This is a genomic window from Microbispora sp. CSR-4, from assembly GCF_008033685.1.
Taxonomy (GTDB): domain Bacteria; phylum Actinomycetota; class Actinomycetes; order Streptosporangiales; family Streptosporangiaceae; genus Microbispora.
The window spans coordinates 57,672-112,189 of the sequence record NZ_VJVX01000019.1 but is presented as its reverse complement, the minus strand read 5'-3'; the positions used below and the strand labels follow the sequence as shown (position 1 = coordinate 112,189).

Below are 54,518 nucleotides of genomic sequence, written 5' to 3'. Positions count from 1 at the left end.
GCACCTCGGCGCCCTGGAGGTGGTCGGCGGTGACGTCGACCCTGAGCCACCACCTGCCGTCCGGCTGCCGGAAGCACCGCCGGGTCAGCGCGACGTCCTTCAGCCCGCCCTGCTGACCACCCTGTTGACCACCGTGCTGCCCGCCCGGCTGCCGGTCGGGGTCGATCTGGGACGCCTTCTGGGCGCGCAGTTGCGGCACGCTCTCCAGCCACTGCCTGGCGACGTCGGGACGGATGCCGAGAGAGCCGATCATCTCCAGCGCCCGGGGGACGGTCGGGGGGCGCTCGGCCGAGGCGATCAGGCTGCGCGTCCGCTCCCGCAGGTCCTCGATGTCGCCGTCCACGAGCCAGTCGCCGGAGAGGCGATATCCGGGGAGCGTGGCGAGCACGAACCGCCAGGCGGGCACCTCCAGCGAGCGCAGTTCGCGTTCGTGCCACTCGGCCGCCGCGACGAAGCGGTCCTTCGGGACCGCGGTGCCGAAGGTCTCGGTGAGCCGGGTCAGATGCTCGTTGTACGGCTTCGCCTCCGGCAGCGCGAGCCAGCGGGACAGCCGGTCGCGCAGGGCCGCTTCGAGGTCGTGGATGACGGTGGGATGGACGGCGAGCAGCCTGGCCAGTTGGTCGGGGTCGGACGGCTCGTCGGCGAAGACCCGGTTCTGCGCCACCATCCAGGTCTGGTCGTCCAGGTCGCCGAACGCCGCGTCGATCAGTTCGGGGATCTCCGAGACCGGCTCTTCCGGTGGAACCTCCACCAGTTCCGGAACAGACTCGGGAACAGGTTCCGGAACAGACTCGGGGACAGGCGCGGCGGCCGGCTCGGGGACCGGCTCGGGGACCGGCTCGGGGACCGGCGCCTCTTCCGGGGACATCCGTAAGAACACGGCGGTGAACAGCGCGGTCAGCACGGGGCGGGCCTTGACGAACGGCTGGTCGGCCAGCTCCCTGCCGGACAGCGCGAGCAGGCCGTGCCACGACCCTGCCCGGTCGAGCGCGATCGCGACCTGGGGGTCGTCGGCCTCGTCGGGGTCGAGCACGTGCAGCGCGGGCAGCACGTCGCCGACGGCCGCCGCCGGCCAGTGGTCGAGCGCGAGCCCGGTGAGCAGGTCGCCCAGCGCCTCGGCGTCCAGGACGGCGAGCACCCGGTGCAGGGGAAGCGTGCGCCACCAGGCGTCCGGCAGGCCGGGCCGGTCGGCAAGGGCCGTGATGCGGGCAGCGTCACTCCAGCGCAGCGGTGGCACAAGGTCACTCAGGCAGAAGTTCATCCGTTCCCCATCACTCACGAAGACCAGTCCATAGTCTGGCAAACCGCTCCGTCGCGGAGGAGAGGTCAGTGGCGTTCTGCGGCGAAACGGAGGCGGACGTAGTCGGCCATCCAGCCGGTCTCCCGGCGGAGCGCGGGGGCGGCCAGCTCGTTGACCCGGTGCAGCAGCGGCTCCACGGCCGCCGGGGGGACCCGGTCGAGCAGCGAGCCGGCGAACATCCTGACCCAGTCGGCCGCGCCGTTCGGGCACTCGTCGAGCGGGGTGGGGCGGTCGAAATACTCCAGCAGCCGGACGGTGAACCCGCCCTTCTCCAGCCGGAGGGCATACTCGGCGGGGCTGGGGAAATACCACGGCAGCTCGGGCTCGGGCAGGCCGTACTCCCGCCAGGCGGTGAGCACGGCGGAGGTGAGGGTCGCGCAGTTGCCCGCGCCGCCCATCTCGGCGACGAACCGGCCGCCCGGCCGCAGCGCCTCCCGCACGCAGCCGATCACCGCATCGGGGTCGCGGCTCATCCAGTGGAGCGCGGCGTTCGAGAAGACCGCGTCGTACGGCTGGGCGACGGTGAAGTCGTATCCCTCGCCCACCGTGAAGTCGAGTCCGGGATGGTGCGCGATGGCCTGCTCGATCATCGAGTGGGAGCCGTCGATGCCCAGCACGTGGGCGCCGCGCCTGGCGATGTCGGCGGTGAGCACGCCGGTGCCGCACCCGAGGTCCAGCACGCGCTCACCGGGGCGCGGGTCGAGCAGTTCCACCAGTGGCGCGCCCTGAGCCGAGACGTAGCCGAAGGAGCTGTCGTAGGCGCGAGCGTTCCACCGGCTGAGACTGGGGGTTTCGTACCTCAAGATCGGCTCGCATTCTGACACGTGGTGCCCTGTGTCGGGATTGCCGCAATCTCATGCCGACTTGTGAGACTGCTGAGATAACGACACACTTTACGGCTTCCGTCGCGTCTGCGAGATCGGGAGGCGATCGGCGGGCTCAGCCGACCATCTTGGCCCAGTGCTCGGCCACGTACGACTTGGCCTTGTCCTGCTCGGGGATGCTCAGGATCACCGGCTCGCCGGACGCCTTCGGCAGCCTGGCGGCGGCGTCTCCGTCCAGCGCGTCGCGCATCTCCATGGCCTCCATTCGGGCGGGCCGCGCGTGCGCCTTGAGGAACAGGTTCTGGCCCTCGTCGGACAGCAGGAACTCCTCCCACAGCCGGGCGGCGGCGGGGTGCGGCGCGTCGGCGCTGATCGCCTGCATGTAGTAGGAGGCGAGCACCTCGTTCTTCGGGATCGTCACCCGCCAGGCCGACTCGCCGCGGCCGGAGGCGGTCCGCGCCGCGTTCATGAAGTCCCAGTCGACCACCGCCGACGCCTGGTCGGGCCGGCCGAGCATGCCGCCCTTCTTCAGCCGCGCGAACAGGTCCACGCCCCGTGCGGCGTCCGGCAGCCCGTGGCCGAGCGAGGCGGCCATCACGGCGCTGAACGCCGAGGCCATCGTGCGCGGGTCGCCCGGCAGCGCCACGATCGTCCCCGGCCTGACCAGCGCGCCGTACGACGCGGGGGCGGGGACCTTCTTCGAGTCGTAGCCGATCGACATGCATCCGCCGTAGGCGGCGAACCAGCGGCCCCGCTGCTCCTTGGCCTCGTCGGGGATGTCCGCCCAGCCGGTCACGCGGTAGGGGGCGAAGAGCTTGGCGTTGGCGACCGCGACCTCCAGGCTGAGGTCGAAGACGTCCGGCGCCTGCGTGGTGCCCTTCAGCCGGGCCGCGGTGTCGATCTCCTGCTTGCTGCTCGCCTCCGGCACGATCGAGGTCACCTTGATGCCGTACTTGTCGGAGAAGCGGGCGATGATCTCCTTGTAGCCGACCCAGCCGCCCGGCAGGCCCACGACCGTGAGCGCGCCCTCCTTCTTGGCCGCGTCGACGAGCCTGTCCATGGTGCCGAACCCGGACTCGAGGCTGTCGGCGCGGGGGTTCAGGGGAGGCAGCGGCTTGTCCGAGGAGGACGACGTCGGCTTCGAGCACGCGGAGACCGCGAACAGGAGGAGGGCGGCCGAGGAGATCGTCACGGCGCAGGCACGTATCGTCACGTCGCGTATGCTCCCCACGCGGCGGCGGCCGTTCGCCACGGCACGCTGGGGCATTACCGAGTCGGCCCCCGGATCAGGCCAGGGGATTACCGGGCGGGCGGCGGCACGACCTTGGCCGCGGCCAGGGTGTCCTCGGCGATCTCCACGAGGCTTCCGTCCCGTTTGCGTATGGTGAGCACCCCGTCGCGCCAGGATTCCAACACGCCGACGGCGTCCCGGTGCCCACCGGGCACCCTGCGCCGTGTCGTCACCCTTTTGCCCACGTCGGCGGGGCTGATGGCGACCACGAGACGGGCTCCGAGCCGAGGGGCCACGACGTTTGCCCCCCTCCTGTTCCGGCTAGTCGGCAGGCACCGCAATACTAGGGCTAGCAACCCGCGGTCGAGCCGTGCAACCCAGAAGGAGCCCGAGGTGACGTACGTCATCGCGCAGCCTTGCGTGGACGTCCTGGACAAGGCGTGCATCGAGGAGTGCCCCGTCGATTGCATCTACGAGGGCGAACGCATGCTCTACATCCACCCCGACGAGTGCGTGGACTGCGGTGCGTGCGAGCCGGTGTGCCCCGTAGAGGCGATCTTCTACGAGGACGACCTTCCCGAGCAGTGGAAGGACTTCTACAAGGCCAACGTCGATTTCTTCGAGGAGCTGGGCTCGCCCGGCGGCGCCTCGAAGGTCGGCAAGATCAACAAGGACCCCCCGCTCGTCGCGGCGCTCCCGCCGCAGGGCGAGGACCACTGAGCGACCACCGACCGGCACGGCGCCCGACCGGCGCCTGACCGGCACGGACCGTGACGACTGGGGGATTCTCTTTGCTTGCCTTGCCGGACTTCCCATGGGATCGGCTCGTGCCCTATCAGGACCTGGCGCGGGCGCATCCCGGCGGGATCGTCGACCTGTCGGTCGGCACGCCCGTCGACCCGGTTCCCCCGGTCGCCCGTGAGGCGCTCGCCGCCGCCGCCGACAGCCCCGGCTATCCCCTGACGTACGGCACGCCGCGGCTGCGTGAGGCGGCCGCGGGCTGGCTGCGGCGGCGGCACGGCGTCACGATCGATCCCGCCGACGTGCTGCCGACCATCGGCTCCAAGGAACTGGTGGCCTGGCTGCCGACGCTGCTCGGCGTGCGGCCCGGCGAGCGCGTGGTCTTCCCCGAGCTCGCCTATCCCACGTACGACGTGGGCGCGCGGCTGGCCGGGGCCGAGCCGTACGCGACCGACGGGCTCCTCTCGCTGGGCCCCGAGCGGGTGCCCCTCGTCTGGGTGAACTCGCCGTCCAACCCCACCGGGCGCGTCCTGCCCGCCGAGCACCTGCGCAAGGTCGTCGCGTGGGCGCGCGAGCGCGGCGCGATCGTCGCGTCCGACGAGTGCTACATCGAGCTGGGCTGGGAGGCGCACCCGGTCTCCGTCCTCCACCCGGACGTGTGCGAGGGCTCTCACGAGAACCTGCTCGCGGTCCACTCCCTGTCGAAGCGGTCGAACTTCGCCGGATACCGCGCGGGCTTCGTCGCCGGCGACCCCCGGCTCGTACGGCGGCTGCTGGAGGTGCGCAAGCACGCCGGCATGATGATGCCCGCCCCGGTCCAGGCCGCGACGGCGGCCGTGCTCGACGACGACGCGCACGCCGACGAGCAGCGGGAGCGGTACGCCCGGCGCAGGGCGGTGCTGCGGCCCGCGCTGGAGCGGGCAGGCTGGCGGATCGAGCACTCGACCGCCGGGCTCTACCTGTGGGCCACCAACGGCACCGGCTGCTGGGACCAGGTGCGCGCGCTGGCCGAGCTGGGCATCCTCGTCGCGCCGGGCGAGTTCTACGGCGAGGCCGGGCGTGAACACGTCCGCATCGCCATCACCGCCACCGACGAGCGCGTCGATGCGGCGGTGAGCCGCCTCCAGTAGGATCGCGCGCCATGACGACAGCGATCGTGATCGTGCTTGGCCTCGCCACGGTCGTCGTCGTGCTGGGCGCGGTCGTGGGCGCGGTCGCCGCGACCCGGCGCGCACGCACGCGCGAGCCGGTGCGCACGCCGGCCGCCGATCCGAGAGAGGCGCAGGCGCACGACCCCGCGGCCGAACCGGACTTCTTCGACCCTCGCACGATCCGGGTGGGCGACACCGTCTATGTGGAGGCCGCCCGTTATCGGGCCGCCGGGGCCCTGCACTGCACGATGCAGGGCGAGAAGTGGACGGAGTATCTGCTCGACGAGGGCGCCCGGCGCTACAACTGGCTGTCGGTCGAGGAACGGCCGGGCACGGAGGGCGAGTCCCTCCACCTGGAGGTCCTGTTATGGACCGACGTGCCGACCCAGGGGATGGTGCCGGCCAGGCACATGCTCATCGTGGACGGCCTGGAGTTCTATCCCGTCGAGCGCGGCACGGCCGCCTTCCGCTCCGAGGGCAACACGGGGCTGCCCGAGCGCGGCCTGCTCGACTTCGCCGACTATCGGACGGGCGACGGCCGCCTGCTGTCGTTCCAGCGTGTGCAGGGCGGCCAGTGGGAGGCGTCCTACGCCCGGCCGCTGACCCCGGGATCGATTCGCGTGGATCGGCTTCCCTGATCATCCGGGTAGGTTCTGCTTGTGGAACGGCGCCTTACCAAACCTGTCGTGACCGTCGTGGTCATCGTGGCCCTGCTGGGTGCGGCCATCTTCTATGGCGCCTATCACCTGCTGAAGCGGACAAAGCCGTTCGCTCTGGGCGAACACTGCATGGTCAAGACCCCTGACGGCACGCTCGACCTCGACATCGAGCAGGCCCAGGTGGCCGCGACCATCGCCGCCGTCGCGGTGCGGCGCAGGCTGCCCGAGCGCGCCCTCCAGATCGCCTACGTCACGGCGATCCAGGAGTCCAAGCTGGCCAATCTGCCGTACGGCGACCGCGACTCGGTGGGCGTCTTCCAGCAGCGGCCCTCGATGGGCTGGGGGACGCGCGAGCAGCTGCAGGACCCGGTCTACGCCGCGCGCAAGTTCTTCGCCGCCCTGGAGAAGGTGCGGCACTACACGACCCTGCCGCTGCACGAGGCGGCACAGGCCGTGCAGCGCTCCGCCGACGGCTCGGCCTACGCCGAGCACGAGTACAACGCCAGGATCCTCTCGGCGGCGTTCAGCGGGCGCGTGCCCCAGGCCGTGCACTGCTGGTATCCGCCGTCCGACAAGCCGGTCACGCCGCAGCCCGAGGCCGCGCGCAAGCAGCTCGTGCGCGCCCTCGGCACGGACTCCTCGACCAAGCGCGGCTGGCTGATCGCCGCCTGGTATGTCACCTACGCCCAGAAGTACGGCCTGCGCCAGGTGCGCTACGAGGGCGTCACCTGGACGGCCGAGAGCGGGCACGACGGCTGGCGCAAGGCCACCAAGCCCGTCGCCACGGTCCAGATCGCGTGAACCGGTGGATTAGGGTCGGGTGACATGCGGCTTGACCTTTCCCAGGATGTGGGCGCGCTGACGGCGCGACTGGTGGACATCGAATCGGTGAGCGGCGCGGAGAAGGCGCTGGCCGACGCCATCGAGGAGGCGCTCGCTCCGCTGCCCCACCTGACCGTGCTGCGTGACGGCGACGCGGTGGTGGCGCGGACCGATCTCGGCCGGGCCGAGCGCGTGGTGATCGCCGGGCACATCGACACGGTGCCGGTGGCCGGCAACCTGCCCAGCAGGGTCGAAGACGGCGTGCTGTACGGCTGCGGGACGTCCGACATGAAGAGCGGCGTGGCAGTCCAGCTCAAGCTCTGCCTGCTGGCCGAGCCGAACCGCGACCTGACCTTCGTCTTCTACGACTGCGAGGAGGTCGAGGCCGAGCGCAGCGGCCTGCTGCGGCTCACCCGCACCCATCCCGAGTGGATCACGGGTGACTTCGCGGTCGTGATGGAGCCGACCGACGGGCTGATCGAGGGCGGCTGCCAGGGCACGCTGCGGGCCGAGATCACGGTGAAGGGCGTGCGCGCGCACAGCGCCCGGTCGTGGGAGGGCGTCAACGCCATCCACGACGTCGCGCCGGTGCTGGACATCCTCCGCCGATACGAGGCGCGGCAGCCGGTGGTGGACGGCCTGCGGTTCCACGAGGGCCTCAACGCGGTGGGCATACGCGGTGGGGTGGCCGGCAACGTCATCCCGGACGAGTGCGTGGTGACCGTGAACTACCGCTTCGCCCCCGACCGCACGCTGGAGGAGGCGTTCGCCCACGTCCAGGAGGTCTTCGACGGCTTCGACGTGCGGCTCACCGACGGAGCGCCGGGCGCACGGCCGGGGCTGACCCACCCCGTCGCCGCGGCGTTCGCCGCCGCGATCGGCGGCACGCCCCGGGCCAAGCTCGGCTGGACCGACGTCGCGCGTTTTTCCGCCCTCGGGATGCCCGCCGTCAACTGCGGCCCCGGCAACCCCGATATCGCCCACACGGCGGGGGAGAACGTGAGCCTCGCCAAGATCGTCGAGAGCGAGCGCCGCATGACATCCTGGCTGACCGAATAGGTAAGCCGCAGGTAGAGCCCGCAGATAGAAGAAAGTGGCTTTCCTCGCCGGCCATTTGGCGGGGAAAGCCACTTTCGTCCCGAGCAGCACCCTCGTTTCTTAGACGGGGCCTCGGCGACGACCGGTTCCATCCTTCCGAGGATCTTTTTCAAGATTCTTCCGGTGCGATTTGGAACGCGGGGCGCCGGGGCAGCCCGTGCGTCCAGCACCATGTCCGACCCCGACCGTTAGCGTGACCGTCATGAAGCACACCCGTCCCGAACGCCGGCAGGGCCCGTCGCTGGTCCGCGGCGGACTCGTCCCCGATTCGACCCACGACCAGCGCCTGCTCGACCGACGCGGCCCGACCGGCTGGCTGCACGAGGACCCCTGGCGCGTGCTGCGCATCCAGTCCGAGTTCGTCGAGGGTTTCGGCGCCCTCGCCGACCTTCCCCCGGCGGTGACCGTCTTCGGATCGGCCCGCACCGGTCCCGACAGCCCCGAGTACGAACTCGGCGTGAAGGTCGGCTCGGCGCTCGCCAAGGCGGGCTACGCGGTGATCACCGGTGGCGGCCCCGGGGTGATGGAGGCGGCGAACAAGGGCGCGCTCGAAGCCGGCGGCATCTCGGTCGGACTCGGCATCGAGCTGCCGCACGAGCAGCGTCTCAACGACTACGTGGATCTCGGCATCGAGTTCCGCTACTTCTTCGTGCGCAAGACGATGTTCGTCAAGTACGCCAGCGGGTTCGTGGCCCTGCCCGGCGGGTTCGGCACGCTCGACGAGCTGTTCGAGGCGCTGACCCTGGTGCAGACGCGGAAGGTCACGTCGTTCCCGGTGATCATGATGGGCGTCTCGTTCTGGTCGCCGCTGATCGACTGGATCCGCGACTCGCTGCTGGCCACCGGCAAGATCTCGCCGCAGGACGTGGAGCTGGTCTCGGTCACCGACGACCCCGACGAGGCCGTGCGCATCATCGTGGAGTCGGACCGGCGCGCCGGCACTCAGTAGGGTTGCGACGTGTTCGTCTGCGTTTACTGCTCGTCCAGCCAGAAGATCGACCGCAAATACCTCGACCTCGCCCGGGAGGTGGGCACCGAACTGGCCCGCCGCGGCCACGGTCTCGTGAGCGGCGGCGCCATCGTCTCCTGCATGGGCGAGGTCGCCCGGGCCGTCCGCGACGGCGGCGGCCACACGGTCGGGGTGATCCCCCAGGCCCTCGTCGACATCGAGATCGCCGACACCGACTCGGGCGAGCTGATCGTCACCGCCGACATGCGCGAGCGCAAGGGGATCATGGACGCCAGGTCCGACGCGTTCCTCGTGCTCCCGGGCGGCATCGGCACCCTGGAGGAGCTCTTCGAGATCTGGACCTCCCGGGTGCTCGGCATGCACGAGCGGCCGCTGGTCGTCCTCGACCCATGGGGTCTGTACGGCCCGCTGCGCGACCTGATCGACCGCATGTACGAGCAGGGCTTCACCCGGCCGAACGTGTTCGACGCGATCTCGTGGGCGACCACGGTCGAGGAGGCGCTCGACCTGCTGGAGCGGCCCGCCCTCCACCTCAGCCCCACCGGCGAGGAGCTCGGCGAGAGCTAGAAGCGCTCCGTCAGGCCAGGCCGCGGCGGGTCAGGGCGGGGGGCCGGCGGCCCAGCAGGGCCTCGGTCATGTCGAGGGCCCGCCGCACGTCGTGGGACGTCCGGAAGACGGCCGCCCCCGCCCAGGCGTACGCGGCGGCGGCCGCGATGGCCTCGGTCTCGTCGCCGGGGAGCGTCACCACGACGGTGTGCCCCGCCCGGGCCAGCGCGGACACCTCCGGCAGCGAGGCGGCCTCGACCCAGACGGGCTCGATCTCGTCGTCGGGCCCGATCACGCGCGTCATGCTTCCATGCTCGCACGCAAAAGAGTTGTGGCACGATTCGTATGTGCTGGTCGTACTCGTCATCGCCGGACTCGCCGTGATCGCCTGCGTGGTCATGGTCTCGCTGGGACACGGCGGCGAGATGGCGGAGTTCCCCCCGGACGTGCCGCCTCTCGAACTGCCGGCGGCCGGCCAGGTGACTCCCGCCGATCTGATCGCGCTCCGGCTCCCGATCGGTCTCGTGGGCTACAGCACCCAGGCGGTGGACGAGACGCTGCACCGCGTCTCGGTCGCCCTCGGGGAGCGCGACACCCGCATCGCGGTGCTGGAGCAGCGCGTGGCCGAGTTATCGTACGCACGGCCGCAGACCCGCGAGGAGACGACGCGGCCCGAGACGACGCGGCCCGAGACGAGGCAGCCAGAGACACAGCGGTTCGAGGCGCAGGAGCCCGAGGCGGCCGACGTCCGGGCCGAGCGCGTCGACGCGGAAGAGGCATGGTGACGGCACACGACGACGGGCTGGTCCGCTGCGGGTGGGCGGGCACCACACCCGACTACGTCGCCTACCACGACGACGAGTGGGGCCGTCCCGTCCATGGAGACGACCGCGTCTTCGAGCGGATCACCCTGGAGGCGTTCCAGTCCGGCCTGTCGTGGCTGACGATCCTGCGCAAGCGCGACAACTTCCGCAAGGCGTTCGCCGGGTTCTCGATCCCGGCGGTGGCGGCCTTCGGCGAGGACGACATGGCGCGCCTGCTCGCCGACGCGGGCATCGTGCGCAACCGCGCCAAGATCGAGGCGGCCGTGGCCAACGCCCGCGCCGCACTTGAGGTGCCGGGCGGGCTGTCGGCGCTGGTGTGGAAGTACGCCGAGGAGCCCGGCAGGGTCCCCGCCACCCCCGCCGACGTCCCCGCCCGCACCCCCGGGTCCACGGCGCTGGCCAAGGACCTCAAGAAGCACGGCTTCCGCTTCGTCGGCCCCACCACGGCGTACGCCCTGATGCAGGCCATCGGCCTGGTCAACGACCACGTCGCCGACTGCCACGTCCGCGAGGCCGTCACCGCCCTGCGCCGTGTTTGATTGCTTCGAAGCGCCTACCGGCCTTCGCTGTGCCGATTGCTTCGAAGCGCCTACCGGCCTTCGCTGTGCCGATTGCTTCGAAGCGCCTACCGGCCTTCGAAGGTAGGTCGTTCCTTGTCGAGGAACGCCTTGGTCGCCGCCGCGTGGTCGGCGGTGGCGACGCACTCGTCCTGAAGCTCCGCCTCCCGCTCCAGCGCCTCGGCGAGGGAGGACGACGCCGCGTGGTCCAGCGCCGCCTTGGTCGCGGCGTACGCCCGGGTGGGCCCCTGCGCCAGCCGTACGGCGAGGTCGCGGGCGGCGGACGCCAGCCGGTCGGCAGGCACCACCTGCCCGACCAGGCCGAGCTCCAGCGCCCTGGCCGCGTCGACGACGTCGCCGAGCAGCAGCATCTCCCGGGCGCGGGCGGGGCCGACGAGCCGCTGCAGGGTCCAGGACGCGCCCGAGTCGGGGGCGAGCCCGATCCCGGTGAACGCCATCGAGAACTTCGCGTTCTCGGCCGCCACCCGGAAGTCGCACGCGAACGCCAGCGAGGCGCCCGCCCCCGCGGCCACCCCGTTGACGGCGGCCACGACGGGCTTGCCCATCGTCGCGATGGCCAGCACGACCGGGTTGTAGTGCTCGCGCACGGTGTTCGCCAGACCGAGGCCACGGTCGAGGTTGGCGGCGTGTTCCCGCAGGTCCTGTCCCGCGCAGAAGGCCCGGCCCGCGCCGGTCAGGAGCACGGCCCGCACCGACGCGTCGTCGGCGGCGCGCCGCACGGCCGCGAGCAGGTCGGTCTTCGTCGCGAGGGTCAGCGAGTTCATCGCGTCGGGGCGGTTGAGCGTGATCGTGGCGACGGCTTCGTCGACGTCGTAGGTCACGGTCATGTCAGGCTGCTCCATTCAGTGTGCGGTCCACGAACGCGGCGGCGGCCGGCAGCAGCCGAGTGGCCTCCTGCTCGAAGAAGGTGCGGGCCTTCTCGCCCGGCCAGCCCGGCGGCAGCAGGTCGGCGGGCAGCCCGGGGTCGCGGAACAGGAAGTTGCGCCAGCCGTGCACCAGCCTGCTGCGGACCGCGAAGACCCGGTCGTCCGAGGCGTCCTCCGGCAGCGAGCCCACCAGCTCCGCCGCGCTGGCCAGCCAATCCTCGTACGCGCTGCCGATGCCGTCCAGGTCCCACGCGCGGGCGAGCAGGTCACGCGGGTCGCCCTCGTACACGGCGTCGAACCGGTGGCCGGGAATCCGCAGCGCGTCGAGCTCGGGCGAGGGCCTCGGACCGATCCAGGTCGTCTCCGACAGCGGGGCGTACCCGAGGAAGGCGAGGTCGGCACGCAGCCGCTCGCGCCGGGCCCGGTCCCTGACCGGTTCGAGCACCAGGACGTGCCAGCGGCCGGCCCATGGCGCGTCGCCCCGCCGGTAGACGCGGGCCGCCGTCTCGTCGAGCCGGCGTTCGCACTTCGGCGTGACCGCGTATCCCGGCCCCTGCGGCAGCCGTACGGGGTCGAGCCAGCCCTGTCTGACCATGCGGGATATCGCGGTCCTGACGGCCGGGGCCGCGATGTCGAGCGGCGAGAGCAGCCTCACGAGCGCGGCCACGGAGGCACGGCCGCCACGCGCGAGAAGGTGGTCCCCATAGAGATCGAAAAGCGCGGCTCGGGCGTTCACCCCACCCAGTGTGGGGTCACGTCCGGTCCGTCCACAACGAGTGTCTCACCGCATTGATCCACTGACCGGATCCAGGCCGTTACCTTTTTGAGCTCGGAGGCGGGATAATAGAACATCACAGAAACGTGAATACGCCGGTTACCCTCCGGGGCGGCCGACAACGCGGGAAGGGATACACGCATGGCGGCGATGAAGCCGCGGACCGGTGACGGTCCGCTGGAGGTCACCAAGGAAGGACGGGGCATCGTCATGCGGGTCCCTCTCGAAGGTGGCGGCCGACTCGTCGTGGAGCTGTCCGCGGACGAGGCCAGCGCCCTCGGTGACGCGCTCAAGAAGGTGGTCGGCTGACCTCGTCGGCCGACCCGTTCGATCTACGGCCCTGGCGGCGGGTTGTTCCCGCCCCGGGGCCGACCTATTGGAGGTGGACGTGCCCATCCAGACCACGCCGGTCCTCACCGGTCCTGACGGCGCCGGGCCCGCGCCGGACGCCGACCTGGTGGCCGTGCCGTTCGGACCCGGACCGGACCTCGCCCCGGCGCCCTGGCTGGAGTCTCCCGTGCCGGTCGACGCGCTGCTCGCGCACTACGAGGCCAAGGGAGAGCCGGGCGAGGTCGTGGAGGTGCCCACCCTCAGGGAGGGCGGCGTGCGGCGCGTCCTGCTGTACGGCACCGGCGACGGCTCGGCCGCCGCGCTGCGCAAGGCCGGGGCGGCCCTCGCGAGGCGGGCGAAGGGCCGGGCGTCGCTGTCGGTCGTCGTCCCGCCCAAGGGAGAGACGGCGGCACTGGCGGAGGGCGCGCTGCTCGCGGCGTACACGTTCACCATCGGCAACGGCGGCAAGAAGCCGGTCGGGGAGATCGTCTTCGTCGGCGGGGACGAGCGGGACCTGAAGCGCGGCGAGGCGGTCGCGCGGGCCACCGCGCTCGCCCGCGACCTCGTCAACACCCCGTCGTCGGTCAAGACGCCCGCCTGGCTCGCCGAGCAGGCCAAGGCGATCGCCGCCGAGTCGGGGCTCGGCGTACGCGTGCGGGAGGGGGCCGAGCTCGGCGAGTTCGGCGGCATCCGGGCCGTCGGGCAGGGGTCGGTCAGCCCGCCGTGCCTGGTCGAGCTGTCCTACACGCCGGAGAACCCGCGCGCCCACGTGGTGCTCGCCGGCAAGGGCATCACGTTCGACACCGGCGGCCTGTCCCTGAAGCCCAACGAGGGCATGAAGACGATGAAGACCGACATGGGCGGCGGCGCCGCCGTCATCGCCGCGATGAGCGCGCTCGCCGCCTTCGACGTGCCGGTGCGGGTCACCGGCCTCGTGGCGTGCGCGGAGAACTCCATCTCCGGCTCGGCGCAGCGGCCGGGAGACGTCATCACCCAGTACGGCGGGCGCACGGTAGAGGTGCTGAACACCGACGCGGAGGGTCGTCTCGTGCTGGCCGACGCGCTGGCGTACGCGCACGCTGAGCTCGACCCGGACATCGTGATCGACGTCGCCACGCTGACCGGCGCGGCCAAGGTCGCGCTCGGGACGAGCCTGGGCGCGCTCTACGCCACGGACGAGTCGCTGGCCGCCGACCTGATCGCCGCGGGCGAGGCCGGCGGGGAGCGGCTGTGGCGGATGCCGCTCGTCGAGGACTACCGCACGATGCTCGACTCCGACGTGGCCGACCTGGCCAACGTCGACAGGACGAAGTCGGGCGCGGCGGGGTCGATCGCCGCCGCGCTGTTCCTGCGGGAGTTCACCGGCGGGCGGCCGTGGGCACACCTCGACATCGCGGGGCCCGCGCGGGCCGCCTCCGACGACGGCGAGACCACCAAGGGCGGCACCGGCTTCGGCGTCCGCCTGCTGCTCCGCTACCTCACCGCCACGTCCTGAACGGCCCCTGAACGGCCCCTGAACCCGATGTGAACGGGCTCAGACGAGCTTGACGGCGGCCAGCAGCCCGGAGCCGAGCGGCAGCATCAGGGGCCGCAGCCGCTCGTCGTTCCTGACGAGCTTGCCCAGCTCCCGGAGCGCGACCGTGTCGGGGTCGCGCTGGGTGGGGTCGGCCACCTGGTCGTCGCAGAAGGCGTCGCCGAAGACGACGACCCCGCCCCGGCGCAGCAGCCGCACCGACTCGGTGAGGTAGTCGATGTACTCCTGCTTGGCCGCGTCGCAGAAGACCATGTCGTAGCCGCCGTCGGCGAGGCGGGGAAGGACGTCGAGCGCGCGCCCGCCGATCAGGCGGATGCGGCTGCCGGAGAACCCCGCCTCCGCGAACGTCTGCCGGGCCATGCGCTGATGCTCCGGCTCCACGTCCACGCTCGTGAGCGTGCCGTCCGGGCGCATGCCGCGCAGCAGCCACAGGCCGGAGACCCCGCACCCGGTGCCGACCTCCACCACCGAGCGTGCGTTCACCACGGTGGCGAGGAAGCAGAGCGCCGCTCCGCACCCGGGCAGGATCGGGCGCGCCCCGACCTCGATGCCACGCCGGCGCGCGGTTCGCAGGATGTCGTCCTCCGGGACGAACTCCTCCGCGTACTCCAGGCTGGCCGGTGTCGCCATCGGCCTCTCCCTCCCCTGCTTCATCTTGGACGCAGCCTAGGGGAGTCGGACCGGAACGGGAACTCACGCCACAACGGGGACGTTGCACGCTTTGAACGGTCTTTGTAAGAGACCGCTCAGCCCGCGGTGCGCAGGAAGGGGCGAAACCAGGCACTATGGCTGTAGCGACGATCCTGCAGAGAGGAATGCCGGTGGACGAGCACGACCACCAGGCGGAGACTTCGGTGTCCGGCTGGACGCCTCCCACCTGGGAGGAGGTCGTCCGAACTCATTCCACTCGGGTCTACCGGCTGGCCTATCGGCTGACGGGCAACGTCCACGATGCCGAGGACCTCACTCAGGAAGTCTTCGTCCGGGTCTTCCGGTCCCTGTCGAGCTACACCCCGGGCACGTTCGAGGGGTGGCTGCACCGGATCACGACGAACCTCTTCCTCGACATGGCGCGGCGCAGGCAGCGCATCCGCTTCGAGGGGCTGGCGGACGACGCCGCCGAGCGGCTGCACGGCCGCGAGCCGTCGCCCGCGCAGGCGTACGACGACGCGCATCTGGAGCCCGACATCCAGGCCGCGCTCGACGCCCTGGCGCCGGAGTTCCGGGCGGCCGTGGTGCTGTGCGACATCGAGGGACTGTCCTACGAGGAGATCGCCGCGACGCTCGGCGTGAAACTCGGCACGGTGCGCAGCCGCATCCATCGCGGCCGCGCCCAGCTGCGGGAGGCGCTCGACCACCGGGCGCCCTCCGCGAACCGGAACGGCGATCAAACCCCCCCTTCTATCAGCAGGGAGGGACTGTGAGTCATCTTGGCGAGCGCGTCTCCGCGCTCATCGACGGCGAACTCAGTCACAACGAGCGGGAACGCGCGCTCGCGCACCTGACGTTCTGCGCGGACTGCCGCGCGGAGGTCGACGCGATGCGCGCGCTGAAGACCCGCCTGCGGTCCATGGATCCGCCCGCCATGCCGGCGGACCTCACCATGTCGCTGCTGCGCATGGCGGAGCCCGGAGGGCCGTTGCCGCCGCGGATGCGGCCCTTTCCCGACCATCCGGCCTTCGGCGCCGGGCGGCTTCCCGGCATGCACGCCGCCGGACCCATGGACAACCGGCCCAGGGGCCGGGACGAGGGACGATCGGGACCGGGGCGGTCCGGAAGGGCCAGAAGGGCGGGATACGTCGCCGTGGGAATGGCCGGCGCCGCCGTCGCCCTCGGCACCATGCTCATGGCCGGGGGATCCACGGCCAACCCGAACCCGACACCCGGGCAGATGTTCGTACAGCATCCCGCGCAGAACAAGGCGCCCGTGGTGAGCGTGTCACCCACCCCGTCACCGAGCGTCACCAGGGGTCTTTCGCGCTGATCCGAGGGAACGGCATACGATCGGACACCGCAGCCGTCGTGTGCCGTCTTCCTCGTTACCGCGGCTGCCCAGCGGATGACGCCGTGTGCGAGGAGTGACTGCCGCGATGACCGACAATTCGCGTCCGTACGGCGCGTCGGACCGGCCCGAGTTCCTGCCCGCGGGCGAGGAGCCGCAGGGGCCTCCCGACGGCCCCGCGCCCGCCACCGGTCCGTACGGCATGGGCCCCGGCTGGGCCCCGCCGCCGCTCTGTCCTGTCGGGCCGCAGCGGGAGCCGCGCGGCCCCAACATCGCGCTCTTCGCCGCCCTGGCCGTGGTCATCGCGCTGGTGGCGGGCGGCGTGGCGAGCTGGGGCACGTTCCTGCTGACGCGCCCGTCCTCCGGCATCGACCCCTCCTACACGCTGAGCACGCCGTCGAAGCAGCCCACGGCCCGGCCGCCGGACTCCGTGGCCGGGGTGGCCGCCAAGGTCCTGCCCAGCGTGGTCTCACTGGAGGTCAAGGGCAACAGCGAGTCGGGCACCGGATCGGGCTTCGTCGTCAAGGGCGGCTACATCGTCACGAACAACCATGTGGTGGCCGTCGCGGGGCAGGCCGGGGAGATCCGCATCCGTTACAACGACCGCAGCTCCTCGGGGGCGCGCGTCGTCGGCCGCGACCCCAACTCCGACATCGCGGTCGTCAAGCCGGACGGGACCGTCCGGGCGCCGGAGCTGCCCCTCGGCAACTCCGACGGCGTGGTGGTCGGCGACCCGGTCATCGCGGTCGGCTCGCCCCTCGGGCTGAGCGGCACGGTCACCACGGGCATCGTGAGCTCGCTCAACCGGCCCGTCGAGGCGGGCGGCAGCACCGGGTCCGACTACGCGCTCATCAACGCGATCCAGACGGACGCCGCCATCAACCCCGGCAACTCAGGCGGCCCGCTGGTCAACGCCGCGGGCGAGGTGATCGGGGTGAACTCGGCGATCGCCACCGTCGGCGGTTCCCTGCTCGGCCAGCAGTCCGGCAGCATCGGCCTCGGCTTCGCGATCCCGGTCAACCAGGTGCGCCGGATCGCCCAGGAGCTCATCACCACCGGAACGGCCCGCACCTCCAGGATCGGCATCACGATCGACCAGAGCTACCAGGGCAAGGGGGTGCGGATCGCCACCCGGACGGAGAGCGGCGCCGTGCCGGTCACGCCGGGAGGCCCGGCCGCCAAGGCGGGCCTGCACGCGGGGGACGTCATCCTGGAGGTCGACGGCCAGCCCGTGAGCGACAGCCGGGAGCTGATCGTCACCATCCGCAGCAAGGCCCCCGGCGACCAGGTGCGGATCAAATTCCGGCACGACGGCGAGGTGCGGACGGCGACGGTCACGGTCGGCGCGGCCCCCGCCCCCACCGCGCGACCCTCATGAGCGCGTCCTGAGAGCCGGGCGTCCCCTGTCCACAGTGCGGGGAGCGGGCATTAGTCTGAATTCAGTCGCACGTGCAGGAGGAGATCGCCATGTTCGGACTCGGCTGGGGGGAGGCCCTGGCGTTGGTGGTGATCGCCCTGGTCGTCTTCGGGCCGGAGAAACTGCCCCAGGCCGCCTCACAGGCGGGCCGTACGCTGCGGCAGCTCCGGCAGATGGCCAACAACGCGAAGGCGGACCTGCAGGCCAACATGGGGCCCGAGTTCGCCAACTTCGACCCGGCCGACCTCAACCCCAAGAACTTCGTGCGCAAGCACCTGCTCGACGACCTCGAGAAGGACTGGAACGACACCTCGACGACGACCGTGGCCGAGCCGGTCTCCGCCCCCACGCCGGAACTGGGCGTGGGGGAGATCCCGCCGTACGACAACGAGGCGACCTGATCGGGCTGGTCAGCGCTCGAGTCAGTGCTTGACCGGTGAGATGTCGAGCTTCAGGCCCTTGAGGCTGGTCGACTTCTTGCCGAGCCCGGCCGCGATCCGGCGCAGCTCCGCGGCCGCCGGGGCGTCGGGGTCGGTCAGCACGAGCGGCTTGCCCTCGTCGCCGCCCTCACGCAGCCGCATGTCGATCGGCACCTGGCCGAGCAGCGGCACACGCGCGCCCAGTGTGCGGGTCAGCGCGTCGGCCACGGTCTGGCCGCCGCCCTCGCCGAACACCGAGATGCGCTCGTCGCAGTGCGGGCAGGGCAGCCACGCCATGTTCTCGATGACGCCGGCGATCTGCTGGTGGGTCTGGGCCGCGATCGACCCGGCGCGCTCGGCCACCTCTGCGGCGGCCTGCTGCGGGGTCGTCACGACGAGGATCTCGGCCGTGGGCATGCGCTGGGCGACCGAGATCGCGATGTCGCCGGTGCCCGGGGGCAGGTCCATGAGCAGGACGTCGAGGTCGCCCCAGTAGACGTCGGTGAGGAACTGGTAGAGCGCGCGGTCGAGCATCGGGCCGCGCCACACCACCGGGGTGTTGCCCTCGGGCTTGAACATGCCGACCGAGATGACCTTGATGTCGTGCGCGACCGGCGGCATGATCATGTCTTCGACCTTGGTGGGCCGCTCGCTCACGCCGAGCATGCGCGGCACCGAGTGGCCGTAGATGTCGGCGTCGACGACGCCGACCTTCAGGCCCTGGGAGGCCATCGCGGCGGCGAGGTTCACCGTGACCGACGACTTGCCGACGCCGCCCTTGCCGCTCGCCACCGCGAACACGCGGGTCAGCGAGCCGGGCTTGGCGAAGGGGATCTCCTTTTCGGGCCCGCGGTCGCCGCGGAGCTTCGTCTGCAGTTCCTTGCGCTGCTCGGCGCTCATGACGTCCATGTCGACGTGGACGCGGGACACGCCGTCGATCCGCGACACGGCGCCGGTGACGTCGCGCGTGATGGTGTCCTTCAGCGGGCAGCCGGCGACGGTCAGGTACACGCCAACGCGCACCACCCCGTCGGGGGAGATGTCGACGTTCTTGACCATGCCGAGCTCGGTGATCGGCCGGCGGATCTCCGGATCGTTCACCGTCGCCAGCGCGGCCATGACCAGTTCAGGGGATGGTGCCATGAATCCATGCTATGGACTCAGCGGGAATCCTCCGAACCCGCCCCACGCGATCTCGTCCCGATCTCGCTCAGCTCCTCCTGCAGGCGCTGGAGCTCCGAGCGGATGTAGTCGCGTGTGGCCACCTCGCCGAGCGCGATGCGCAGCCCGGCGATCTCGCGGGTGAGGTACTCGATCTCGGCCTGGTTGCGCTCGGCCGCCATCCTGTCCTGCTCGTACTGGACGCGGTCGCGGTCGGCCTGCCGGTTCTGCGCGAGCAGGATCAGCGGCGCGGCGTACGACGCCTGGAGCGAGAGCATCAGGGTCAGGAAGATGAACGGGTAGGGGTCGAACTTGTACGGCGCGAACACGTTCCACAGCAGCCAGAACCCCACGAACACCGTCATGTAGACGATGAACCGGGCGGTCCCCAGGAACCGCGCGATCCGTTCCGAGAGCTGGCCGAACGCCTCGGGGTCGTAGTAGAGCCGCAGGCGGGGCGTCAGCTCGCGCGGCTGGTCGAGGCGTTCGGTCATGGGCGCTCCCGCCAGTCCTCCGGCAGCATGTGGTCGAGCACGTCGTCGACGGTCACCGCGCCGAGCAGCCGGCCCAGCTCGTCCACGACGGGGACCGCGACCAGGTTGTACGTCGCGAGATACGACGCCACCTCGCGCACCGTGAGCTCGGGCCTGATCGGGTCCACCGTGATGTCTACCACGCTGCCGAGCAGTGTCGACGGAGGCTCCCGCAGCAGGCGCTGGAAGTGCGCCACCCCCAGGTAGCGCCCGGTCGGGGTCTCGGTCGGCGGGCGGGTCACGTACACCTGCGCGGCGATGGCGGGGGTCTGCTCCTGCTGGCGGATGTGCGCGAGGGCCTCGGCCACGGTCGAGGTCGGCGGGAGGATGACCGGCTCGGTCGTCATCATGCCGCCGGCGGTGAACTCGCCGTAGGTCAGCAGCCGCCGCACCGGCGCGGCCTCCTCCGGCACCATGAGCCGCAGCAGCCCCTCGGCCTGCTCCGCGGGCAGCTCCTGCAGGAGGTCGGCGGCGTCGTCCGGGCTCATCTCCTCCAGCACGTCGGCGGCCCGCTCGCGGTGCAGCCGGCTGAGCACGAGCACCTGGTCGCGCTCGGGCAGCTCCTCCAGGACGTCGGCGAGCCGGTCGTCGTCCAGGGCGGCGGCGACCTCGGCCATCCGCTTGGTGGGCAGCTCGTGCAGCATGTTCGCCAGGTCGGCCGGGCGCAGCGCCTCGAAGACGGCGAGCAGGTTGGCCGCGCCCTGGTCCTTCTGGATCCCGGTGAAGCCGGTGACCTCGTCCCAGTCCACGATCAGCGTCTCGCCCCTGCGCCGCGTGCCGCGGCGTATCGCGACCTTCGTGATGAGCCACTCGGACGGCCGCGGCTGCTCCATGGCGAGGTCCTGTACGGTCACCCGCTCGCCCTTGTATTCGACGGTGCGGTCGAGCATCTCCCCGATGGCCAGCGTCTCGGTGTCGCGGCGCTCGAACCTGCGCATGTTGAGCTTGCCGGTGAAGATGAGGGCGCGGGCCTCGATGCTGGTGATCCTGGTGATCGGCAGGAAGACCCGGCGGCGTGGCTGGACCTCCACGACGAAGCCGTGGACGCGAGGGAGCAGCGGCCCCCGCAGCGAGACGACGACGTCCCGGATCCGGCCGATCTGGTCGCCGGCCGGGTCGAAGACCGCCAGCCCCGCCAGGCGGGCCACGAAGATCCGATCCACTCTGTCAGGTTACGCAAGGATGCGGACCGCTCCCGGTTATGACAGGATCAAAGCCGTTTATTGGTAATTACATGGGCAGGTGACGATGAGGGCTGTCAGCCTGGCGATCGCGGGCGTCTCGGCCTTCTGCTTCGGGTTCTCCGGACCGATGGCGAAGATCCTCGGCGTGGCCGGGCTCGCGCCGCTGGAGGCCGTCTGGATCCGCATGGCGGGGGCCGGCGTGCTCCTGCTGGCGGTCCTGGCCGTCGTGAAGCCGCGCGCGCTGCGCATCCCCCGCGACCGCCTCCTGTTCTTCGCTGCGTACGCCGCGATCGCCGTGGCGGCCGTGCAGGCCCTGTATTTCGTGGCCATCACCCGGCTGCCGGTCGGCGTGACGCTGCTGATCGAGTACACCTCGCCGGTGCTGGTGGTCCTGTGGGTGCGGTTCGTCCGGCGGCTGCGGCTGCCGCGCTCGGCCTACCTGGGGGCGCTGATCGCGGTCGTGGGGCTCGCGATCGTCGTGCAGGTCTGGGAGGGGCTGCGCCTCGACGCGCTCGGACTGCTGCTCGCCCTGCTCGCCGCCGCCTGCTGCGCCGGATATTTCCTGATGAGCGATTCGTTCGGCGACGACGTGGACACGCTGGGCCTGATCGGCTGGGGCATGCTCGGCTCGGCGGTGGTCCTGCTGCCCGTCTCCCGGCCCTGGAACATCGACTGGGCGGCGTTCACCCGCGCCGCCGAGGTCTCCGGCCGCACGATCCCCGTCGCCGTGGCCGCCGTGGTGCTGGTCGTGGTGGCCACAGTGGTCGCGTACGCCACCGGGGTCACGGCCGTGCGGCGGCTGTCGGCCGCGGTCGGCTCGACGGTCGCCTCGGTGGAGGTCATCGCGGGGGCGCTGGTCGCCTGGGTGCTGCTCGGCGAGCGCCTGGGAGCCGCCCAGATCGCCGGAGGCGTCATCGTGCTCGCCGGGGCCCTGCTGGCCCAGACCGCGACCGTACGGCTCGGCTCCGAGCGCCACGCGGCCGAGACGGTGGAGACCGTACGCGTCTGATCAGGTCTGAGGGTTGATCCGAGGGGTGAGCCGTACGACGGTGGACCCCTTGGCCCAGCGGGTGGTCAGACCGGCGGCGTCGCGGGCGTTGAGGCGCTCCTTGGCCAGCGCGGCCACGGCCTCCGGGGCGGCCGCCTGGTCCACCACCTCGGCGGCGGCAGGGAAACGGACGAGCTCGGCGCCGTTGTCCTTGCTGCGCAGGACCACCTCGATCTCGCCCCGGGCGGCGGCGAGCTCGGCCAGCCCGGGAAGCGACTGCTCCTGTCCGCCGGTCACCACGTAGATCGCACCGTCGTGCCAGGCGTGCCAGGCCAGCCGGACCCCGGACGGCAGGCCGAGCCACAGCACGTTGGACTTCTTCGCGCCCTCTTCGATCACCGGCAGGGTCATGCGCCCCAGCCTAATCAGCACCGCCTGACGACCACGCTACGGTGTGCCCATGCGCGCTCGACGATCGTGCCTGGCGGTGCCCGGCAGCAACCCGCGTTTCCTGGAGAAGGCCCAGAGCCTCGCCGCCGACGAGGTCTTCCTCGACCTGGAGGACTCGGTCGCCCCCGGGGCCAAGGACGAGGCGCGCCGCAACGTCGTCGCCGCGCTCAAGGAGGGCGACTGGGCGGGCAAGACGGTCGTCGTCCGGGTCAACGACCTCACCACCCACTGGACCTACCGCGACGTCATCGAGGTCGTCGAGGGCGCCGGAGACCGGCTCGACTGCCTCATGCTGCCGAAGGTCGCGGACGCCTCCCACGTGGCCTGGCTCGACACCCTCCTCGGCCAGGTCGAGCGGGCCACCGGCCTGCCCGAGGGCGGCATCGGCATCGAGGCGCAGATCGAGGACGCCCGGGGCCTCGTCAACGTGGACGACATCGCCGCGTCCTCGCCCCGGCTGGAGACGCTGGTCTTCGGCCCGGCCGACTTCATGGCCTCGATCGGCATGCGGACGCTGGTCGTCGGCGAGCAGCCCCCCGGCTACGGCGAGGGGGACGCCTATCACTACATCCTCATGCGCATCCTGATGGCCGCCCGCGCGCACGGTCTCCAGGCGATCGACGGGCCATACCTGCAGATCCGCGACCTGGACGGCTTCCGCCGGGTCGCCAGGCGGTCGGCCGCGCTGGGGTTCGACGGCAAGTGGGTGCTCCACCCGACGCAGGTGGAGGCGGCCAACGAGGTGTTCTCGCCTTCGCAGGAGGACTACGACCACGCCGAGCTCATCCTCGACGCGTACGAGTACTACACGACGGTCGAGAAGCGGGGCGCGGTCATGCTGGGGGACGAGATGATCGACGAGGCGTCACGGAAGATGGCCCTCGTGGTGGCGGCCAAGGGTCGCGCCGCGGGCCTGTCCAGGTCGAGCTCCTTCACCCCGCCCAGCTGATCACCCGCGGCACGCGAAGAATGGACATATGAACGAACCACAGCCGGGCCCGGACCAGGCCCGCGGCCCGGACCAGCTGCCCGGTCCCTACCTGGCGCCCGGGCCGTACGCGGGCGGGACCGCCTGGCCGGCCGGCCCGCCGCAGCCGCCGCCTTCCGTGGCGGGGCCGCCTCCCGTGGCGGGGCCGTATCCCGGGCCCTATCCCGGCCCCTATCCGTGGGGGCCGCCGCCGCGTGCCCGCTGGGACGTTCCGCCTCCGCCCGGCACTCCTTACGACCGCCTGGCCCGTACGCCCTTGCACCGCTGGTGGCGGCCGATCGCCGGCACGGTGGCGATCATCGCGGCCTTCCTGGCGCTCTCGATCGTCGTCGGCCTGGTGGCCTTCGTGGTCTCGCTCGTCACGGGCGTGCCCATGGCGCGGACGGGGACCCGGCTGTTCGCCGACCCCGTCCTCGACCTCGGGTTCCAGCTGGGGGTCATCGCGCTGCTGCTGCCGCTGGTGCTCGGCGCCGCGTGGCTGTTCCAGCGGCGGCCGCCGGGATCGCTGTCGTCGGTGGCGCTGCGGCTGCGCTGGCGGTGGCTGGGGGCCTGCCTGCTGGTCGCGCTGGTGGCGGTCGTGCTCGGCCAGGCGGTCGAGGTGGGGACGCTGATGTTCGCCGGGGTCGATCCCGGCTTCAGATGGGCGGGCTGGGATGAGTTCCTCCCGGCCATCATCGTGATCCTGCTGCTGGTGCCGTTCCAGTCGGCGGCGGAGGAGTACGCCTATCGCGGCTGGATCATCCAGGGGTTCGGAGCGTACCTGCGCACTCCGTGGCCGGGGATCCTGGTCGGCGCGGCGGCCTTCGCGGCCTCACACGGCTACACGGGCTGGGGGATCCTTTACGTCTTCGCGTTCGGCATGCTCATGGGGTGGCTGGCGGTCCGTACGGGCGGTCTGGAGGCGCCGATCGCCCTGCACGCGACCAACAACGTCGTGGCGTTCGGAGTGGTCGCGGCCTCGGGGGACATGGGAAGCGCCCTCGAACAGGGCGAGGTGCCCTGGGAGTCGCTCATCGGATCGGCCGTCCAGTTCGCGGTTTTCGGCATTGGTGTGCTGATAATCGCCCGAAAGTGGGCAATTCAGACTCTCTCCCGATAAATCTCACTAGAGAGGTATGGTCCCCGCGCGCTTCCCGTGTTGCTCTGGATTCGTGTTGGGGTATCACTGTGATCGCTTTGCCGTACGACAGGTGGAACGGTCCGGATTGACCTCTCCGGGGAGGAGGTGCTGAGTGTGACCTCAGGCCCCCACGAGCACGAGCGCGACCACCGGCGCGACGCCGGCGAACCCTCCTCTCTGCCCCCGCCGGAGCTGCATCACCGGCCGCCCGTCCCGTCCCCGTGGGCGCTTCCGCCGTTCGCGGCCCCTATTCCCGAGGACGCGGTTCCCGAGGACGCGGCTCCCGACGACACAGGCCTCGACGACGCAGCCCCCGACGACCCGGCCTTCAACGACGCGGGCGAGCCGGCGGACGACGAGGACACCCGGCCCTACCGCAAGATCGCCGGATCGCACTCACGCGACCCGGACTTATCCGGCGGCATCTGGGCTCCGCGCCCAGGATCGGACGCGGCCCACGGGCCCAGGGCGGGCCGCAATCCGTACGCCGCGCCGTACGGGACGGGCGAACCGCGCCACAGCCGCTCCGGCGGCCGAAGACCCGGGGACCCCGGCGGGCCCGGTGATCCGGGCGCCCCCACGACCTGGCACGGCGAGGGTGCCAGGTCGGCGGGGGAGCCGGTTCAGGAACCGGTGCAGGAGCCGGTTCAGGGGCCGGTGCGGGAATCGGCGCAGGAGGACGGCCCGCGTCGCCGGATCGTGAACCGGCCGGACAAGCTGGTCGCCTCCGGCCCGCCCCGGCCGCGGCGGGCCCAGATCCCCCGCGAGAACCCCGACGGCCCCGGCGCCCCCGAGCTCGACACCCCACCGTCCGGACCGCTGCGCGAGCACGTTCCCCCGGAACAGGTCCACCCCCCGGAACAGGTCCACACAGAGCATGTGTGGACGCACATGCCGCCCGAGCCCGCCCCCCGCTACGGCCTGGGGGAGTCCGGCGGCATCCGCATGAGCCCCCAGATCCCGGTCGAGCCCGAGCACGACGGCCCGCCCGTCGGCCCGCCCGTCGAGCCGCCTGTCGAGCCGCCTGTCGAGCCTGGCGAGCCGGTCGGGCCCGCCGAGCCGGTCGAGCGCATCGGGCGTCCGCCGGGGGGCCGCCCGGCCCGGTCCGACGTGCTCGTGGCCTCGGGCCCGCCCCGGCCGGGCGGCGGACGCCGCCACAGGCGGGTGCTGCCCCGGCGGTTCCCTCCGCGCCTGCCCCCGATGGTGCGGCCGGCGATGATCGCCGTGGTCCTCGTGGCGGCCGCCGTGCTGGGCGTGGTCGTCGTCAGGTGGGCGGGCGGGCCGTCCACGGCCGGGCTGCGCCTCGCCGCGGGCGACGGCCAGTCGGGCGACGCCGCGTTCTCGGCCCCCGGGCTGCCGGGCAACGGCTCCAGCCAGGTGCTCAACGCGTTCGCCGCGGCGGGCGCGACGGTGGTGGCGGCGGGCAGCGACACGACGAGCCCGCTCACCCGGCCGCTGTTCCTCGTGTCCGCAGACGGAGGCGCGCACTGGCAGACGGGCCGGGTCGCCGACGCCCCGGGCTACGAGTCCGCGCCCGGGGCGGTCGGCAGGGTCGCGGGCGGCGACGGCCGCTGGCTCGCCGTCGGCACCGACGCGCCCGGCTCGGCGGGCCCGGCCGCACGCGGCATGTGGGTCTCGTCCGACGGCCGGTCCTGGACCGCGGTGGACCCCGCCCGGCTGACCGCGTTCTGGAGCCAGGACCGGATCACCGACGTGGCGCGGACCGCGACCGGCTTCCTCGCCGTGGGCGCCACGACCCTGCGGGACGGGACGGCGGGCCCGGTCGCCTGGGTGTCGCCCGACGGCGTCGGCTGGACGAGGGTGGACAGCGACCAGATCGGCACCCCGGACAAGATCAGGGCGATGCGGGCGGTGGCCGCCAGGGGCGACCGGGTGGTGGCGCTCGCCGACCCGGGCTCGGGCGACTCCGTCTCTGTCGTCCTGCGCTCCGACGACGGCGGCCGCACCTGGCTGCGTACGGCCGCGGCCCTGGCGGACGTACGCGCCGAACCCGGCGCGCTGGCCGTCACGAAGAAGGGCTTCGTGCTCGTGCCCACCCGGCAGAAGTCGGACGCCGGCGAGGTGCGGGTCTACTGCTCGCCCGAGGGCGCCGACTGGACCCAGTGCGGCACGATCGGGCCGCTCGGCGCGGAGGGGACGGGCGTGCGCGGCCTGGCGGCGTCGGCGGCGGGCCTCGCGGCGGTGGCCGAGTCGGGCTGGGAGCGGTATGCCGTCTACACCAGCCAGGACGGGCGCAAGTGGACCAGGAGCGCCGATCTCGGCGCGATCCCCGGCACGCTGCGCGGGCTGGCCGTCACCGACGCCGGGGTCCTCGTGGCGGGCGGTGACAAGCGCGGGCCCGGCGACGTGGAGAACCTCCCCGTGCTGATCACGGCGGGGAAGGGCGAGGCGGCGCGCGCCGTGCCGCTCAAGGAGATCGCCGGGCTCAACCGGCTCGCCAGGGACACCGCGGACGTCGCGGCCTCCGGCGGCACCTTCGTCGCCGTGGGCGCGGCCAACGGCGACGCCGCGATCTGGACGAGCGGCAACAACGGGGCCAACTGGAAGGACGCGGTGTTCCCCGACCTGCTGGGCGGGCCGGGACGCCAGGCGCTCAGTGGCGTGGCGCACGGCCCCAAGGGGTGGCTCGCCGTCGGCAGCACGACGACCGACCCGGCGGTGACCCGGCCGCTGCTGGTCACCTCGCCCGACGGGAAGAGCTGGCGGCCCGGTCCCGCGATCGAGGTGCCGGCGGGCCACTTCCTGCTCGCGCCCGCCGTGGTGGCCGCCGGGCCGAAGGGCTACGTCATGGCGGGGGAGGACAGGTCCGCCACGGGGACGCTGCCCGCCCTGTGGTTCAGCCCCGACCTCAAGCGGTTCACCCGTTCCGCGCCGGGCAGCATGCCCGCCGGAGGGGCGGGCGTGCGCCTCTACGACGTCACGGCGACGCCCGGCGGGTTCATGGCGGTCGGCGGGTCGGGCACGGCCGACCGCGAGACCGGGGTGGTCTGGGTCTCCTCCGACGGGGTCAACTGGAACGCCCGCGGCCGGGTGCTGCCGCCCGAGACCACCTCGGCCGGGCTGCGTCACGTGGTCGCGACCGAGGCGGGTGTGGTGGTCGTCGGCACCGCGATGACCGACGACGGCCCCCGCCCGTTCTCCGCGCTGTCCACCGACGACGGCGCGAGCTGGGAGTACGGCATGCTGCCCGCCGACGCCGCCGCCTCGGTGCTCGACCTGACCGCGACCGGGCGGGGGCTCGTCGCCGTCGGATCGCATCGGTCGCCTGAGGAGGGCGGCGAGACCGACAGCGCCGCGTGGGTGTCCGAAGACGGGGTGGACTGGGCGCGCCGGACGCTCACCCAGGACGGCCTCGGCGGCCAGGGGGCGCAGTGGCTCGGGGCGGTGGCGGTCTCGGGTGACCGGGTGGTGGCCGTCGGCAGGTCGGCCGGCTACGCCGACGACCACCTGACGATCTGGCGCAGCACGGTCACGCAGCACTGATCACGGAGCCCCGATCACCGGGCCCCGATCACCGGGCGCCGATCACCGGGCGCCGATCACCGGGCGCCGATCACCGGGCGCCGATCCCGGAGACGATCCCCCATTCGGTGAGAGCGTCGACGAGGCCGTCGGTCAGCGGGAGCCGCGCGAGGTCGGCCGGCGCCCACCAGCGGGCGTCGGCGGCGTCGTCCCCGGCGACCGGCACGCCGGAGGCGGTCGCCACGTAGTCGTGGATCTCGAAGGTCGCGCCGCCGGGGGCGGGCCGCAGCACGGTCCCCGCGAGCCGTACGACGGCGACGTCGAGGCCGGTCTCCTCGCGCAGCTCGCGGCGCAGCGCCTGCTCGTCGGTCTCGCCGGGCTCGACCCGGCCGCCCGGCAGCGACCACAGCCCCTCGCCGGGAGGGCGTCCCCGCCGCACCAGCAGCAGCCGCCCTTCGGCGTCGGAGACGATCGCGCCCACACATCTGATGCACCGCACATCACCAAGATTACGACTAGATAACGGGCAGACTCTTGACGTACGGACATCACGGAAGCACCGTGAATATTTGTGAGAACCGCGCCAACATGTCCGCGGTGCTTCGGGCCGCTACACGAACCGAACGTCTGGTCGAGTTCCTGGCGATGCGCCGCTCACGGTGACGTCCTGCCCTACCAGCCGCCCCGGCGGCCCTCTGAGGCCGCTCTGGAAGCCCTGTGCGAGGCGGCGCGGGTGCCCGTCTGGCTCCCGTGGCCGCTGCCCTCCGGATGGCTGGTGACCGGCTTCGGGGAGGTGGGTGACGAGCGCACCGGCGTGAGGGCGAGCGTCGTCGCCCTCTCCGGTCCCTCGGTCACCCAGGGCCCCGCCGACATGCTGCTCATCGCCGAGGAGCCCGGCATCGGTCTCGGGGCCGCGTACGCCGGGCTGCCGGGCCCGGACCCCGGCGCGGGCTTCGACGCCGGCCCCCCGCACGCCAAGATCGACGCACGCGGCCATCCGACGGCGCTGTGGTGCGCGGGGCGGGGAGTGCCGGGAGACCGGGCCGTCTATGTGGGCGAGGCTCTCGGCAACTGGTTGTGGACGGTCGCCTGGCCGGTCGAGGCCGGTTGCTTCATCGCCCTGGCCAACCTGTCGCTGCGTGACCTGCGAGACCAGGACCAGGCGCTCGACCTGCCGTTCGGCGCCTTCTCGCCGCGTCTCGACGGGGATGTCTGAACGGCGGGCTGGATCCGCGAGAAATAGTAAGGTTCTGAGCCGTGACAGCGCGCATCGAACGAGTGGTGACCTCGGGCCTCGTGGACATCGAGGGCGACGAGCACAAGGTCGAGAACAACACCTGGATCGTGGGCGACGACGACGAGGTGATCGTCATCGACCCGGCGCGAGACGCCGACAAGATCCTGGAGAAGGTCGGCGACCGCGAGGTCCTCGCCGTCATCTGCACCCACGGCCTGCCCGACCACGTGGGCGCCGCGATCGAGGTGGCGGCCAGGGACGAGGCCGTGATCGCCGTCCACCCCAAGGACAAGCGCCTGTGGAGGCAGACCTGGGAGGAGACCTGGCCCGACATCGACATGGAGGACGAGGGGTTGTTCTCCGTGGCCGACGTCGAGCTGGAGGTGCTCGCGACGCCGGGCGTCACGCCGGGCGGCGTCTCGCTCTACTGCGAGGGCCTCGGCGCGGTCTTCACCGGCAAGACTCTGCTCATGGACGGCCCCGGCAAGCTCGGCGGGGAATACCCCGCGCTCGCCGACCAGCTCACCTCGATCGGCGAGCGGCTGTTCACGCTGCCCCACGAGACGAGGGTGCTGCCCGCGCACGGCGAGGAGGGCAGCATCGGCGACCTGGAGCCCGAGTTCGACCGCTGGCTGTCGGGGTCGCTGACCGGCGCCCAGGAGGCCGAGGCGGCGCCGCCGCCGCTCGTGGACGGCACCGCGGCGTCCGGCATCAAGCTGAACCTGGACGAGTAGGACCGTGGAGCAGCTCGGCCTCGACGGCATGCCGAGGCGGCTCTACACCTGCACGCCGTCGCGCCTGAACACCTGGCTCGACTGCCGGCGTCGCTATCGCTTCACCTATCTCGACCGGCCCGCCCCGCAGAAGGGGCCCCCGTGGGCGCACAACAGCGTGGGGGCCTCCGTTCACAACGCGCTGGCCGCGTGGTGGCGGGAGCCGTACGACCGGCGTACGCCGGTCATGGCGGCCGTGCTGCTCACCAACGGCTGGATCCGCGAGGGGTTCAGGGACGAGGAGCAGTCGGCCGCGTGGCGGGACCGTGCCCGCGTGATGGTCTCCTCCTACGTCGCCACGCTCGACCCCGGCGACGAGCCGGTGGGCGTCGAGCGCACGGTCGCCACGCGCACGTCCGTCATCGCCGTCTCGGGCCGGGTCGACCGGCTCGACCGGCGCGGGGACGAACTGGTCGTGGTCGACTACAAGACCGGCCGCCGCCCGCCGACCTCCGACGACGCCCGTTCGTCGATCGCGCTCGCCGTCTACGCGATCGCGTCGTCCCGCATGATGCGCCGCGCCTGTCACCGGGTGGAGTTACACCACCTGCCCACCGGGACGGTCGCCGAGTGGGAGCACACCGACGAGTCGCTCGCCCGTCACCTGCGCCGCGCCGAGGACATCGCGACGGAGGCGGCCGACGCCGACGACGCCTACCGTGCGTGGGCCGGACGCGGCAGCAAGGGCGTGCCGGCTCCACGGCGGGAGGCCGGCGCCGGGCCGGTCACAGGGCCGGTCACGGGGCCGGTCACAGGGCCGGTCACGGTGCCGCCTGAGATCGCCCGGCTGTTCCCGCCGGAGCCGGGCCCCATCTGCTCGTGGTGCGACTTCCGCCGCCACTGCCCCGAGGGGCGGGCGGCCTCCCCGGACCGGCTGCCCTGGGACGGCCTGGCGGAGACGCCGGTCAGCCCGTCGCCGTCCGCCCCGGACGCCGCCGAGGATCGACCAGCGCCCTGAGGCCGTTGCCGACGTCATATCCGGCGGCGCCCAGGCGTTCGCGTGAGGCCCGCAGCATCGCCCTGGTGCCCTCGTCGAGCACCTGCTGGTGCACGGCGTCGGGGATCGTGTTCATGGCCAGCCGGAAGGCCCGCAACGCCGCCGTCACGGCGATCTGCGGCACCTCGGGCAGCGCGCCGTACATGCGGCGGGCCCAGCCGGGCAGCGTGTAGTAGCACAGCGCGCCGAACGGGAAGTAGACCGGCTTGGCCGGGGACAGGAAGCGCATGCTCTCGGGCAGGCGCGGCCAGAGCAGGAACCGCACGGCGGCGGCCGACTCGGGGATGACCCGCAGGACCGGCCGCATCCGGGCGAAGTAGTCGTTCATCTCGGCGACCGTGCCGGGCACGTCGTCGGCGTGGAGCCCGACATACGTGGCGCTGCGCCGCTGCTCCGTGAGGTACTGGTCGGCCTGCCCGTCGTTGATCGGGACGCCCGCGCGGCGGACGACCTCCAGGTAGGACATCACCTCGGCGCAGTGGACCCACAGCAGCAGCTCGGGGTCGTCCACCCGGTGGGTCCTGCCCGTGTCGGGGTCGCGGATGCGCAGGGCCCGGTGGATCGCGCGCACCCGCCTGCCGATCTCGTCGGCCTCCTCGGGACTGCCGTACGTCACACGGCCCACGAAGTCGGCCGTACGCCGCAGACGGCCGAAGGGGTCGTCGCGGAAGTTGGAGTTCTGCCACACGCCCCGCATCGCCAGCGGATGCAGGGCCTGCAGCATCAGGCCGCGCACGCCCGCCACCCACATGGTGCGGTCGACGTGGACCAGCCACGTCGCCGATTCCGGGGGCTGGGCGGTCAGGCCGCCGGTCGCGGGCATGGCGGCCGGGTCATCCGTGCTGGTGCTGGAGCAGCCGGCTCTCCGCCGCGTTCCAGAACCGGGTCAGGGCCGCCGCGGTGGTCTCGGGGGCCTCGACGGCCGGCGAGTGGAGGGCCCCGGGCACCACGACGCACTCCGCGTCGAGCCTGCGGGCCATCTCCGCCTGCAGCACCGGGGGCCAGCCGTCGTCGTGCTCGCCGTACAGGACCAGGAGATCGAGGTCGCACTCGGCCAGCTCCGCGCAGCGGTCGGGGGCGCCGAGCACCTCGTGCGCCATCGCCACGAGACCGGTGGGGTGGTTGGAGAGCAGCCGCTTGCGCAGGAACGCCACGATGTCGTCGGGGACGCCCGCCGCCAGGGCCTCGGGCTCCATCCGGTTCGACCACATGTATTCGAGGCCGTACTCCGGAAGCTCGGCCAGCAGGACCCGGCCCATGCGCTCGCGCGGCCCGACGATGCCCGCGGGGCCCGAGCTCATGAGCGTGAGCGAGGCGAGCTTGGTGGTGCCGTTCAGCGCCGTCTCGCGGGCGACCAGGCCGCCGAAGGAGTGGCCGAGCAGGTGGACGGGCTCGCCCTGGCCGACCACCGCGGCGAGCGCGTCGATGTCCGCGCCCAGGGCCGCGCACGAGTACGCCGCCGGATCGTCCGGGCCCGGCGTCTCGTACTGCCCGCGCATGTCGACCGCGATCACCTTGCGACCGGCCTGCGCGAGCGTCTGCAGCACGGCGATGAAGTCCTCCTTCGACCCCGTGAAGCCGGGGACGAGAAGGGCGGGCCAGCGCTCGGGGACACCGCTGACCGGAAGCGCTTCGAGCACCGCGAACGAACCGAGCGGCGTCTTGATCTGCTCACTGCTGACACCTGGAGGAAGCGTCAGGAACCGTGGCGTGCTCACGAGGCCTCCTTCACCTCACCCCGGATCCCGGGAACCGATGGGCCGGACCGGCCCCACGTCCTGGACCGTCTGCTGAAGGCTCGCTCACTCACGTGGCATCACGATACCCAGGGAAGATCCCAGCGACACTACCGAAGCGACTATGAGGGTTTCGGACGGTCATTGCGCATGCCTCCTGTCCAGGTCATACCCACTGTGGGCAAAGCAGCCCTCAAAGAACTGGGGCAGGAAGAGCGCCGGTTGTCCGGTGCTCCTCCTGCCCCTGCGGTCGTGCTCATCGCCGGGCGGGCCTGTGCCGGCCCCTCACCCCGTACGGCGGGGCCGTGGCCGGGGCGGGCGGCGCCGCTGCTGGGCGCGCTCGGTCGCGGCGGACGGCGCGGGATCGTCGTCATCGGTCGCGAGGTCGGGAGACTTGAACACGATCATGAACGGGCTGGCCGGGATGATCCGTTCGGGCTCCGGCTTCGGAGCCGGCCGCTGCTCGGCGGGCTCGTCGGCGATCTCGCTGACAGGTGCCGCCACCGTCGGCTCCGCCTCCACCGGGAGCGCCTGGTCGGCGCTGTCGGCGGCGCGGCTCCTGCGGCGGCGGGCCGGGCGCTCCTCCACCTGCTCCTCGGCCGCGGCCGAGGCCACGGGCGCGGGCGCCGGGTCGGCGGCGCGGGCCCTGCGGCGGGTGGTCCTGCGCGGGGCCGCCTCCGGCTCCGTCTCCGGTCCGGCCTCGACTTCGGAGCGGGTCTCCGCGTCGATCACCGTATCGATCACCGTGTCGCTCACCGTGCCGGGGGCCGTGTCGTCCGCAGGGGACGTCACGGCCGAGACGTCGGCCAGCGCGCCGGTCAGGGCCGCCGTGTTCGCGCCCCTGCGGCCACGACGCTTCGGCGCGGCCTCGGCGGTGGCCTCCACAGGTGCCTCCACCGTGACCTCGGCAGGGGTTTCCGCGAGAGCCTCCACGGGAGCCTCCACCGGCGCCTGGGTCTCCGGGGAAGCCGCGGCGTCCTTGAGCCGGCCGCCACGGGTCCGCCGCCGCTCGCGGGTGCGGGCGGGGCGCTCGCGCCGCTCCTCGGCAGTGTCACGGGCGTCGTCACGGGCGTCGCCCCGGGCGTCGCCCCGGCGGGACTTGCCACGGGAGCGAGTGCGCCCGGTCTCCCCGAGGTCCTCGATCTCCTCGGCCTCCAGACCCGCCCGGGAGCGCTGGGCGCGCGGGAGCACGCCCTTGGTCCCCTCGGGGATGTCGAGGTCGGCGTACAGGTGCGGGGAGCTCGAATAGGTCTCGACGGGCTCGCTGAAGTCGAGCGAGAGGGCGCTGTTGATGACCTTCCAGCGGGCCAGCTCGGTCCATTCGACGAAGGTCACCGCGACGCCCGTGCGGCCCGCCCGGCCCGTACGGCCGATCCGGTGGACATAGGTCTTCTCGTCCTGCGGGCAGTCGTAGTTGACGACGTGGGTGACGTCGTCGATGTCGATGCCGCGCGCCGCGACGTCGGTCGCCACCAGCACGTTGATCTTGCCGTTGCGGAACGCCCGCAGCGCCTGCTCGCGCTGGCCCTGGCCGAGGTCGCCGTGGACGGCCGCCACCGCGAAGCCCTTGTCCTTGAGCTGCTCGGCGACCATGTCGCAGGCACGCTTGGTCTCGCAGAAGACCATCGTGAGCCCGGCGCCCCTGCTCTGCAGCAGGCGGGCCACGATCTCGATCTTGTCCATGCGGTGCGTGCGATAGACGTGCTGCGTCGTCAGCGTGGTCGTCTCGGCCTCGGCCGTGCCGCTCTCCGCCCTGACCCGGGTGGGCCGGGTGAGGTAGCGGCGGGACAGGTTCACGATCTCGCCGGGCATGGTGGCCGAGAACAGCATGGTCTGCCTGTTCTCCGGCACCAGCTTGATGATCCGCTCGATGTCCGGGAGGAAGCCGAGATCCAGCATGCGGTCGGCCTCGTCGAGGACGAGCATGGTGATCTGGCCGAGGTCGAGGTGCTTCTGCTTGACCAGGTCGAGCAGCCGCCCCGGCGTGCCGACGATCACGTCGACGCCGTTCTTGAGCGCCTCGATCTGCGGCTCGTACGCGCGCCCGCCATAGACGGTGAGGATGCGCGACCCCAGCTTCCCGGCGGCGAGGACCAGGTCCTCGGTCACCTGGAGGGCCAGCTCGCGGGTCGGGACGAGGACGAGACCGCGTGGCTTCTTGCGGTTCTTCCTCGGCTTGCCGACGAGCTGCAGCATGGCGACGCCGAAGGCATAGGTCTTGCCGGTGCCGGTGCGCGCCTGTCCGATGACGTCCTGGCCGGCCAGCGCCAGCGGGAGCGCCATCTCCTGAATTGGGAATGGTGAAGTGATGCCCTCGGTCTCGAGCGCATCGGCGATCTCCGGGATGACTCCCAGGTCTCGGAACGTCGTTGTCAGCGTGGCCTGCCTCAATCAGTGCGAAGGCGACCCTCCGGGACAGCCGGCCGGCAGAGCCTCCCCGGTCCGGGTCCTCGCGGACAGTCACGCCCTCGTCGTGAATCAGCGACCGCGGCATCCAGTGGTTCCTGGGGTCCGGGGGTTGGCCCCGGATCGACACAGGGATCGATACGGTGAGTGACACAGTCTCGATCCACACAGTGCGGTCGCACTTCCACGAAGCAGTCTACTCGATACCACAACACGGAACCGATTTCTGCGTCTTCTCGCTAAAAGCTCTTGCTGCGCCGGTCATGAGCGAGGGCTCCGGCGGGAAAGCCGGGGAGCCGTACGCTGCACCCATGAGTGATTCCTCTCCCGGGATTGTGGACCTGCTCGGCGTCCTCGCGTACGCCGAGCTCACCGCCTTCCTCCGGCTGGCCGAGGACGCCGCCCTGCTGGCTCCGACGCTGAACGACAGGGCCGCCCTCGGGGACGTGGCCGCGACCGAGTACGGGCACTTCCGGGTGCTGCGCGACCGGCTGGCTTCGCTCGGCGTCGATCCGGAGGAGGCCATGGCCCCCTTCGTGGAGGCGATCGACGCCTGGCACGCCCAGACCAGGCCGAAGGACTGGTACGAGGCGCTGATCAAGGCGTACGTCGGCGTGGGGATCGCGGGCGACTTCTACCGCGAGGCGGCCCGGCAGGCCGCTCCCTCGATCAGCGCCCTGGTCGAGGAGGTGCTGGCCGACGAGAGCCGCGGGGAGTTCGCGGTGGAGCGGGTGCGCGCCGCGCTGGAGGCCGACCCGCGGCTGCGCGGCCGCCTCGCGCTGTGGGCGCGCCGCATGGTCGGCGAGGCGCTCAGCCAGGGACAGCGGCTCGCCGCCGCCCGGCCGCAGCTCGCCGCGCTGCTGGTGGGCGAGGAGGGCGAGAACCTGGCGGAAATCGGGCGGATGTTCGCCAGGCTGACCGAGGAGCACGGCAAGCGGATGGCCGCGCTCGGCCTCACCCCCGGGCCGTGATCTTCACGGGTTCGCGCGGGGGTCGCCGGTGCGGCGCTTCGCATCCGCGATCCCCCTGACCTGGCCGGAATCCCCGGACGGCGAGGATCGGGAGGGCGGGGAACAGGTCGCGGGCACCGGCCGGTCCTGCGTTCATGGGTCGCGCACGTGCCAAACGGATGTACGGTGCGAGCATGAGGGCCTCGCGCCGCTACGGCACTTCCTTGACGAGATGTGGGCCGAACCCCTGGACTCCGCGTGCGGTGTTGCGGAGAGGAAGCGCGGGCTGTCCGACGATCAGCGGGAGGCGGGATCCCCATCACGCGGATCTGACCCGCCGTCCCCGCGGATGCGGTTACGGACGCTCCTGACCTCGCACGCACCCGATCCCGGGTGGAATGAATCATCGCCGGCCGCCGGGACGGCGCGCGTTGTGGGCGCGTGCCGTCCCGGCCGGCCGGCGGCGATGACGGAGGTGCTCAGAGCGTGCCGCCGAAGCCGACCGGACGCGTCACGTCCTCGCCGATCTCGACGAACCCGAGCGAGGCCACGGGGACGAGCACACGGCGGCCCTTGGTGTCGGTGAGGGAGAAGACGCCCTTCTCGGAGGCGAGCGCCTTGCGGAGTTCCTCCTCTATCTCCTCGGCCGACAGGTCGGTCTCCACCACGAGCTCACGGTGCACCGACTGCACGCCGATCTTTATTTCCATCGGGCTCCCCTTTCACGAGGGCTGGTCCCTACCCATCGTCGCCGCCGCAGGGAGCGACCGGCTCTGTGATCGCGTGAAGCGAACAAGATTCCGGTCAGCCGGTGCGCGGGAAACCGCTGATCCCCCGCCAGGCCAGGCGCGCCATCAGCTGGGTCGCCGCCTCCTTGGGGATCGAGCCGTGGCTGCTCAGCCAGTAGCGCGCGCTCACCTCGGCCATGCCCACCAGGCCGACGCCGAGCAGGTGCGCCTCGTCGCTGGAGCAGCCGGTGTCCTCCTGGATCACCCGGCTGATCGCCTCGGCGCTCTCGTGCAGCGAACGCTCCATCCGCTGCCGTACGGGCGCGACGTTGCGCAGGTCGGATTCGAAGACGAGCCGGAACGCCTCGCCCTGGCTGGAGACGAAGTCGAAGAAGGCGCCGATGGCGGCCTGCACCCGCTGCTTGTTGTCGGTGGTGGACTCGAGCGCCTGCCGGCACCGGCTCACCATGTCGTCGACGTGCAGGTCGAGCAGCGCGAGGTAAAGCTCCAGCTTGCCCGGGAAGTGCTGGTAGAGCACCGGCTTGCTCACACCGGCCCGCTCGGCGATCTCGTCCATCGCCGCCGCGTGGTAGCCGTTCTCCACGAACACTTCCTGCGCCGCGCTCAGCAACTGGCGGCGGCGGGCCATCCGGGGTAGCCGGGTGCCCCGGGGCTTGGCGTCCGGGGTAGCGGTCACGGCAGTCTCCTTGCAAGATGCGCATCGGGGGCTCCCGCCCCGCGGCCTCATCCTACGTGTCGGTAAATCGGATCAGCGATAGTCGTCGTCATCGAGGTCGACCGTACGCTCCTGCTCGGCCACGTCGGCCGGGTCGGCGTCGAACGGGACGTGCTCGGGCCAGCGCCTGTCTTCGGCCACCTTGACGAGCTGGTGCTGCTCGACCGCGTCGGCCTCCGGCGCCTCGATCGAGATCTCCTCGGCCGTCTCGTCGAGGGGGTCCATCTCAGGCATCTGCTTGTCCTTCCGTTCGACGGTCGGCTGCGACAGGTCCACACTACGGCCAGGGCGGCGGCGCAACTACGCGGTGAGGGGTGCGAACAGGTCGCCGTGTTCCGCCACGCGCTCCAGCACGTCGGGCGCGGTGAACACCAGCCGGTCGGGGCTGTCGCACGCCTCGACCTCCTCCCACAGCAGGGGGGTGGACACGGCCGGCCGCCCGGCGGCGCGCAGCGAGTAGGGCGCGACCGTCGTCTTGGCCGGGTTGTTCTGGCTCCAGTCGATGAAGACCTTGCCGGGCCGCTCCTTCTTCGCCATCACGCTCGTCACGAACGGATGCTCGGCCTGCATCCGCTGAGCGAGCGCCTTGGCGTAGCCGGAGGTGTCCGGGCCACGGTCCCATGGGACGTAGAGCTGCATGCCCTTCTGGCCGCTGGTCTTGGGGAAGCTCTCCAGGCCGTCGTCGGCCAGGGCCCGCCGCAGCAGGACGGCGACCCGGCAGCAGTCGACGATCGTGGCGGGGGCGCCGGGGTCGAGGTCGAAGACGAGCGTGTCGGGCGGCTGCGGCTCGCCGTCCTTGGCCACCCTCCACATCGGCACGTGGATCTCCAGGGCGGCCAGGTTGGCGTAGTAGACCAGGGTCGGCAGGTCGTCCACGACCGCGAAGTCGATCTCCTCGCGGTTCTTCGTGCTGCCCGGCGCGGGCAGGGTCACCGTACGGACCCAGTCGGGCGTGTGCTCGGGGGCGTTCTTCTCGTAGAAGAACTGGCCGTCGACGCCGTTCGGATAGCGCTTGACCGTGAGCGGGCGCCCCTTGAGGTGCGGCAGCAGGGCCGGTGCGATCCGGGTGTAGTAGTCGATCACCTCGGCCTTGGTGAACGCGGCGTCGGGATAGAGCACCTTGTCCAGATTGGTCAGGACAAGCCGGCGGCCCTCCACCTCCACCCGCACCTTCTCCGTCATCGCAGCTCCTCCCGCCGCACCTCCGCCGGGATCTTGTCGGGGCGCAGGCCCCGCCAGACCGGGTTGCGCAGACGGCCGTCACGGGTCCACATGGTGAACGCCACCTCGCCGGCCAGCTCGGGCCTGACCCATCGGGCGTTCCGGGAGATCTCCCTCGGAAGCCCGTCAGAGAAGGGGCTCTGCCCGATCTCGAGCGGCTCAATCAGGCGGAGGACGTCGCCGAGCATCGCGTCGGTGAACCCGGTGCCCACGTGGCCGACGAAGAGGAACCCGGCAGGGGACGGCCCGGCGTACATGCCGAGCAGGAGCGAACCGACGCCGCCCGCCCGGCGGCCCTTGCCCGGGCGCCAGCCGCCGACGACCACCTCGGCGGTGCGCAGGTTCTTGATCTTGATCCACCACTCCGCCCTGCGCCCCGGCCGATAGGGGGAGTCGAGGCGCTTGGCGACCACGCCCTCCAGTCCCTGCAGCCGGGTCGCCTCCAGCACCGCGGGTTCGCAGGGGAGGTAGGGCGGCGCGCCCAGGCCGAGCGAGTCGAGCAGCGCCCGCCGGTCCAGGTAGGGGAGGTCGAGCAGTGTGCGCCCGTCGAGATGGAGCAGGTCGAAGGGCAGATAGGAGACCGGCAGCCGGCCGAGCAGGTGGGCCGCGGCGGGATCGGTGACGTGCATGCGTCTTTGCAGCCGGGCGAAGCTGGGCCGGCCCTCGGGGTCGAAGGCCACCACCTCGCCGTCGACCACCGCCCTGCGCCCGGCCAGCGGGGCCATGGCGGCGGAGATCTCGGGATAGCGGGAGGTGAAGTCGGCGCCGTGCCGCCCGGTGACCCGCACGCCGCCGTCGACGTACGCGAGTGCGCGGATGCCGTCCCACTTCACCTCCAGCGCGTACGCGCCGGGGTCGGAGGGGATTTCTCCTGGAATGGCAAGCATCGGCTCGATCGGATACGGCACCGCCATAGTGGGTACCTGCCCATGAGGTAACTCCCTTGAATCCCACCATAGCGTCGTTCGAACACAGAGACGAGAATGTGGCTATGCGCAGCATCTGGAAAGGCGCGATCTCGTTCGGTCTTGTCACCATCCCGGTGAAGCTCTACTCCGCGACCGAACAGAAGGACGTCACGTTCCACCAGGTGCACCGCAAGGACGGCGGCCGGATCAAATACAAGAGGATCTGCTCGATCGACGGCGAAGAGGTGCCCTACTCGGACATCGCCAAGGGCTACGAGCTCGCGACCGGCGAGATCGTCGTGCTGACCGACGAGGACTTCGCCGGTCTGCCGTTGACCACCTCCCGCAGGATCGACGTGCTGCAGTTCACCCCCGCGGACCAGATCGACCCCATCTACTTCGCCAAGTCCTACTACCTGGAGCCGGACGCGCAGGGCGCCAAGCCGTACGTGCTGTTGCGGGACGCCCTGGAGCGGTCGGGACAGGTGGCGGTGGTGAAGGTCGCCCTGCGGCAGCGCGAGTCGCTCGCCGCCCTGCGCGTCCGCGACGGCGTCTTCGTGCTGGAGACCATGCTCTGGCCGGACGAGATCCGCGAGGCCGACTTCCCGTTCCTTGAAGAGGACATCGACGTACGGCCCCAGGAACTGAAGATGGCCGAGTCCCTGATCGAGACGATGGTGGCGGACTTCGACCCCACCCAATACACGGACGCCTACCGGGAGGCGCTGCAGGAGGTCATCGAGGCCAAGGTGGCGGGCAAGGAGGTCGTCGCCCCGGAGACCCCGGCCGAGGAAGGGCCGGCCGTCGACCTCATGGCCGCGCTGCGGGCCAGCGTGGAGGCGGCCAAGCGGGAGCGCCAGGGCGCCGCGCCCGCCAAGTCGACCGGCAGAACCGCCAAGGCCAAGGCCGCGCAGGACGGCGCGGACGAGGAGGAGAAGGCGTCCAAGAAGCGGAAGACCCGCCGCTCCGCCTGACCGGTCCGATTCTGGGCTGTGGCTCTGCGCTGTGGTTTTGCACTGTGGTTTTGCACTGTGGTTTTGCACTGTGGTTTTACATGGAGGGCCCCGGCGGGCGGTTTCCGCCGGGGCATTCTTCACGGTACGGAAGTGGGCGATCCGTACAGGGCCGCGAGCTCTCGGCCGCCCGTTCACCGCCGCCCGATCGCCACGAGGGTGGCGGAGGCGTGATCAGGGCGGGTCCGGACACCGCGGCCTCGCGCCGACGGCCCCGTACGAGTGGGTGTCACCCGTCAGTGTCAGTCGTCGCCGTCGATGTCGATGACGGCGTCACCGGATGCGAAGGCCACGTTCTTCCGGTTGACCTTCTTCTCCTTTTCGTACTTGAAGAAGCGGAAGTCGTTGCGGTTGACGGCCGTGTTACGGCAGCCGCGTCCGTGACGCCCGCAGTGGCCCTTGCCGTGACCCCAGTGGGAGCTGATCGTCGGGGTGCCGGAGGTCGAGGCCTGAGCGGTGGTGGCGCTCAGGGCGAGCGCGCCGCCGGCCATTACGGTGCTGACGGCCAGACCGGTGATGACGTTCCGGAATTTGGGCATTGAGGTCCTCCTCGAAGGATGGAGTGCCCGAGTGCGACATTCCCGGTAGCTGCCGGAAATGTCGAGCGATGTCCTGTATGTCCGGTCATCGCCCTGGCGTCTTAATTGCCGATGCGGCCTGGCGGCAAACGGGGCCGGTGGGAATTTGGGCCCGCGTTGTGGCACGCCGTCCCAGGTTAGGGGAGCGCTGACCCGATCGACGTTCATGTCTGACGTGCCCGTGCGGCATCGGGGGTAGGGCGGACGGCGGTTCCCCGCCGTGGTGTTCCTCAATCCCCGGTTCTCGTTCGCTTCGGCCCGTGGATCCCGGTCGCCGGGGGCGGCACATGAGGCTGGTGCCGGACCGGGATCGGACCGGGATCGAGCGGGATCGAAGGGGACGAGCGAGGTTCGGTGTTGAGGGGATGGGTGAGTCTGTCGGGAAGCTGCGGGGGATCCGCTGGGGAAAGGGCCAGGGCTCCGGCGAGGATCTCGCCGGAGCCCTTTTCATGCCATCTGGTGGAAGGCGCTTCCAGGCTCCCCGTCGCTCGGCGTGGAGACGCACTGGACGCACCCGGCTGCACTTACCCGCGCCGTCGCCCCCGGCAGGTGGTGGAGAGACACGTGTGGGCGGTTGTGCCCACCGGATTCCGTCACCCGACCGGATAGCGCGGTGTCGCGCGAGGCGTCACGCCTCGCTTAGTCGACGTTCTTGTTCTTGTTCTCGTTGATGTGCTCGCGGTCGTTGCGGTTCCACCAGTCGTTGTTGTTGTGGTCCCACCAGTTCTGGTCGGCGTACCAGTTGTTGTTGAGCCAGTTGAATGCGCGGTCGTCCTTCTCCTGGAAGCCGAACGCGACATCCTTGGCGACGAGGCCGAAGGCGTCGTGCCCCGACTTGTCGTCCTTGTAGAAGTTCTGGCCCCACCAGTTGTTGGTGTCCCACCAGTTGTTCTGGTTGCGGTCGTTGATGTTGTGGTTGCGGTCGTTGCGGTCCCGGGTGATGTCCGGGGTGAACGTCTGCGGGAAGAAGTCGTCACCCTTCTTGTTGTCCTGGGCGATGCCGCCCTTGCTGTCGTCGACGCCGTTGGCCGCGCCCTCCTTGGCGATGGGGCGCGAGTCGCTCTTCTTGAAGAAGAAGGGGTTGTCGTCGGCGCTGGCGGCCGTGGCGCCCATGGCGACGGCTCCGCCGACGACCGCGGTGCTGAGCGCGAGCCCTGCGAAGATCTTGTTGAGCTTGGGCATTATTGTTCCTCCCTGACAGGATTCGATTTCGAATTGCCCTGCGTCTATCGGCTTTTCCCGTCCGCCTGCAGTGGGCGGGAATTCCTTCGTGGCTCCTATTGAGCCTTGCTTCCGACGCTAGTGGTGATTTCCTGCCGGGCGGTCCGACAAACTGACGCCTGCTGCTTTTAGTTAATGATTAGCTGTGTATAGGATTGATTCGATGGATAATGCGCCTTATGTAGGGATAGGTACGATTTGCCCCCCTGGTGTGGCGCTCGCCGGCGAGGGTTCGGGGAGCGGCTGCGAGTCGTAGGCCGGAAAAGCCCGCCGCTGAGGGAGAGCACTGACCAAAGCGCTGAGGGGAGAGCGCTGAGGGGAGAGCACTGAGAAAGGGCGCGGAGGAAAGGCGCGGAGGAAGGGTGGCCCGTAGGGCGCGGGGGTGAGGACGGACGGGGAGCGCGCTCGGGGTGAGCGCGGGCGAGAACACCGGCGGGGCGCCGGCGGGGCACGGGGCCCACCGAGCTCCGCCGTCGCGGATCAGACCGATCGCGCCCGATAAGAGCGCGGTGGTGATGCCCGCGGCACCCGATCGCGGCCGAGAGAGTGCGGTGGTGATGCCCGCGGCAGGGGAAAAGAGCAGGGCTCCGGCGGAAACCTTCCCGCCGGAGCCCTTGGTTGTAACTGTAGGAGGATTGACGGCCGTTCCCGTTCAGGCCGCCGTCGCCCGGTGAGCGAGCGGCCGGCCCTTCGGAGAACGTGTCTCTGCACTCAACGGCGCCAGTCCGCGTGCCGGAGTCGGATGCCTCGTGAGAGGTTCTCCGGATCCGTCACCTGGTCGGAACGGCGCGATCGTCTCGCAGGAGCCGCTGGACCTGCCTTCTCAGTTCACCCGGTCGTCGTTGTTGTGGTTCCACCAGTTGTTGTCGTTGTTGTTCCACCAGTTGTTGTTGTTCCACCAGTTGTTGTTGAACCAGGTGTTGTCCTTGTTCGTCTTGTCCTGGAAGCCGATCGCAACGTCCTTCGCCACGAGCCCGAAGCCGGAGGAGTCGTCGCGCCGGTCGGCGAACGCCCCCTGGTTCCAGAAGCCCTGGTTGTCCCACCAGTTGCTGTTGTCGCCCTGGTTGAAGTTCTGGTTGCGGTTGTTCCGTTCGAAGTTGTCGTTGTTGTTCGGACCGAAGAAGACAGGGAAGCCGGTCCCCCGATCACCGCTGTCACCGATGCCCCGGTTGCCCTGGGCGATGCCGCCCGTGCTGTCGTCGACACCGTTGGCCAGGCCGCCCCGGGCGATGGGACGGTCGACGTCGCCGGTCCTGGTCGCGGCGCCGGCGGCACCGGCCAGAGCGAGCGCACCGCCGACAGCGGTGGTGCTGAGGGCGAGACCAGCGATGATCTTGTGGAGCTTGGACATGCGTTGTCCCCCTTGACAGGATTCAGTATTCCTGAATTTGTTTAGGGCATTTCTCTTCATTATGAGAAATGTCCTTCGGGCTCGTAATTGAGCCCTAACTTCCTGTGCTGTCATGATTTCCAGCGCGCTGGTCCGACAAACGGCTATCTAAGCCTTTTGATCACTAGTTAGAATCTTATGAACCGACTTAGATGAATTAAGAGAGAAATGTCTCGATTGACCGATTTGTGGGGGCGTTCGACGTCGCCGGAGTTCGGCTCGGAGAGGGAATGGTGATGGGTCCGAGCGCCGGCGCCGGGTCCGAGCGCCTGTGGTGTTGTGGGCCTCGTCCGCGGACATGCCGCCGCCCGGTATGGCGGTGGCCGTGCGGCCTGCCCGGGAGTGGCGACGGGAGCCTGCCCGGGAGTGGCGACGGGAGAGCGTCGCACTGTGCGGACCTGGCAGCGCCGGAGGAAGCGGGGCGCGCCAGGCGGTGTCCGCCTCGGCCCGGCCGGCCGGATGGAGCCGGGAGGAAGCGGCCGTCACGAGGTGGCTGTCCGGGAGCTTGCCGTCGGGAGGTGGCTGTCCGGGAGATGGCCGCCGGGAGGTGACTGTCGGGAGATGGCCGCCGGGAGATGGCCGTCGGGAATCCGCGGGCGAGTCCGTGGCCTCGCGCTCCTGAGCCCGTGGTGCGGGTAACTCCTGAGCCCGTGGTGCGGGAAAAGGTCAGGGCTCCGGCGAGAGTCTCGCCGGAGCCCTTGTCTCTGCTCCATCGAACGGCCGTTCCCGGAGCGGGGAGTGCTCACGGAGCTTTCGACGCCACGGGAACGTGACTGCGCCTAGGGCGCCGTTCTCCTGTCAAGGCTGTGGAGGACGGTGCGGCCGGCCGTTCACGTCATCCCTTCACCTGCCGGGATTGCGAGCGGCGCGGTCGTCTCGCGGACCGTTGCCGGTCCCGCCTTGTCAGTTGATGAAGTTGTCGTTGTTCCGCCAGAAGTTGTTGTTCTGGTTGTTGTTGAACCAGGAGTTGTTGTTGAACCAGCTGTTGTTCCAGAAGTTGCTGTCACGGTTGGTGCTGTCGCTGAACGCGATCGTGGCGCAGGGGCCGACGATCGCGAAGTGGGAGTCGCTGTCGAGGTTGTCGCTGAACGCGGTCTGGTTGAAGAAGTTCTGGTTGTTCCAGAAGTTGTTGTTCTGGTTGTTGTTGAACCACTGGTTCTGGTTGTCGAAGAACGGACCGCTGTTGTTGTTGCAGTCGAAGGGACCGAAAGAGCCGCCGCACGGCGCGCCGCCGAAGGTGCCGGCGCTCGCTGCTGTGGCGCTCAGGGCGATCGCGCCACCGGCGATCGCGGTGCCCAGAGCGAGTCCGGCGATAACGTTCTTGAACGTAGGCATTGCTGTCCCCCTTGAAAGAATTGGAAATCCCCGCATCCTTCGATATTTCTCGCCGATGATTCGAGAGAAATATCTCTTTGGCCCCCGTGGGCCGGGTTCCTGCGATACGTTGATGTCCGGCAGCGTCGCCCGACAAACACACCTTTGTGGCTTTTGATCGGCTATTAGCAGCATATGGAACGAATTGGAGACAAAAAGGGCGAGTTGTCCCTTAATGTCCGATTTCAATGCCGGGGTGCCGGGCGTACGGAAGCGGTGGCGGGAGCACGATCGCAGGACGGCGGGAGCGGCCGGGAGGCACGCGGTCTCGCACGGCGCGTTCGAGGGGGCGGCATTCCGGCAGGCGCTTCAAGGGGCGCTTCGACGAGAGCCGCGGGGAGCGTTCCGAGAGGGCGAGGAGCGAGCCGCCGCAGGAGAGGCGGCTCCAGCGGTCGTGTTCCACGGACGTACGGATCCGGCCGAGAACGCGCTTGCGGGCGGCCGGGGAGGCCGACCCCTACGGACCGGACCGTGAAAGCGGGGGAGACGACGAGTGCCCGTGCTCGCGAGAGGGCGCGACTGCACTCCCTCGGCGAGCACGGGCACAATCATCCGGCACTAGGTCGTGTCCGGCAGAGCTGCTGCGCGTGGCCCAGGCGGAGCCTCGTCATCGGCTCCTCCTCCGCCTTGCGATGCCTCCACCTGCCGCTCGCGACGGGCGGCATCTGCCGGACACTCCCGCCCCTCAGCGTGACCGTTCAGCGTGGCCGGTCGGAGCGGCCACGTGATGGACGCTGCGAATCAGGGGATGGGCGTGAACGTCGGCGTAGGCGTGACGTGCTTGCGCTTGCCCTCGTTGATGTCGGCGTCGATGTCGACATCCTTGTTGGTGGCCTCCGGGTTGACCGCGGTGGCCGTGTTGGTGCGCGGGTCGGCCTGCGAGTCCTGGTCCTGCCACGGCCGGTTGTGCAGCTGGTTGTAGTCGCTCGTGTTCGTGTACGGGAGCGTGGAGTTCTGCGAGTACTGCGAGTTCCACGGAACCGCGGCCGAGCCGGTGGACGACTTCTGGAACGGCGTCAGAACGAGCGTGAAGTCACGCAGCAGGAACTGGCTCTGGTTCTCCGACTGGCGAACGTGCTGCCACTCGTGGTTCTTGTTCTTGTTCTTATTCTTGTTCTTGTTCTTGCCCTTCTGGCCCTGGCGCTGCTTGTTGGTGTTGTAGTTGTAGCTCGGCCGGACGTAGCGGACACCGGCGGACGGAGCCGGGATGTACCCGCCCATGACAGTGGTAGCGCCGGCCGTGCCGACGGCGGCGCCGCCGAGCACGATGGCCGCGCCGCTCAGCGCGGTGCCGAGGGCGAGGGCCCCGGCGATGTTCTTCAACACGGACATCTGGGTGTTTCTCCTCTGAATATCGCAACCCCGGCCCGGTCCCGTACGGAACCGGAGCGGGGGATAGTGAGTTCGGCGCCGTCGTGTGTGACGCGGCGCGATGCGTTCGCCTGGCACCGGCTGTCCTCTCCTCGAAAGCGCCGCCGGTGCTCGCTCTCTCGACTGCTCGTTCACCCGCCGACGAAGCGGCGGACGGGTGGCGCCGGCGCCGTGTCCCACGGTCATCCGGGCGCCGTCCGTCCTGCCGGGCGGCGTCCGCCGCTCCGTCGTTCGCGTGTGTCTCCCGTCGTTCGCGGGTTCCGGCTCAGGTGAGGCCGCCGGTCACGAACGAGGGTGGCCGTCGGCTGCCGCGTCGCCCGCCGTGCGGGACGCTCACCGAGGCCGCTCGTGCTAACCGCGTCAGGGCACGATCACCGGCGTGGGCTCGAGGTCGTGGACCCGCCTCTTGTTGTTGCGGTCCACGTCGACGTCCGCGTCGATGTCCTTCTGCTTCACGCTCGGGTTGACCTCGGTGGCCGTGTTGGTCTTCGGCTGGGCCAGCGAGTCCTGGTCCTGGCGCGGGTTGTTGAACTGGTCGCTGTAGCTGTTCGTCCGCGTGTACGGGTACGACTGCGTGCTGCCGTACTGCCAGTTGTACGGAAGCGCACGCGCGTCGGTGTCCGTCTTCTGGAACGGCGTGAGGACGAGCGTGAAGTCACGCAGCAGGAACTGGTTCTGCGCCTGGTTCTGCCGCTCGTGCTGCCACTGCTTCGTCTTGTTCTTGTTCTTGTTCTTGTTGGCGTTCGCGCCCTTGTTCTTCTGGCGCTGCTTGTTGCTGTTGCGGTTGTAGTTCGCGTAGGGGTAGCCACCGCCCACGTAGCCGCCCATGACGGTCGCGGCGTTCGCGCTGGTGGCGGCAACGGTGGTACCCAGAGCGACGGCGCCGCCGGTAAGCGCGGCGCTGATCGCGAGGATCCCGACCAGGTTGTTGAACTTGGGCATTTCATGTCCTCCTTGAAGGATTGTTGCCCCGACACTCCGGCGTTTTCCAAGTCGTTCGGAAAATGCCCTTACTGATGACCCTTGGTGGATCATCCCTGCATTGTCTTGTTTTCCTCACCGTCAGAGCGACAAACTGCGGTCGGCGGCTTTTGCCATTCACTTATCGCTTTATTGGCATCGTTGACACCGATAGGGCGGCTTTGGTCCGAATTGCGATTTGTATCCGCATTTCGAAATGTCCGAATGAGGGTGATATTGGCCCTATGTCGCTCTCGCTGGCCGGGGTGAACCCGGGTGACCGATCCCGCGTCCCGGATAGCGGGAGTGCCGCCCGGGTCGGCGTACGGGCAGGGTTATGGTCGAGAAGCGAGAGGTGAACAGGGGAGGACGCGTGGGTGTCGAGCCGATTCCAGCGTGGCCCGGCCGGCTCATCGAGACAGGGGACACGCGCATCCATGTGCGGACGACCCCGGAGGGGCCGCCCGAGACCGCTGTATATGTGCACGGCCTGGCGGGTTCGGCGAGGGACTGGACCGACCTGATGGGCGATCTCGCCGGTGAGGCGCGGGGGATCGCCGTGGACCTGCCCGGAGCCGGGCACTCCCCGGAGCCCGCGGACGGCGACTATTCGGTCGCCGCCCACGCCAGGGCGGTGGTGCGGCTGGTGGAGTCCCTGGCGGACGGGCCGGTCCACCTTTTCGGCAATTCCATGGGCGGCGCGGTCTCGGTGCGGGTCGCGGCGACGCGGCCCGACCTCGTCAGGTCGCTGACGCTGGTGTCGCCGGCGCTGCCCGACCTGCTGCCGAGGTACGGCCCGGCCAGGATCGCCATGTCGGCCACCCCGCGCCTGGGCGAGCTGGCCGTCCGATGGCTCGCCGCGCTGCCGCCGGAGCGGCGCGTCCAGGCGACGCTCGGCATGTGTTACGGCGACGCCGCGCGGGTCCACCCGGAGCGGCTGCGCGAGGCGATAGAGGAAGTGCGCCGCCGCGACGGCCTGCCGCACGCGCGTGCGGCCATGGTCGGCTGCGCCCGCGCGATCGTCCGCGAGTATTTCCGCCTGGGCCCCGACAACCTGTGGCGGCAGGCCGGGCGGGTCATCGCGCCCACCCTCGTCGTGTACGGCCTGCGCGACCGGCTGGTGCACGCCCGCATGGCGCACCGGGCCGGACGGGTGTTCCGCGACGTGCGCCTGGTCACGCTCCCGCACGCCGGTCACGTGGCCCAGATGGAGTATCCCGAGCTCGTGGCTCGCGAATCGCGCCGCCTTATGGCCTACGCGAGAACGCCCCTGCGCCGAACAGCGTGATTGGGGAATGCGGGGCCACCCCGGTTAAGTTGTGAGAAGAGCTTGTGTTGGGCCCATGGAGCCGAGCGCGACCATTGGCACGAAAACGGGACACGGAGAGCAGGAGTGGGACTGTGTCGTTGCCACCGCTGGTAGAACCGGCAGCAGAGCTGACGGTTGACGAGGTGCGCCGCTACTCGCGCCATCTGATCATCCCTGACGTGGGCATGGCGGGTCAGAAGCGCCTCAAGAACGCCAAGGTGCTGTGTGTGGGCGCGGGCGGCCTGGGCTCTCCCGCGCTGCTCTACCTGGCCGCGGCCGGGGTCGGGACGCTCGGCATCGTCGACTTCGACGTCGTCGACGAGTCGAACCTGCAGCGCCAGGTGATCCACGGGCAGTCCGACGTGGGCCGCCTGAAGGCCGAGTCCGCCGCCGCCAGCGTGCGTGAGATCAACCCGCTGGTCAACGTCGTCATCCACAACGTCGCTCTCACGACCGACAACGTGATGGACATCTTCTCCGGCTACGACCTGATCGTGGACGGCACGGACAACTTCGCCACCCGCTACATGGTCAACGACGCGGCCGTGCTGCTGGGCAAGCCGTACGTGTGGGGGTCCATCTACCGGTTCGACGGTCAGGCGAGCGTCTTCTGGGCCGAGCACGGGCCGTGCTACCGCTGCCTCTACCCCGAGCCCCCGCCGCCGGGCATGGTCCCGAGCTGCGCCGAGGGCGGCGTGCTGGGCGTGCTGTGCGCGTCGATCGGCTCCGTCCAGGTGAACGAGGCCATCAAGGTCATCACCGGCATCGGCGAGCCGCTCGTCGGCCGTCTGATGATCTACGACGCGCTCGAGATGAAGTATCGCGACGTGAAGGTCCGCAAGGACCCCGAGTGCCCGCTGTGCGGCAAGAACCCCTCGATCACCGAGCTCATCGACTACGAGGCGTTCTGCGGCACGCTCTCCGACGAGGCGCAGCAGGCCGCCGCGGGCAGCACGATCACCGCCGCCGAGCTGGAGGCGATGCGCGAGCGTGGCGATGACATCATGATCATCGATGTCCGCGAGCCGAACGAGTACGAGATCGTCAACATCCCGGGCGCCGTGCTGATCCCCAAGGGCGAGTTCCTGAACGGCTCCGCCCTGGAGCGGCTGCCGCAGGACAAGAAGATCGTGCTGCACTGCAAGTCGGGCGCCCGCTCGGCCGAGGTGCTCGCGGTGCTCAAGAACGCCGGCTTCTCCGACGCCGTCCACGTGGGCGGCGGCGTGCTGAGCTGGATCAAGACGGTCGACCCCAGCCTGCCGACCTACTGACACGCGAACGACCGACGGCCGCCGCCTCACGCCGAGGCGGCGGCCGTCGCCGTACGCGCCCTACGCGTGGTCGTCCGGCACCACGCTGAGACCGCTGGGCGCGACGATGCGCTGCAGGGTCTCGACGTAGGCGGCGAACGCCGCCCGGCCCTTGCCGGTGAGCTTGAACCACGTCTTGGGCCGCTTGCCCACATATCCCTTGCGTACGGCGACGTATCCGGCGGCCTCCAGCGCGCTGCCGTGCTTGGACAGGACCGAGTCGCTGACGCCCAGGGTGTCGCGGACGAAGGCGAATTCTGCCTCCTCGGCCGCCGCGAGCAACGAGACGATCTGCAGCCGGGTGGGGGCGTGGATGACGGGATCGAGTTCCATCAGTGGGTCTCTTCGAATCGGCGGGCCACCCAGCGGGCGATGCGGCGGGAGATCGCCCGGCTGCCGAGGGCGAAGTACACGGTCATCACGACGCCGCCGCCGGCCATGCCGTACGGCACGTCCGCGGCCTGGAGCGCGAACGACGCCACCCAGCACAGCACGATGCCGGCGAAGAGCCAGGGCAGATAGACGGCCGAGAAGGCACGTCTCATCGCGGGGTCGCTGACGGTCATCGGCCGTGTCTTGGCGAAGACGGCGGTCAGGGCGCCCAGCGCCGCCATGAGCAGGATCCCGCCGCAGATGGTCACCGGGATCGGCGTGCCGGGCTCGCTGACGACGAGGACGCCGGTCACCAGGACCCCTACGCCCGTGATGAACCAGGTGGGCAGCCAGGTCTGGGTCCTGATCGCCTTCGCCTGGGTCTGCCGGATCAGCGCCAGGCTCTGCGCCGCTTCCTCGGGGTTCACGGGGGCTCCTCTCGTATCTCTTTCCATCTCGGAAAGTACTTTCCACTTTCCGAAGCGTCAAGTACTTTCCGGTGGCATTTGTGGGGATGGCTGGCGGTAGGTCGCGTTAAGGTCACTGGAGGAGGGAGGCCGCGACGGGAACGGAGGCGCAGTGGGCGAGACGCGCACCTGGCCGGCCGTGGCCGTGGCCTCCGCGTTCACCCTCGTCTGCGCGATCGTCGGCGGGATCGCGGCCAGCGCCGCAGTCGCCGAGCTGACGAGAGGGCCGAGCACGGCGGAGCTGCGCGAGGCGCAGGCGGCCGAGACGGCGCTGCGATGGGAGCGCTGGCCCGCCGGCCGGATCTTCCCCGCGACCCTGGCCTACACGAGCGAGCAGGGCGGGCGTGAGTCGGCGCGGCGGGTGGGCATCTCCTCGCGCACCGACTGCCGCGGCGCCGTCGACACGGCCATCGCCGGTCAGATCACGGCGGCCGGCTGCCGGGCGATCCTGCGGGCCACCTACCTCGACGCCCTGCAGGGCATCGTGGTGACGATCGGCGTGGCCGCCTTCCCCGACGCGCTCAAGGCGCGCTCGGCCGTCCCGATCTTCCCCGGCGACGGCTCGGCCGCCCCCGGCCTGCGCGCCCTCGCGTTTCCCGGCACCGTGACCGACCGCTTCTCGGCGGGCGGCCGCCAGTCGCTGGTCCTGCACACGGCCGGGCCGTACCTCGTGATGGCGACGGCGGGCCAGGTCGACGGGCGTCCGGCCCGCGCGCTCGGGGAGCAGCGGGAGACCATGTTCTCGTTCACCGGGGACCTGGCCGAGGAGGTCGGCGCGATCCTCACCGCGCCGGCGTCCCCGGACTGCACCGCCAAGGAGTGGCAGTGCTGACCGCGCCGCTCCGCAGGGCCCTCGCGGCGTGCGCCGCCGCGTTCGCCGTGGCGAGTGGCACGTTCCTCGTTCCCGGCCCGGCCAGGGCCGACGACGTACGGCTCAGCCAGCAGGACGTGCTGCGCACGCTCGACGTCGACGACGCCTGGCGGCTGACGAAGGGCAAGGGCGTGACCGTCGCGGTCCTCGACTCGGGTGTCGATCCCGACCACCGCGACCTCGCCGGATCGGTCGTCACCGGGAGGGACTACACGGCCGGGGCCAACCCGCGCGGGGTGCAGCCGGTGCGCCTGCACGGCACGTACATGGCCTCGCTCATCGCCGGGCACGGGCACGGCCCCGGCGGCGCGGACGGCATCATCGGCATCGCGCCGGAGGCCAGGGTGCTGTCGGTGCGGGTGATCCTCGAAGACGAGGAGCCCGGGTTCCGCACGTTCAACTCCGACGCGCGCTACGAGGCCGTGGTCGCCAAGGGCATCCGCTACGCCGTGGACCACGGCGCCCAGGTCATCAACCTGTCGCTGTCGAAGGACATGCCGACGAGGGACGAGCGTACGGCGATCAGATACGCGATCTCCAAGGGCGTGGTCCTCGTCGCCGCGGCGGGCAACGAGGGCGCGGGCAAGCGGACCGCGCCGTACTCCTACCCGGCGGCGATCCCCGGCGTGATCTCGGTGGCCGCCGTCACGTCCACGCTGAGGCGGGCCTCGTTCTCCAACCGGAACTCCTCGGTGATGGTCGCCGCGCCGGGCGTCGACGTCCTCGGGGCCGGTCCCGGCGACGAATACTGGGTCGGCCGGGGGACCTCCCAGGCGACCGCGCTCGTCTCCGGCGTCGCCGCGCTGATCAAGTCGCGGTATCCCCGCATGTCGCCCGCCCTCGTCGCGCAGGCGCTCGCGTCGTCGCCCGCCAGGAAGGGGCCGTACAACACCGGCACCGGGTTCGGGGTGGTCAACGCCTACCGGGCGCTGAGCGTGGCGGCGACCCTGGCCAGGCATCGCGCCACGGCGTCGGGGACGGGCGTGCAGAACCCCTTGCGCGCCGTCCGCGCGGCGGCGGCAGACCCGGACCCCATCGTGGTCGTACGGCGCGACACGGGGTCGATCCTGCTCTGCGGAGCCATCGCGCTCGGCGGCTTCACCGGCTCGGGCGCGGGCGTGGCCGTCCTGCTCGTCCTCACCCGGCGGGCGCGCAGACGGCAGCGGGAGGAGGACGACGCGCTGCCGCCTGCTCCTTGGCCGACGGGCCTGCCGACGTAGCATCGAGGTATGCCGCCCGAGCAGCCCCGCATCCCGCAGACGGCGCGGACGCCGTCCGGTCTCCGGCGGCCGGGTCCGCGGGCGCTGCCGCTCGGCGCGTCCGCGCGCCGCGCCCGCGCGCGGCCCTGGACGGCGTCGAGGGGACGGGCCGCCGCCGCCCAGGCGGCCAAGGAGCGCGCCGAACTCGCGCGCGGCATCCGCTTCCGCTCGCTCTATCTCACGATCATGGGCGTCGTCCTCGCCGTCGCCGCGGTGAACGTGCTGCTGGGATCGGTCGGGCTGATCCAGGAGAACCAGGCCAGGCCGCTCACCGACGCCGAACGCGCCCGATATGTGGCCGAGGACGTGGCCCGCCGGTGGCGCGCCTGGCCCGCCGGCATGGTCTTCCCCGAGGAGCTTCCGTACCTCGGGCTCGGCCGCGCCCAGCAGTACGCGCGCCGGGTGGGCATCGCCCCCGAGGCGGCGTGCGCCGCGGCGGTCGACTCGCCGGTGGCGGCGGTGCTGCGCAAGCACGGCTGCCAGGCCATGCTGCGCGCCACCTACGTCGACCAGACCTCGACGTTCGCCGTCACCGTGGGCGTCGCCGTGCTGCCGAGCGAGCAGGCCCGCGCCGACGCGGCGGGCGAGCTGCCCGTGGACGACCGGGTCGGCGTACGGCCGGTGGCCTTCCCCGGCACGGTCACCGACACGTTCGGAGCGGCCCAGCGCCAGCGCACGGGATGGGTGGGCGCCGGGCCGTACATCGTCTTCTCCACAGTGGGGTACACAGACGGAAGGACGCGCGCCTCCGTCCCCCTGGAGGAACAGGTGAACAGCGAGATGTGGCCCGTGGCCGAGACCGTGGCCGGGCGCATCGCGCGCGCCCTCGGCGAGCCTCCCGACGTCCCACGCTGCACCCAGGGGAACGTGTGCTGAGGCCGGCCCTCCTCTGCGCGGCGATCACGGCCGTCCTCCTCGGGACGGGACCGGCGGCCGCGGCCGCGCCGGGCGACGAGGACGCGCGGTGGGCGCTCGACGCCGTCAACGCCGCCGCCGCCTGGAAGGTCAGCAAGGGCGCGGGCGTGACCGTCGCTCTGCTCGGCGGCGGGCAGCCCGACGCGAGCCTGCCCGGGCTGAGCGGCCGGATCGAGCTCGGGCCCGACCTGACGGGCGCGGCGATCGGCGACGACACCGTGCCGCCGGGCGACGACGCGACCGCCCTGGCCTCGGCGATCGCCGGGAGCGGACGCGGCGGGGGGGCGCCGGGGGTCGCGCCGGAGGCGCGGGGGCTGTCCGTCCCCGTGGCCCGCAGCCCTTCCGGGGGTCCGGGACCCGCCGAGCCACAGGACAGCCCGATCGCGCGGGGCATCCGCTACGCCACCGGCCGGGGCGTCAAG

Annotated in this window: 59 protein-coding genes (2 of these 59 cut by a window edge); 30 read left to right on the top strand and 29 right to left on the bottom strand. The window is 71.1% G+C overall.

The features are described 5' to 3' along the window. The 4 genes from FLV34_RS16590 to FLV34_RS16575 all read right to left on the bottom strand — a co-directional run. Positions 1 to 1,279 carry the 5' portion of a hypothetical protein gene (locus tag FLV34_RS16590; protein ID WP_147943506.1) on the bottom strand. 404 nt of this gene lie to the left of the window's left edge, so only the first 1,279 of its 1,683 coding nucleotides appear in the window; it begins with the start codon at positions 1,277 to 1,279; the stop codon falls past the left edge of the window. 47 nt (positions 1,280 to 1,326) lie between these two features. After that, positions 1,327 to 2,103: a trans-aconitate 2-methyltransferase gene (locus tag FLV34_RS16585; RefSeq protein WP_142651747.1), complete on the bottom strand. Its 777-nt coding sequence runs from the start codon at positions 2,101 to 2,103 to the stop codon at positions 1,327 to 1,329. Positions 2,104 to 2,239: 136 nt separating this feature from the next. Beyond that, complete coding sequence (locus FLV34_RS16580) at positions 2,240 to 3,337, bottom strand: ABC transporter substrate-binding protein (protein WP_261985802.1); 1,098 nt, start codon at positions 3,335 to 3,337, stop codon at positions 2,240 to 2,242. A gap of 86 nt (positions 3,338 to 3,423) precedes the next feature. Continuing rightward, positions 3,424 to 3,651 (bottom strand): hypothetical protein, encoded by a 228-nt coding sequence (locus tag FLV34_RS16575; protein WP_142651749.1) that lies wholly within the window; start codon positions 3,649 to 3,651, stop codon positions 3,424 to 3,426. A gap of 97 nt (positions 3,652 to 3,748) precedes the next feature. Between FLV34_RS16575 and fdxA the strand changes: the two genes are divergently transcribed. From fdxA to FLV34_RS16540, 7 genes are all read left to right on the top strand, one after another. Next, positions 3,749 to 4,075, top strand: a complete 327-nt coding sequence (fdxA, locus tag FLV34_RS16570) for a ferredoxin (RefSeq protein WP_147943504.1) — start codon at positions 3,749 to 3,751, stop codon at positions 4,073 to 4,075. 71 nt (positions 4,076 to 4,146) lie between these two features. Continuing rightward, on the top strand, positions 4,147 to 5,226 hold the full coding sequence (gene dapC / locus FLV34_RS16565) for a succinyldiaminopimelate transaminase (RefSeq protein WP_142651750.1): 1,080 nt from the start codon (positions 4,147 to 4,149) through the stop codon (positions 5,224 to 5,226). A gap of 11 nt (positions 5,227 to 5,237) precedes the next feature. Continuing rightward, entirely contained in the window at positions 5,238 to 5,885 is a 648-nt protein-coding gene (locus FLV34_RS16560; protein WP_147943503.1) for a DUF4178 domain-containing protein, read from the top strand. A gap of 48 nt (positions 5,886 to 5,933) precedes the next feature. Then, positions 5,934 to 6,707 carry a hypothetical protein gene (locus FLV34_RS16555; protein WP_142651752.1) on the top strand — a complete coding sequence of 258 codons (774 nt, stop codon included), beginning with the start codon at positions 5,934 to 5,936 and terminating at the stop codon, positions 6,705 to 6,707. A 24-nt stretch (positions 6,708 to 6,731) separates the two neighbouring features. Beyond that, on the top strand, positions 6,732 to 7,787 hold the full coding sequence (dapE, locus tag FLV34_RS16550; protein WP_142651753.1) for a succinyl-diaminopimelate desuccinylase: 1,056 nt from the start codon (positions 6,732 to 6,734) through the stop codon (positions 7,785 to 7,787). A gap of 241 nt (positions 7,788 to 8,028) precedes the next feature. Further along, the gene (locus tag FLV34_RS16545; RefSeq protein ID WP_142651754.1) at positions 8,029 to 8,775 is read left to right on the top strand and encodes a TIGR00730 family Rossman fold protein; all 747 of its coding nucleotides are present in this window, start codon (positions 8,029 to 8,031) and stop codon (positions 8,773 to 8,775) included. A gap of 9 nt (positions 8,776 to 8,784) precedes the next feature. Next, positions 8,785 to 9,363 (top strand): TIGR00730 family Rossman fold protein, encoded by a 579-nt coding sequence (locus tag FLV34_RS16540; RefSeq protein WP_142651755.1) that lies wholly within the window; start codon positions 8,785 to 8,787, stop codon positions 9,361 to 9,363. A 10-nt stretch (positions 9,364 to 9,373) separates the two neighbouring features. Here the strand turns inward: FLV34_RS16540 and FLV34_RS16535 are convergent, their stop codons facing one another. Beyond that, positions 9,374 to 9,646, bottom strand: coding sequence for a hypothetical protein (locus tag FLV34_RS16535; RefSeq protein ID WP_147943502.1), 273 nt, complete (start codon positions 9,644 to 9,646; stop codon positions 9,374 to 9,376). A 43-nt stretch (positions 9,647 to 9,689) separates the two neighbouring features. On the opposite strand from FLV34_RS16535, the gene FLV34_RS16530 reads away from it, so the two are divergent. Further along, positions 9,690 to 10,127: a hypothetical protein gene (locus FLV34_RS16530; RefSeq protein WP_147943501.1), complete on the top strand. Its 438-nt coding sequence runs from the start codon at positions 9,690 to 9,692 to the stop codon at positions 10,125 to 10,127. Next, positions 10,121 to 10,705 carry a DNA-3-methyladenine glycosylase I gene (locus FLV34_RS16525; protein WP_147943500.1) on the top strand — a complete coding sequence of 195 codons (585 nt, stop codon included), beginning with the start codon at positions 10,121 to 10,123 and terminating at the stop codon, positions 10,703 to 10,705. The genes FLV34_RS16530 and FLV34_RS16525 overlap by 7 nt, the downstream gene beginning before the upstream one ends. A gap of 86 nt (positions 10,706 to 10,791) precedes the next feature. On the opposite strand, the gene FLV34_RS16520 is transcribed toward FLV34_RS16525, so the two are convergent. Both FLV34_RS16520 and FLV34_RS16515 read right to left on the bottom strand, forming a co-directional pair. Beyond that, positions 10,792 to 11,586, bottom strand: coding sequence for an enoyl-CoA hydratase-related protein (locus FLV34_RS16520; RefSeq protein ID WP_147943499.1), 795 nt, complete (start codon positions 11,584 to 11,586; stop codon positions 10,792 to 10,794). Further along, complete coding sequence (locus tag FLV34_RS16515; protein WP_142651760.1) at positions 11,573 to 12,346, bottom strand: PaaX family transcriptional regulator C-terminal domain-containing protein; 774 nt, start codon at positions 12,344 to 12,346, stop codon at positions 11,573 to 11,575. The genes FLV34_RS16520 and FLV34_RS16515 overlap by 14 nt, the downstream gene beginning before the upstream one ends. Before the next feature lie 180 nt (positions 12,347 to 12,526). Between FLV34_RS16515 and FLV34_RS16510 the strand changes: the two genes are divergently transcribed. Beyond that, positions 12,527 to 12,694, top strand: a complete 168-nt coding sequence (locus FLV34_RS16510) for a DUF3117 domain-containing protein (RefSeq protein WP_076433904.1) — start codon at positions 12,527 to 12,529, stop codon at positions 12,692 to 12,694. 79 nt (positions 12,695 to 12,773) lie between these two features. Then, complete coding sequence (locus tag FLV34_RS16505) at positions 12,774 to 14,210, top strand: leucyl aminopeptidase (RefSeq protein ID WP_142651761.1); 1,437 nt, start codon at positions 12,774 to 12,776, stop codon at positions 14,208 to 14,210. Positions 14,211 to 14,249: 39 nt separating this feature from the next. On the opposite strand, the gene FLV34_RS16500 is transcribed toward FLV34_RS16505, so the two are convergent. After that, complete coding sequence (locus tag FLV34_RS16500; protein ID WP_142651762.1) at positions 14,250 to 14,879, bottom strand: O-methyltransferase; 630 nt, start codon at positions 14,877 to 14,879, stop codon at positions 14,250 to 14,252. Between the two features lie 185 nt (positions 14,880 to 15,064). On the opposite strand from FLV34_RS16500, the gene sigE reads away from it, so the two are divergent. From sigE to FLV34_RS16480, 4 genes are all read left to right on the top strand, one after another. Continuing rightward, a complete protein-coding gene (gene sigE, locus FLV34_RS16495; protein WP_142651787.1) occupies positions 15,065 to 15,673 on the top strand; it encodes an RNA polymerase sigma factor SigE in 609 nt (202 codons plus the stop codon). Then, positions 15,670 to 16,233 carry an anti-sigma factor gene (locus FLV34_RS16490; RefSeq protein ID WP_142651763.1) on the top strand — a complete coding sequence of 188 codons (564 nt, stop codon included), beginning with the start codon at positions 15,670 to 15,672 and terminating at the stop codon, positions 16,231 to 16,233. The genes sigE and FLV34_RS16490 overlap by 4 nt, the downstream gene beginning before the upstream one ends. A 106-nt stretch (positions 16,234 to 16,339) precedes the next feature. After that, positions 16,340 to 17,629, top strand: a complete 1,290-nt coding sequence (locus FLV34_RS16485; protein WP_147943498.1) for a S1C family serine protease — start codon at positions 16,340 to 16,342, stop codon at positions 17,627 to 17,629. Positions 17,630 to 17,718: 89 nt separating this feature from the next. After that, complete coding sequence (locus tag FLV34_RS16480; protein ID WP_142651765.1) at positions 17,719 to 18,069, top strand: sec-independent translocase; 351 nt, start codon at positions 17,719 to 17,721, stop codon at positions 18,067 to 18,069. A 21-nt stretch (positions 18,070 to 18,090) separates the two neighbouring features. On the opposite strand, the gene FLV34_RS16475 is transcribed toward FLV34_RS16480, so the two are convergent. From FLV34_RS16475 to FLV34_RS16465, 3 genes are read right to left on the bottom strand one after another with little or no spacing between them, the layout of a single operon-like run. Beyond that, the gene (locus tag FLV34_RS16475; RefSeq protein WP_030507453.1) at positions 18,091 to 19,230 is read right to left on the bottom strand and encodes an Mrp/NBP35 family ATP-binding protein; all 1,140 of its coding nucleotides are present in this window, start codon (positions 19,228 to 19,230) and stop codon (positions 18,091 to 18,093) included. Between the two features lie 17 nt (positions 19,231 to 19,247). Further along, positions 19,248 to 19,742 carry a DUF1003 domain-containing protein gene (locus FLV34_RS16470; protein WP_142651766.1) on the bottom strand — a complete coding sequence of 165 codons (495 nt, stop codon included), beginning with the start codon at positions 19,740 to 19,742 and terminating at the stop codon, positions 19,248 to 19,250. Then, the gene (locus FLV34_RS16465) at positions 19,739 to 20,944 is read right to left on the bottom strand and encodes a CBS domain-containing protein (protein ID WP_142651767.1); all 1,206 of its coding nucleotides are present in this window, start codon (positions 20,942 to 20,944) and stop codon (positions 19,739 to 19,741) included. Before FLV34_RS16465 ends, FLV34_RS16470 begins: the two co-directional genes overlap by 4 nt. Positions 20,945 to 21,029: 85 nt before the next feature. Between FLV34_RS16465 and FLV34_RS16460 the strand changes: the two genes are divergently transcribed. Continuing rightward, positions 21,030 to 21,974, top strand: coding sequence for a DMT family transporter (locus FLV34_RS16460; protein WP_147943497.1), 945 nt, complete (start codon positions 21,030 to 21,032; stop codon positions 21,972 to 21,974). Here FLV34_RS16460 and FLV34_RS16455 read toward each other — a convergent pair whose 3' ends face one another. Continuing rightward, positions 21,975 to 22,364, bottom strand: a complete 390-nt coding sequence (locus tag FLV34_RS16455; RefSeq protein WP_261985800.1) for a hypothetical protein — start codon at positions 22,362 to 22,364, stop codon at positions 21,975 to 21,977. 49 nt (positions 22,365 to 22,413) lie between these two features. Between FLV34_RS16455 and FLV34_RS16450 the strand changes: the two genes are divergently transcribed. The 3 genes from FLV34_RS16450 (at position 22,414) to FLV34_RS16440 (ending at position 28,015) form a co-directional block, all read left to right on the top strand. Continuing rightward, the gene (locus FLV34_RS16450) at positions 22,414 to 23,352 is read left to right on the top strand and encodes a CoA ester lyase (RefSeq protein ID WP_142651769.1); all 939 of its coding nucleotides are present in this window, start codon (positions 22,414 to 22,416) and stop codon (positions 23,350 to 23,352) included. A gap of 28 nt (positions 23,353 to 23,380) precedes the next feature. Continuing rightward, positions 23,381 to 24,490 (top strand): CPBP family intramembrane glutamic endopeptidase, encoded by a 1,110-nt coding sequence (locus FLV34_RS16445; protein WP_147943496.1) that lies wholly within the window; start codon positions 23,381 to 23,383, stop codon positions 24,488 to 24,490. A 135-nt stretch (positions 24,491 to 24,625) separates the two neighbouring features. Next, positions 24,626 to 28,015, top strand: coding sequence for a sialidase family protein (locus FLV34_RS16440; RefSeq protein WP_147943495.1), 3,390 nt, complete (start codon positions 24,626 to 24,628; stop codon positions 28,013 to 28,015). Between the two features lie 70 nt (positions 28,016 to 28,085). Here the strand turns inward: FLV34_RS16440 and FLV34_RS16435 are convergent, their stop codons facing one another. Further along, positions 28,086 to 28,493: an NUDIX hydrolase gene (locus FLV34_RS16435; protein ID WP_147943494.1), complete on the bottom strand. Its 408-nt coding sequence runs from the start codon at positions 28,491 to 28,493 to the stop codon at positions 28,086 to 28,088. A 72-nt stretch (positions 28,494 to 28,565) separates the two neighbouring features. On the opposite strand from FLV34_RS16435, the gene FLV34_RS16430 reads away from it, so the two are divergent. From FLV34_RS16430 to FLV34_RS16420, 3 genes are read left to right on the top strand one after another with little or no spacing between them, the layout of a single operon-like run. Next, a complete protein-coding gene (locus tag FLV34_RS16430) occupies positions 28,566 to 29,210 on the top strand; it encodes a DUF6758 family protein (RefSeq protein ID WP_147943493.1) in 645 nt (214 codons plus the stop codon). 41 nt (positions 29,211 to 29,251) lie between these two features. Next, positions 29,252 to 29,965, top strand: a complete 714-nt coding sequence (locus tag FLV34_RS16425; RefSeq protein ID WP_142651774.1) for an MBL fold metallo-hydrolase — start codon at positions 29,252 to 29,254, stop codon at positions 29,963 to 29,965. A 4-nt stretch (positions 29,966 to 29,969) separates the two neighbouring features. Next, positions 29,970 to 30,962 (top strand): PD-(D/E)XK nuclease family protein, encoded by a 993-nt coding sequence (locus tag FLV34_RS16420; RefSeq protein WP_147943492.1) that lies wholly within the window; start codon positions 29,970 to 29,972, stop codon positions 30,960 to 30,962. Here FLV34_RS16420 and FLV34_RS16415 read toward each other — a convergent pair. The 3 genes from FLV34_RS16415 to FLV34_RS16405 form a co-directional block, all read right to left on the bottom strand. Next, positions 30,910 to 31,824, bottom strand: coding sequence for an oxygenase MpaB family protein (locus FLV34_RS16415; RefSeq protein WP_142651776.1), 915 nt, complete (start codon positions 31,822 to 31,824; stop codon positions 30,910 to 30,912). The two genes, FLV34_RS16420 and FLV34_RS16415, sit on opposite strands and share 53 nt — an antisense overlap. Before the next feature lie 10 nt (positions 31,825 to 31,834). Further along, positions 31,835 to 32,719 carry an alpha/beta fold hydrolase gene (locus FLV34_RS16410; RefSeq protein ID WP_147943491.1) on the bottom strand — a complete coding sequence of 295 codons (885 nt, stop codon included), beginning with the start codon at positions 32,717 to 32,719 and terminating at the stop codon, positions 31,835 to 31,837. Positions 32,720 to 33,022: 303 nt separating this feature from the next. Then, entirely contained in the window at positions 33,023 to 35,020 is a 1,998-nt protein-coding gene (locus FLV34_RS16405; RefSeq protein ID WP_222709531.1) for a DEAD/DEAH box helicase, read from the bottom strand. A 434-nt stretch (positions 35,021 to 35,454) separates the two neighbouring features. Between FLV34_RS16405 and FLV34_RS16400 the strand changes: the two genes are divergently transcribed. Then, positions 35,455 to 36,114, top strand: coding sequence for a ferritin-like fold-containing protein (locus tag FLV34_RS16400; protein ID WP_142651779.1), 660 nt, complete (start codon positions 35,455 to 35,457; stop codon positions 36,112 to 36,114). Between the two features lie 458 nt (positions 36,115 to 36,572). On the opposite strand, the gene FLV34_RS16395 is transcribed toward FLV34_RS16400, so the two are convergent. The 5 genes from FLV34_RS16395 to ligD (FLV34_RS16375) all read right to left on the bottom strand — a co-directional run bounded on the left by FLV34_RS16395 (position 36,573) and on the right by ligD (FLV34_RS16375) (position 39,665). Further along, the gene (locus tag FLV34_RS16395; protein ID WP_142651780.1) at positions 36,573 to 36,803 is read right to left on the bottom strand and encodes a DUF3107 domain-containing protein; all 231 of its coding nucleotides are present in this window, start codon (positions 36,801 to 36,803) and stop codon (positions 36,573 to 36,575) included. A gap of 94 nt (positions 36,804 to 36,897) precedes the next feature. Further along, a complete protein-coding gene (locus FLV34_RS16390; protein ID WP_142620227.1) occupies positions 36,898 to 37,518 on the bottom strand; it encodes a TetR/AcrR family transcriptional regulator in 621 nt (206 codons plus the stop codon). Between the two features lie 72 nt (positions 37,519 to 37,590). Beyond that, positions 37,591 to 37,791 carry a hypothetical protein gene (locus FLV34_RS16385; protein ID WP_142651781.1) on the bottom strand — a complete coding sequence of 67 codons (201 nt, stop codon included), beginning with the start codon at positions 37,789 to 37,791 and terminating at the stop codon, positions 37,591 to 37,593. A gap of 66 nt (positions 37,792 to 37,857) precedes the next feature. Beyond that, on the bottom strand, positions 37,858 to 38,739 hold the full coding sequence (gene ligD, locus FLV34_RS16380; RefSeq protein ID WP_142651782.1) for a non-homologous end-joining DNA ligase: 882 nt from the start codon (positions 38,737 to 38,739) through the stop codon (positions 37,858 to 37,860). After that, positions 38,736 to 39,665, bottom strand: a complete 930-nt coding sequence (gene ligD, locus FLV34_RS16375; protein ID WP_261985799.1) for a non-homologous end-joining DNA ligase — start codon at positions 39,663 to 39,665, stop codon at positions 38,736 to 38,738. The genes ligD (FLV34_RS16380) and ligD (FLV34_RS16375) overlap by 4 nt, the downstream gene beginning before the upstream one ends. A gap of 104 nt (positions 39,666 to 39,769) precedes the next feature. Between ligD (FLV34_RS16375) and FLV34_RS16370 the strand changes: the two genes are divergently transcribed. Beyond that, positions 39,770 to 40,660: a Ku protein gene (locus FLV34_RS16370; protein WP_142651784.1), complete on the top strand. Its 891-nt coding sequence runs from the start codon at positions 39,770 to 39,772 to the stop codon at positions 40,658 to 40,660. Positions 40,661 to 40,941: 281 nt separating this feature from the next. Here the strand turns inward: FLV34_RS16370 and FLV34_RS16365 are convergent, their stop codons facing one another. From FLV34_RS16365 to FLV34_RS16345, 6 genes are all read right to left on the bottom strand, one after another. Next, the gene (locus tag FLV34_RS16365) at positions 40,942 to 41,238 is read right to left on the bottom strand and encodes a hypothetical protein (protein WP_142651785.1); all 297 of its coding nucleotides are present in this window, start codon (positions 41,236 to 41,238) and stop codon (positions 40,942 to 40,944) included. A gap of 678 nt (positions 41,239 to 41,916) precedes the next feature. Next, complete coding sequence (locus FLV34_RS16360) at positions 41,917 to 42,459, bottom strand: hypothetical protein (RefSeq protein WP_142651786.1); 543 nt, start codon at positions 42,457 to 42,459, stop codon at positions 41,917 to 41,919. A gap of 862 nt (positions 42,460 to 43,321) precedes the next feature. Further along, positions 43,322 to 43,849, bottom strand: a complete 528-nt coding sequence (locus FLV34_RS40480) for a hypothetical protein (RefSeq protein WP_168066376.1) — start codon at positions 43,847 to 43,849, stop codon at positions 43,322 to 43,324. Between the two features lie 942 nt (positions 43,850 to 44,791). Next, positions 44,792 to 45,223 (bottom strand): hypothetical protein, encoded by a 432-nt coding sequence (locus tag FLV34_RS16355; RefSeq protein ID WP_142650727.1) that lies wholly within the window; start codon positions 45,221 to 45,223, stop codon positions 44,792 to 44,794. A 780-nt stretch (positions 45,224 to 46,003) separates the two neighbouring features. Next, a complete protein-coding gene (locus FLV34_RS16350; protein WP_147943489.1) occupies positions 46,004 to 46,594 on the bottom strand; it encodes a hypothetical protein in 591 nt (196 codons plus the stop codon). Between the two features lie 399 nt (positions 46,595 to 46,993). Beyond that, entirely contained in the window at positions 46,994 to 47,575 is a 582-nt protein-coding gene (locus tag FLV34_RS16345) for a hypothetical protein (protein ID WP_142650725.1), read from the bottom strand. A gap of 391 nt (positions 47,576 to 47,966) precedes the next feature. Between FLV34_RS16345 and FLV34_RS16340 the strand changes: the two genes are divergently transcribed. Further along, positions 47,967 to 48,881, top strand: a complete 915-nt coding sequence (locus FLV34_RS16340) for an alpha/beta fold hydrolase (protein ID WP_147943488.1) — start codon at positions 47,967 to 47,969, stop codon at positions 48,879 to 48,881. 113 nt (positions 48,882 to 48,994) lie between these two features. Next, positions 48,995 to 50,173 carry an adenylyltransferase/sulfurtransferase MoeZ gene (gene moeZ / locus FLV34_RS16335; protein WP_142650723.1) on the top strand — a complete coding sequence of 393 codons (1,179 nt, stop codon included), beginning with the start codon at positions 48,995 to 48,997 and terminating at the stop codon, positions 50,171 to 50,173. Positions 50,174 to 50,233: 60 nt separating this feature from the next. On the opposite strand, the gene FLV34_RS16330 is transcribed toward moeZ, so the two are convergent. Both FLV34_RS16330 and FLV34_RS16325 read right to left on the bottom strand, forming a co-directional pair. Continuing rightward, on the bottom strand, positions 50,234 to 50,545 hold the full coding sequence (locus FLV34_RS16330) for a transcriptional regulator (protein WP_147943487.1): 312 nt from the start codon (positions 50,543 to 50,545) through the stop codon (positions 50,234 to 50,236). Beyond that, positions 50,545 to 51,012: a hypothetical protein gene (locus FLV34_RS16325; protein ID WP_147943486.1), complete on the bottom strand. Its 468-nt coding sequence runs from the start codon at positions 51,010 to 51,012 to the stop codon at positions 50,545 to 50,547. The genes FLV34_RS16330 and FLV34_RS16325 overlap by 1 nt, the downstream gene beginning before the upstream one ends. Positions 51,013 to 51,163: 151 nt before the next feature. Here FLV34_RS16325 and FLV34_RS16320 point away from each other — a divergent pair, with 151 nt between their 5' ends. The 4 genes in view from FLV34_RS16320 to FLV34_RS16305 are tightly spaced (at most 9 nt apart) and all read left to right on the top strand, a layout consistent with a single transcriptional unit that may run on beyond the window. After that, positions 51,164 to 51,883, top strand: a complete 720-nt coding sequence (locus tag FLV34_RS16320; protein ID WP_147943485.1) for a hypothetical protein — start codon at positions 51,164 to 51,166, stop codon at positions 51,881 to 51,883. Next, entirely contained in the window at positions 51,877 to 53,142 is a 1,266-nt protein-coding gene (locus FLV34_RS16315; RefSeq protein ID WP_142650719.1) for a S8 family serine peptidase, read from the top strand. The genes FLV34_RS16320 and FLV34_RS16315 overlap by 7 nt, the downstream gene beginning before the upstream one ends. Before the next feature lie 9 nt (positions 53,143 to 53,151). Beyond that, entirely contained in the window at positions 53,152 to 54,057 is a 906-nt protein-coding gene (locus FLV34_RS16310; protein WP_240971931.1) for a hypothetical protein, read from the top strand. Continuing rightward, positions 54,051 to 54,518, top strand: the 5' end (the start) of a protein-coding gene (locus tag FLV34_RS16305; RefSeq protein WP_187280650.1) for a S8 family serine peptidase. 696 nt of this gene lie beyond the right edge of the window; the window shows 468 of its 1,164 coding nt (coding positions 1-468); the start codon lies at positions 54,051 to 54,053; the stop codon falls past the right edge of the window. Before FLV34_RS16310 ends, FLV34_RS16305 begins: the two co-directional genes overlap by 7 nt.

What these genes read in the sequence shown, in the direction of transcription:
- FLV34_RS16400 (WP_142651779.1), top strand. Translation starts at nt 35,455, where the DNA reads ATGAGTGATTCCTCTCCCGGGATTGTGGACCTGCTCGGCGTCCTCGCG.
- FLV34_RS16350 (WP_147943489.1), bottom strand. Translation starts at nt 46,594, where the DNA reads ATGTCCGTGTTGAAGAACATCGCCGGGGCCCTCGCCCTCGGCACCGCG.
- sigE (WP_142651787.1), top strand. Translation starts at nt 15,065, where the DNA reads ATGCCGGTGGACGAGCACGACCACCAGGCGGAGACTTCGGTGTCCGGC.
- FLV34_RS16405 (WP_222709531.1), bottom strand. Translation starts at nt 35,020, where the DNA reads ATGGCGCTCCCGCTGGCGCTGGCCGGCCAGGACGTCATCGGACAGGCG.
- FLV34_RS16480 (WP_142651765.1), top strand. Translation starts at nt 17,719, where the DNA reads ATGTTCGGACTCGGCTGGGGGGAGGCCCTGGCGTTGGTGGTGATCGCC.
- ligD (WP_142651782.1), bottom strand. Translation starts at nt 38,739, where the DNA reads ATGACGGAGAAGGTGCGGGTGGAGGTGGAGGGCCGCCGGCTTGTCCTG.
- FLV34_RS16460 (WP_147943497.1), top strand. Translation starts at nt 21,030, where the DNA reads ATGAGGGCTGTCAGCCTGGCGATCGCGGGCGTCTCGGCCTTCTGCTTC.
- FLV34_RS16330 (WP_147943487.1), bottom strand. Translation starts at nt 50,545, where the DNA reads ATGGAACTCGATCCCGTCATCCACGCCCCCACCCGGCTGCAGATCGTC.
- ligD (WP_261985799.1), bottom strand. Translation starts at nt 39,665, where the DNA reads ATGCTTGCCATTCCAGGAGAAATCCCCTCCGACCCCGGCGCGTACGCG.
- FLV34_RS16310 (WP_240971931.1), top strand. Translation starts at nt 53,152, where the DNA reads ATGCCGCCCGAGCAGCCCCGCATCCCGCAGACGGCGCGGACGCCGTCC.
- FLV34_RS16385 (WP_142651781.1), bottom strand. Translation starts at nt 37,791, where the DNA reads ATGCCTGAGATGGACCCCCTCGACGAGACGGCCGAGGAGATCTCGATC.
- FLV34_RS16455 (WP_261985800.1), bottom strand. Translation starts at nt 22,364, where the DNA reads ATGACCCTGCCGGTGATCGAAGAGGGCGCGAAGAAGTCCAACGTGCTG.
- FLV34_RS16395 (WP_142651780.1), bottom strand. Translation starts at nt 36,803, where the DNA reads ATGGAAATAAAGATCGGCGTGCAGTCGGTGCACCGTGAGCTCGTGGTG.
- FLV34_RS16445 (WP_147943496.1), top strand. Translation starts at nt 23,381, where the DNA reads ATGAACGAACCACAGCCGGGCCCGGACCAGGCCCGCGGCCCGGACCAG.
- dapE (WP_142651753.1), top strand. Translation starts at nt 6,732, where the DNA reads ATGCGGCTTGACCTTTCCCAGGATGTGGGCGCGCTGACGGCGCGACTG.
- FLV34_RS16475 (WP_030507453.1), bottom strand. Translation starts at nt 19,230, where the DNA reads ATGGCACCATCCCCTGAACTGGTCATGGCCGCGCTGGCGACGGTGAAC.
- FLV34_RS16485 (WP_147943498.1), top strand. Translation starts at nt 16,340, where the DNA reads ATGACCGACAATTCGCGTCCGTACGGCGCGTCGGACCGGCCCGAGTTC.
- FLV34_RS16545 (WP_142651754.1), top strand. Translation starts at nt 8,029, where the DNA reads ATGAAGCACACCCGTCCCGAACGCCGGCAGGGCCCGTCGCTGGTCCGC.
- FLV34_RS16535 (WP_147943502.1), bottom strand. Translation starts at nt 9,646, where the DNA reads ATGACGCGCGTGATCGGGCCCGACGACGAGATCGAGCCCGTCTGGGTC.
- FLV34_RS16520 (WP_147943499.1), bottom strand. Translation starts at nt 11,586, where the DNA reads ATGGAGCAGCCTGACATGACCGTGACCTACGACGTCGACGAAGCCGTC.
- FLV34_RS16470 (WP_142651766.1), bottom strand. Translation starts at nt 19,742, where the DNA reads ATGACCGAACGCCTCGACCAGCCGCGCGAGCTGACGCCCCGCCTGCGG.
- FLV34_RS16560 (WP_147943503.1), top strand. Translation starts at nt 5,238, where the DNA reads ATGACGACAGCGATCGTGATCGTGCTTGGCCTCGCCACGGTCGTCGTC.
- FLV34_RS16415 (WP_142651776.1), bottom strand. Translation starts at nt 31,824, where the DNA reads ATGCCCGCGACCGGCGGCCTGACCGCCCAGCCCCCGGAATCGGCGACG.
- FLV34_RS16360 (WP_142651786.1), bottom strand. Translation starts at nt 42,459, where the DNA reads ATGCCCAAGCTCAACAAGATCTTCGCAGGGCTCGCGCTCAGCACCGCG.
- FLV34_RS16345 (WP_142650725.1), bottom strand. Translation starts at nt 47,575, where the DNA reads ATGCCCAAGTTCAACAACCTGGTCGGGATCCTCGCGATCAGCGCCGCG.
- FLV34_RS16450 (WP_142651769.1), top strand. Translation starts at nt 22,414, where the DNA reads ATGCGCGCTCGACGATCGTGCCTGGCGGTGCCCGGCAGCAACCCGCGT.
- FLV34_RS16365 (WP_142651785.1), bottom strand. Translation starts at nt 41,238, where the DNA reads ATGCCCAAATTCCGGAACGTCATCACCGGTCTGGCCGTCAGCACCGTA.
- FLV34_RS16525 (WP_147943500.1), top strand. Translation starts at nt 10,121, where the DNA reads ATGGTGACGGCACACGACGACGGGCTGGTCCGCTGCGGGTGGGCGGGC.
- FLV34_RS16355 (WP_142650727.1), bottom strand. Translation starts at nt 45,223, where the DNA reads ATGCCTACGTTCAAGAACGTTATCGCCGGACTCGCTCTGGGCACCGCG.
- FLV34_RS16370 (WP_142651784.1), top strand. Translation starts at nt 39,770, where the DNA reads ATGCGCAGCATCTGGAAAGGCGCGATCTCGTTCGGTCTTGTCACCATC.
- FLV34_RS16500 (WP_142651762.1), bottom strand. Translation starts at nt 14,879, where the DNA reads ATGGCGACACCGGCCAGCCTGGAGTACGCGGAGGAGTTCGTCCCGGAG.
- FLV34_RS40480 (WP_168066376.1), bottom strand. Translation starts at nt 43,849, where the DNA reads ATGTCCAAGCTCCACAAGATCATCGCTGGTCTCGCCCTCAGCACCACC.
- FLV34_RS16510 (WP_076433904.1), top strand. Translation starts at nt 12,527, where the DNA reads ATGGCGGCGATGAAGCCGCGGACCGGTGACGGTCCGCTGGAGGTCACC.